The organism is Acinetobacter sp. DL27, from assembly GCF_055810995.1.
Window position 1 is genome coordinate 1,153,430 of sequence record NZ_CM147947.1, and the last position, 57,671, is coordinate 1,211,100.

Here is a 57,671-nt window from a genome sequence, read left to right on the forward strand (position 1 = left end):
GGTACGTGCCGCTTTTAATGTTTCGGTAATGTTTGGATATAGCGTTTTTTCATCGCCCAATACTTCAAGCTTGACCAAGTTATGACCGTCTAATAATTCACGCGCCAACATACAGGTACGCACGGCACTATTGGCATCAAAGCAGCCTGCTGTATTTGGGAGAATGGTATATTTTTCAGGTGGGACCACGGACAATAAGTTTGGTTGGTCGGGGTGTTGACCAATATTGACGCGACGAATCGCAACCGTCACGATTTCTGCGCCACTGGCTTGAATGGCCAAATCGGTTTCTTGCAGGTCCTTATATTTACCTGTGCCCACCAGTAGACGAGATTGAAATGATCTAGAACCAATGATGAGAGGGCTGTCTTGCATGTGAACTCCGTATTAACCGCCACCGACGGCATGAATAATTTCAATTCGATCCATTGCACAAATTGGGGTGTGTTCCAATTTACTTTTACTAATAATGTTTTCATTTTGCTCAACAGCAAAACGTTTGCCTTCAAGTGCAAAGGTTTGCACTAGCTCAAGCAGAGTTTTACATTCGGTATGCTGTAGTTCGCCGTTTAAATAAATCTGCATCGTGCTCATCTCTAGTTGTTTACTTGGCATATTTCATGGCATTCCATGCCAGAACCAACCAACCTGCAATCATCAATGCCCCACCAATCGGGGTAATCGCACCTAGGCCACGCGGTAAGCCCAATGCCATGACATAGAGGGAACCACAGAAAAAGAAGATGCCGACTTGAATCAGTAAAAAGCTGGTTTTAATGGGAAGTTGGGGAATAACTTTGGCCAAAATGCCGAGCGCCAGTAAACCCAGCGCATGGTAAAAAAAGTAATCAGTTGCAGTTTGCCACCAAGCCAATTGGGCTTCAGTAGCACGTGCTTTGAGACCATGTGCGCCAAAGGCACCTAATATAACGGCAAACGCTAAATTCAGCGCTGAAATCGCAATCCACATATGCAATGCTTTACTTATATCACTGTGCGCAACAAAGTAGCATATTTTGAAGAAAGGTTAAAAGACAAAAAGCCTCATTTATTAGTAAAAAGAAAAGGGCATTTCGCCCTTTTCTGTATTGGTATCATCTTAGTTCGATGACATCGCCACTTTAATTTTTTCCATGGCATTTTTTTCAAGCTGACGAATACGTTCTGCCGAAACATTATATTCAGCAGCCAGTTCGTGCAGCGTCGATTTTTCATCATCTAACCAACGGCGCTGTAAAATATTACGTGAACGATCATCAAGTTGTTCCATCGCATCATGCAGAGCATTGGTACTTTGTTCTTCGTAATCTTCTTCTTCAGCCAAACGCGCTGGGTCGTAGCGGTTATCTTCAAGATAGAGCGCAGGTGCAACATGGGTTGAACCTTCATCGTCATCATCGCCCTGAGCTTCAAATGCTGCATCATAAGCAGTTAAACGACCTTCCATTTCTAACACCTGTTCAGGTGTCACATTGAGGTCATTTGCAATCGATTGAGCTTCTTTTAGAGTGAGCTTTTTAGACGATTTTTTTAGACTACGTAAATTAAAGAACAGTTTACGCTGTGCTTTAGTGGTCGCAATTTTGACAATACGCCAGTTACGAATCACATATTCGTGAATTTCTGCTTTAATCCAGTGCACCGCAAAAGAGACCAAGCGTACGCCCATGTTTGGGTCGAAGCGTTTAACGGCTTTCATTAAGCCCAAGTTACCTTCTTGAATGAGGTCACCTTGAGGTAAGCCGTAGCCTGCATAACTGCGGGCAATATGAACCACAAAACGCAGATGCGACATGACTAAAAGTTTAGCGGCATCTAGGTCTTGGTCATAATAGTAGCGTTCAGCTAACTCTTTTTCTTGTTCCGCTGTCAAAATCGGGATTTGGTTGACAGTACTAATATAAGCGCCCAAGTTTACACCTGGTGCCGATAATGACAGGGGCATCAATTGATTGCTGCTGTCACTCATGTGTTCTCCTTAGGGATTTCATTTTTACCCAACAATTGAATTTATCTTAATCCAATCTTCCACTGAATAATGGAAAATTGGGTATAGAAATGTAAACTTTTATGCAAATGTGAATAGACTTAGTGTAATTGAAAAGAATTAAGATTCAATGAAGTAGTGAAATTCATGTTCATTAATTTGTTTCAAAACGCAAGTTAAATGATGGATTTCGCAATAACGCGTGATATCGATCTGACTGTGCGGATCAGACGATTTTAATAGAAAATGCTGCGCCGGACTCTTCTTAAGTGCGCGTTTAAGCAACAACAGAGGCATAGGACATGGTTGCCCCATTGCATCAATAATGTTGGTATTTTGTTCGATATCACTCATATAGCTAAGTAAGGCTTCACAACATTTAGGTGGGTAGAAATATTAGCAAATTCAGTGCCAAAACCCAAATATTTCATGTGTTATAGGCCTATAGTCGCTATATCTAAAATTACAAATAACTAGTTAAAAAATATGCTGAATTAAAAAGACGATTAATCAAAAAAAAGGGTATGAATTGTTTTTAACCCATGTTAAGCTCGTCGCGTACTGGGATTTAACACAACCATAAATTGTTTTAAATCCTATTTTACAAATGGATGTAACCGGGATTTTGTTAATAGTTATACAGAATGATTACAAGCTTAGAAATAATAAATATTTTTAAACCTTGTTTGGTCTGCTGTTTGCAACACCGGGTGGTCCTTCTTTTAGATACAATGAGGATTAACTTATGACAGCTCGTGAACAAGGCGTAGTTAAATGGTTCAACGACACTAAAGGCTTCGGCTTTATCCAACGCAATGGCGGCGACGATGTATTCGTTCACTTCCGTGCAATCCAAGGCGACGGCCACCGTTCACTACGTGACGGCCAACGCGTTGAATTCAGCGTTGTAAAAGGTCAAAAAGGCTTCCAAGCTGAAGAAGTACAACCTTTAGACTAATTGTCTGAACGTACTTTAAAACGCCCCAATGTAAATTGGGGCGTTTTTGTTTATACTACAGATCAATTTTCGTGATTTTTCGTCAGAGCGCACTTATATGTCATCAGGTTTTGAAACCTTAAATTTACATCCTCAACTTAAACAAGCTATTGATGCTTTAGGTTTTAAGGATATGACGCCTATTCAGCAAAAGGTTTTAAAATTCACTTTGGCGGGACACGATGCAATTGGTCGTGCGCAAACAGGTACAGGTAAAACAGCGGCATTTTTGGTGAGCGTGATTAACGACTTGCTGAATAATCCAATTCAAGAGCAGCGCTACCGCGGTGAACCTCGTGCCTTGATTTTAGCACCGACTCGAGAGCTTGCACTGCAAATCGAAAGCGATGCGAAAGAACTCACAAAATTCTCAGATTTACATGTCGTGACGCTTTTAGGCGGCGTTGACTTTGATAAACAAAAAGCACAACTCGATAAAAAACCTGTCGATATTATGGTGGCGACGCCAGGTCGTCTGATTGACTTTGTTGAGCAAAAAGAAGTTTGGCTCGACCAGATTGAGTTTTTGGTGATTGATGAAGCTGATCGCTTATTAGATATGGGCTTTATTCCTTCAGTCAAACGTATTGTTCGTTTCTCACCGCGTAAGGAACAACGTCAGACTCTGATGTTCTCTGCAACGTTTAGTTACGATGTTTTAAACCTTGCGCAGCAGTGGTTGTTTGAACCTGTAACTGTTGAAATTGAGCCAGAGAAAAAGACCAATGCAGACGTTGAACAACGTGTCTACATGGTCGCAAAGTCTGATAAATATAAATTGCTACAAGACATTCTGCGTGATGAGCCCATTGAAAAAGTGATGATTTTCGCAAATCGTCGCGATCAAGTGCGTAAGCTCTATGACAACTTAAAGCGTGATGGCTATAAAGTGGTGATGTTATCAGGTGAAATTGCACAAGACAAACGTTTGAAAATGTTAGATCAATTTAAAAATGGTCAACATAACATCATGATTGCAACCGATGTTGCGGGACGTGGTATCCATGTGGATGGTGTGTCGCATGTGGTCAATTTCACTTTACCTGAACAGTCGGATGACTATGTGCACCGTATTGGTCGTACAGGTCGTGCTGGTACGCGTGGTGTGAGTATCAGTTTCTTATCTGAAGATGATGCATTCTATCTACCAGAAATTGAAAAAGCCATCGGGCAAAAACTGCCACTGACACGTTTAGAAGGTTATTGCTAATCGTTTGACGTGATTGGTGTAAAAAAACCGCTCAGATGAGCGGTTTTTTTATGGCATTTTTATTTTGCTTTACACGAAAAAGTCAGGACTGTTTGATAGTCACTGTCTTGGTTAATGCCTGAGTTTGTACCCGAAATAGAACCTAGTACAGATGCGGCTGCTTGGATCATTTTTCCAGTTTCGTCACTCACTACGCCTTTCAAAGCACCTTGATATTCAGTTTTTTCATCACTCACAATCGCTGTTGCTTTAGAGCCACACGTTTTAGCTGCTGCTTCAATGGCGTTGTTTTTTGCAATCAATGCAGTTTTACCAATACCCGTAACTTCGTATTGATTGTCAGCTTTTTGGATCGCTAAAGAGTTGCTTGGTGTCGATGCGCAAGCGCTTAGAAGTAGTGTTAGTGCTGCTGCTCCAGCAATAGCGATATTCTTTTTCATTTCATACCCCAGTCATGTTTTATTAAATCATTGTTTATTGGAACATAGCTTGTAGGATGAATCATGTAAGAAATGTATGAAAAATGCAGTCTTATCGAACAGTTTGAAAAATGCTCAAAATTTTAAAATTAGTTTTGCCGAAACTGGGTATTTCATACTGAAGCCCTAGAGCAAACTTTTCAGAGTGTGCTACTCTAAAACGTATTGTTTAATTTGAAAGATTAAGAGCCTAATGACGGAACTCGCGGTAGATATCGTTCACCAGAATATGCATCAACGTCAATCGATTGGCCATTTGGTCGAGCCTGCTCCCAATGCAGAACAATTAGAGCGGGCATTTCAAGCCGCATTGACTGCACCAGATCATCATCGTTTAAAGCCGACACGTTTTATCGTGATTGCTGAAGATCAACGTGAGGCATTTGGTGAGTTATTATCACAAGCCTTGGCAGATTTGGGTGAGACTGAGGTAGCACAATTAGAGCGTGTTAAAAATCATCCTTTTCGGGCCCCATTACTGGTTTTGGCACTGACCAAATTTCATTCGCATCCGAAAGTTCCTTATTTTGAGCAGACTTTAAGTAGTGGGGCTGCTATTCAGAATTTTATTTTGTCCTTACAAGCTCAAGGTTTTTCGAGCATGTGGCGTAGTGGGGCAGTGGTGGAATCGGTGCATTTCAAACAGGCTTTAGGCCTCAGCGCAGATGATTTGATCTCAGGTATTTTATATATTGGTACGGCAGTTAAAGCGATTCCGCCACGTGCCGAAATTCAAACCCAAGATTATGTAAGTTATTGGAATCAATAGTGCCATTTTAGGATATAAAAATAATGTCAGAGTTAAAGTTTTCAGATTTGGTTGAACCTGTAGCAGTAGATCAAAAAACGGCACTACGTATTACCGTTTTGGGTGGTGGTAGTTTTGGGACGGCGATGGCGAATACCGCGGTTCGGAATGGCTGCGATACCATGATTTGGATTCGTGATGAAGCGGTTGCGGCTGATATTAATGCGACGCACGTAAATAAACGCTATTTGCCCGATTTTAAACTTGAAGATGGTTTACGTGCAGTTTCAAATATAGAAGAGGCTGTTCGTGATCGCGACATTATTTTGGTGGCGATTCCGAGTCATTCTTTCCGTGATGTACTCAAACAAATTAAACCGTTTATTACTTCGCAAGCAGTGGTGTCTTTGACCAAGGGTATTGAAGCGAATACGTTTAGTTTTATGAGTGATATTATTCGCTCAGAGCTACCAGAAGTGCCTTATGGCGTGTTATCTGGGCCAAACTTAGCCAAGGAAATTGTGGCAGGACAACCAGCGGGAACAGTGATTGCAAGCCAGTCTGACTTGGTGCGTTATGCGGTACAGCAAGCTTTACATAGTGCCTTGTTCCGTGTTTTCGCCAGTGATGACGTGCATGGTGTAGAACTCGGCGGTGCACTTAAAAACATTTATGCGGTTGCGATGGGAATGGCTGCTGCATACAAAGTCGGTGAAAATACCAAGAGTATGATTTTGACTCGTGCTTTGGCGGAAATGAGTCGTTTTGCTGTGAAATTGGGAGCAAATCCATTGACCTTCTTAGGGCTGTCTGGTGTCGGTGATTTATTTGCAACGTGTAGCAGCCCACTCAGTCGCAACTATCAAGTCGGTTTTGCACTGGGGCAAGGCAAGAGCTTGGAGCAGGCAACCACTGAATTGGGACAAACAGCAGAAGGGATTAACACCATTGTACAAGTCAAAGCACGTTCTGAAGAGTTGGATGTGTATATGCCGATTACCAGTGCGTTATACAGTGTTATTTTTGAAAATGCACCACCAATGACAATTGCATTATCCTTAATGAAAAATGGACACCGCAGTGATGTGGAGTTTGTCTTGCCGCATCATGAGGTTTAAAGTCACTTAAAAGCCGAAATAAGATGAGCGTTTAAGTGGATAGAGTGACTGAATTGTCATAAAAATTAATTAAAATAATCAGGATTTGAATAAGGATTTTTTATGCAACTGACTTTGGTACGTCATGGCGAAGCTGCGCCACCGATCATGGGGAATGACACTAAACGCCCACTCACCGAACGTGGGCATGCACAGGCAGAGCAAACTGCTGACTTTTTAAAGTCACGGATCCAACCTGATGTCTTTGTGGTTAGCCCATTGCTGCGTGCGCAGGAAACATTGGCACACATCAAACAGCACTTTGCGGATGTACCTGTTGTAATCTGTAATACCATTAAGCCAGATGATGATGCAAAAGCAGCTGTGGAATGGTTATCACATTTGCCGTATGAGTCTATTGTGGTGGTGTGCCATATGAATGTAGTTGCACATATGGCCTCGATTTTGGTGACAGAATCTTTCAATCCTTATGCTTTGGCTGAAGCACGGATTTATGAGCAAGCGGTTATCGCGGAAGGCTTGTCGACACAGACAAAAGCATTTATACCTAGCATATAAAAACCAATTAAAACGGCAGAATATAATACATGTTGCAAATTTGGATGCCCGAAGCCGATGGAACATGGCACTGGTCTATAGGGGAAAGATGGCAATCTGCTCATACACTTGAGCAATTGATCCAAGATATACAAGCGCATCATGGTGAGGAAGCAACAGTTTTCTTTCCAAGCCGTGATGTGCAAATTATTCAGCAAAATATGCCTAAGGCTCAATACAAGCAGTTGGGGGCTGAAGGTGTGAAGTATTTGCTGGAAGAATATGTATTGAGCTCAATCGATCAGATGAAAGTATTACATCACTTTCAAGCGCCTGAGCAACTCACTGTTTTGGGTATTTCAAAGCATCGTTTAGAGACTTTGCAGCATGCCTTGAGTTTGATTCCTGTGAAGCTGGTCAGTCTATTGCCTGATTTTCTGATTTTGCCTGTACCTGACGCAGAACAGGTAATCTTGGGTTGTATTGAAGAACGACTCCTGTTTCGCTCTAATGCTTGGTTGGGCGGATCAATTGATGATCTTGCTGTATTTTTAGATTATCAAGTAGCCAATCAAAAATATAAGATTTGTAATTTTAGTGCTTCATACATGCATAGCTTAAACGCTAGTGTGACGCAGGAGCAGCTTGAATATTTCCATTATGAATGGACGGCATTGCCCAGAGCAAAACAACATCCATGGAATCTTTTGCCGAAGGTGAAAGAGCAACATGTTTCAACGGGCTATTGGAAAGCCTGTGCGGCGGTATTGGCTGCATTGATTGTGACGCAATTGACCTATGATGCGACCCGTTGGTATCAAAATAAAAAGCTTGCAGAGCAAGTGGCTGCTCAGGCGGTCGACCAATTTAAATATTGGTTTGGTGCGAATTATCCTGTGAGCGAGCAAACCCTGCGCAGCCAGTTTGAATATCAACTAAATATGAATAAACAAGCGGATGCTCAAGCTTTGTCTTTATTGAGTCGCGTTGGGCTTGTGCTCATGCAACAGCAAATTGTGGCTAATCAGGTGGTGTATGAAGCGAATAGCCTAAATATGCAACTTAAAGCCAACTCGGCAGAGGCTTTACAAATACTCACTCAGCAGCTTAATCAACAAGGTTTTCAGGTTGAATTAGGCAATATTCAGCCGACCACGGGTGGGGCAATTGGAATGGTGAAAATACAATAATGAAAGCCATGCAAAATTTACAAACTGTTTTGGATCAGCGTTTAGAGCTGATCAGTGCTTATTTTGATCGTCTTACACCACGCGACCGTATATTGGCTATTTTCTTGGTTGTTTTTGTATTGGTGAGCTCGATAGGGGCTGTACTTTGGTATACCCATGCAGCGGCAGAGAAACAGCAAAAACGCGTGAACCAGCTCAAAGAAACCATGACATGGATGCAGAGCAATGCAGTCACCATGAAATCGAGCTCAGATGGTCAACTAACCCCGGTGGAGCAGATCCAACGTATTGCACAGCAGCAAGGCTTATCGGTTGCTTCGCAGCAGAATGCTGAACAAATTCAGTTGGTGGTAAGCCACGCAAACTATGTGGTGTTGGCCAACTTTTTGACCCAACTAACGCAAAATGGTTTGAGTATTGAAAAAATGGAGTTGGTCTCAGACGCAGGGCAGATTAAATTATCAGCTAGCGTGAAATAATCGCTAAAAATAAAGCCAGACGAAGCATGGTGTTTTAGCGAGGCTATGCCTATAATATGGCGACTTAAAAAGCAGTAGACTTTTACAGATATGTTGTATTCTCTTGCCCGCCCTTTGTTGTTTACTTTAGCACCAGAGCGTGCACATGAGCTAACACTATCGCTATTGAAATCAACGCATAAGTTAGGCTTAATGCGTCAAAATATAGCGGCTAAACCGGTGACATGTATGGGCATCGAGTTCCCCAATCCTGTAGGTTTGGCTGCTGGTCTAGATAAAAATGGTGCTTATATTGACGCACTGGCAGGTCTAGGGTTTGGTTTTATTGAAATTGGAACCATTACTCCGCGTCCACAGCAGGGCAATCCTCTACCGCGTTTATTCCGTATCCCACAAGCTAAAGCCATTATTAACCGTATGGGTTTTAACAACGATGGCGTGGATCAACTGATTGAAAACGTCAAAGCGGCAAAATTTAAAGGTGTTTTAGGGATTAATATCGGTAAAAATGCGGATACCCCAGTCGAAAAAGCGGTAGATGACTATCTCATTTGTTTAGAAAAAGTCTATAACTATGCGTCTTATATTACTGTCAACATTTCTTCTCCAAATACTAAAAACCTGCGTAGTTTGCAAAGTGGTGACGCTTTAACCGAGCTACTAGAGACGCTGAAAAAACGTCAGTTAGAGTTGGCTGAAGAGCAGCAGCACTATGTACCCTTGGTGCTGAAAGTTGCGCCGGATTTGGAAGCGGAAGATATTCAATTTATTGCGAAACAACTGCTTCAGTTTAAAATTGATGGTCTGATTGTGACTAATACGACTTTGTCTCGTGAAGGGGTGGAAAACTTACCTTTTGGTGATGAAGCGGGTGGTTTATCTGGTGCGCCTGTGTTTGAGAAAAGTACAGCGTGTTTAAAAGCCTTTGCTGAGGTTTTAAACGGTCAGATTCCTTTGATTGGTGTGGGTGGGATTTTGTCGGGTGAGCAGGCGCTTGCAAAACAAAATGCAGGGGCAAACCTTGTACAAGTTTATAGTGGCCTCATCTATACAGGACCAAGCTTAATTCAAGACTGCGTCTCTGCAATGAAAACAACATGAATGCCATTGATATCTTCATATTGATTGTATTGCTCATTGGAGGGCTCAACGGTTTGCGTCAAGGATTTGTTAAAGCCTTTGCGAACTTGATAGGATGGATTTTAGCGCTGATTGTTGGTGCTAAATTTGCAAGCGTCCTAGCACCTTCGATGGTCTCGCTCAGTGAGGATCCAGTGGTTCAAAAAATTGCAGCTTTTGCATTTATTGTATTGGTTATTGTAGTTTTGACGTGGATTGTCACGGCATTACTGAATAACATATTGAAGAGTTTAAAACTCGGGCCTTTGAATCGATTAGCCGGCGGTGCTTTTGGTTCATTAAAAGGGTTGTTAATTGTTCTGATTACGATGCAAGGTGTGGGTTCTTGGGTTGAAAGCTCTCCATATTGGAGACAATCCAAGTTTGTCCAAACACTTTTGCCTTACGCGCCTTGGGCGATGGAGCTTTCTAAAGAGGCTGCAAGCGAGGCGATGTCACATATCAAGTCTAAAGATACACATGTATCTTCAGATTCTTCACCGAAAATTTCCTCGAAAAATGCTGAGGGACAGGGTGAGTCAACAAATAATCCTTTTTATTAATCCTAGCTTGTCTGCGAGGTTGCTATGTGTGGAGTAGTTGGTATAGCTGGTAAATCAGCTGTTAACCAAATGTTGTTTGATGCATTAACGATGTTACAACATCGTGGGCAAGATGCAGCTGGGATAGTAACCTGCCACGAAGGTCGTTTATTTTTACGTAAAGACAATGGCATGGTTCGTGATGTGTTCCACACTCGCCATATGCGTGCATTACAAGGTAATTACGGTATTGGTCATGTGCGTTATCCTACAGCGGGTTCGTCGAGCAGCGCTGAAGCGCAGCCCTTCTATGTGAACTCACCTTACGGGATCACGTTGGCGCATAATGGTAACTTAACCAATGCTGAAGAAATTCATGACGACCTGTTTAAAACAGACTTACGTCATATGAATACGGATTCAGACTCAGAAGTATTGTTAAACGTATTTGCGCATGAGTTGCAAAAACGCGGCAAATTGATGCCTACAGCAGACGACATTTTTCATGTAGTTAGTAAAGTACATGAACGCTGTAAAGGTGGTTATGCCGTGGTTGCAATGCTTACTGGGCATGGCTTAGTGGGTTTCCGTGATCCAAATGGTATTCGTCCACTGATTTACGGTTCGCGTGAAACTGATGCTGGTATGGAATATATCATTGCATCTGAGTCTGTCGCTATTACGGCACTTGGCTTTAAAGTTGAGCGTGATATTGCGCCGGGTGAAGCGATCTTTATCGACTCACAAGGGCAGATGTTTACCAAGCAGTGTGCTGAAGCGCCTGAATACCGCCCATGTATTTTTGAATATGTTTACTTTGCGCGTCCAGATGCGATTATTGATGGCATTTCAGTCTACAAAGCACGTTTAAAAATGGGCGAAAAGCTTGCTCAAAAAATTCTGACGGAGTGGAGTGAAGAGCATGATATCGATGTCGTGATCCCAATTCCAGATACCTCGCGTACTTCTGCTCTTGAACTTGCAAATATGCTGGGCGTGAAGTTTCGTGAAGGCTTTATGAAGAACCGCTACATTGGCCGTACCTTCATTATGCCGGGTCAGCAATTGCGTAAAAAATCAGTACGTCAAAAGTTGAACCCTGTCGAACTTGAGTTCCAAGGTAAAAATGTACTTTTGGTGGATGACTCAATTGTACGTGGTACTACGTGTAATGAAATTATCCAAATGGCACGTGATGCGGGTGCGAAAAAAGTATTCTTTGCTTCTGCTGCACCGATGGTGAAATATCCAAACGTGTATGGAATTGATATGCCAGCAAAAGAAGAGTTGATTGCATCTGAGCGTACAGTTGAAGAAATTCGTGAAATTATTGGTGCAGATCGTCTAATTTTCCAAGATTTGGAAGACTTAAAAGCAGCTGTGCGTACCAGTAAAGTGCCAGATTTACAAGAGTTTGATTGCTCGGTATTTGATGGTAAATATGTTGCTGGTGGTATCGATGAAGCTTATTTAGATGAATTACAGGCGAAACGCCGTGAAACATCGAAAAAGAAAGACAGCTATATTGATGTCAACATTGATGCTGCTTCCGTTGATTTGACGGGTGTGAAAGAAGTCTAATTGATTTAGATTTGAGAAAAGCGGGAGTTTCCCGCTTTTTTCATTTATGATGGATTGATTCAAACAATGTAAGAAAAGGGATTTACATTGAAGGGTGTAAGTTATTCAATCATAAAGAATAAAAACATGTTGTGGTCTGCCAGTATCTGCTTGCTGGCGGTGCTTTTGTCGCTATTTATTTTAAATACTGTGGCTGGACTGCTGGTTTTTTATTTTGATTCGAGTCAAAGCATTTTTTGGCATAGCTTGAGTATTTATATCATTGGTTTATTGCTCTTGGTGATGAGTTATTCCGTAGTATATGAGCTGTATGTGTTCCGTTCAGGCGGACACAGTCTGGCCAAGCAACTGCGTGCACGACGTTTAAGTTTGATTGAAAGTACACCAGAAGAAAGTATTGCGCTGAAAATTACAGAAAAACTAGCTGATACTTTTTTAATTGAAACACCTGCTGTCTATGTTTTGCCCGATGAAGTGGGGGTAAATGCCTTAACCGCTGGTTTTTATCCCAAAGATATTGCGATTATTTTAACGTGGGGCGCACTGCAAAACCTTGATGAACTTGAGCTGACAGGTTTGTTGAACCATGAGTTTAATCAAATTTTATCAGGTGAGACCGCTGAAAATACACGGTTAAAAATTTTATATAGTGCTCTCACCACCTTTAGTCAGTGGGGCAGTAAAATTGCTAAATTGGGATTTTCAACTCATCATAAAAAGTCGCAAAGTTTTGAAACCACTTTTGTTGCAACAGGTGGTTTGATTTGGTTGGTCGGAAGTTTGGGGGTGCTGGTTACACGCTGTATTAAATTTCTGACGTTGGGAGGGCGTACTTTAAAAAATGATATGAAAACACGCCGCCTGATGCAAAATGATGCCAATATTCAAACCCTGATGCGTATCTATGTGCATCACGCAGGTTCACAAATTCACAGCGAATATTCTGAGTCGATTGCACACATGTGTTTTGCCAACTCATTAAGTGCGCAAAGTTGGATGAATATTCATCCAAGCATTGAAGAGCGTATTTATGAAATGAATCCGAATTTGGTTCAAGACATACAGTTGGAAAACCTAGAAAAACTGCGCAACCGTCCGCTATTTGGCTTGTTCCGTTCCTTAGAAGAGCAGTACGCAGATTTCCAAGCCCCTTGGACTTCACCGCAACCTTTGCCTTTATTACGACTGTCTCCGATTAGTTTTGCCATTAAAGATGCGATTAAACCGCTCAACCCTGAAGTACGTGCGCATATTGAACGTCCAGAGCTCATTCAGCGTGCTTTACAAACCGCAACAGGTTCACGCGAGCTGATGGTCGCGATTTTAATGATTCGCCAATTCCGTGAGTTTATTCCTGCTGAGGCTGAAGTTAGTCGTGCCATTGTTGATTCATTGTTAAACCTAGATGGTCGTGTTCATATTTCAATTTTCCATGAGGCATGCCGAAATATTGGTGGTATGCCAGCAACAATTGCACGTCAGTTTTTATTAAAGTTGGCGAGAATTATTCAGGAAGATGGTGAAATTGGACTGTTGGATGCGCTGTTGCTCGAACGGGTTAAGTTTGAGCTGAATCTGTTGCCTGTACATACACCTGCGGCCCTAGATGAAGTTAAACCGCAGATTGTGCGTTTAATTGATGCTTTGTTGCATGTGCAACAAATCAATAGTGAAACACAGCTGGAAGTACGAGAGAAAATCTTGCGTCGAGTTTTAACTGTGCAAGAGTTGGAGCAGTATGCGGAAATTTCAGATGAGCCGATTGATTTGGCTGAAATTTTAAATGATATGGCAGGGTTGCTGCTGCGAGATCGTTTGAGTATTTTGGGAGTGGCTGAAATTTGTTTATGGAATGACCGCATTATTACTCAAGATGAGCAGGATGTTCTGGAGTTGCTCTATTGGCGTCTCGGTTTTGACAGTGAAGAGATTGTTGAACAAATGCAAAAGAAGAATCGCTTGATGATTGTTTAATTGAGGGTTTAATGCGTTCTTAGTATTTGCATACTGTCTATGCGAATATAATGTGAAAAGAACAGCATCTCTAGGCATTTCTCGATAGAATATGCACTGAATAAAGTGTGAAGGTAAAAGATGATCGGGCATCAGCGTGAGGTTTTGGCGAGTTTAGGAATTGATTTGTGGGTTCCTGATTTTTTGCCGTCTCAACAAAATGTAGCCACATCGATCTGGCGAGATCAAAGTACGACTGAGATCATTTCTGAAATTGTGCGACCTCAGTCTCAGCCCGAATCCAAAAGCATTCCTGAACATCCACCTGCACAGCATAAGCTTCCACATCCAGCGCCTCCTGCTGAAATTGCAACGCAGCCGATTGAGCAAGAAGTTGTTACAGCATTAAAAGAAGATATTGTCCGAGAGGCAATCCATGTTGAGGCTTTTCAGTTGCAAGCTGTTGCCTTGGAGCACTGTGCCTTGGTTATTGAAGCGACACAATTGAGCCTGGAGCAGCAACAGCTGTGGCAAAATATTGTGCAAGCCTTACCTGCGCAAAAGTATGCGCTGAATTGGCCTTTTCCTTTGTTGAATTTCCAAGATGGGCGCGGTGTTCAGAGTTATATTCAAGGTTTCTTTGATGGTTTAAGTCAGGGTAAAACTGTTATTGCATTGGGCTCTATACCAAATGCTAATGGTATAAAAGTCACACAAGCAGCAAGCTTACAAGAAATGCTTGATCAGCCATTACTTAAAAAAGCCCTGTGGCACATGATGCGAGCAAAACAACAAAATATGGAATAGGTATGAAGCAGAAAGTCGTTGTTTTTAGTCAAATAGATGCAGAAGTATTACAGCGCCTAGAGCAGCGTTATCACGTGGTGGTCATAAACCCGAAAGCAGGTGATGTAAATACGCAAATCCGTGAGCAAGTTGCGGATGCGGATGCCATGATTGGTGCAGGGCGTTTACTTAATCAAAATAACCTAGAAACGGCGAAACAGCTCAAAATTATATCTAGTGTCAGTGTTGGCTATGACAACTATGATCTGAACTACTTAAACCAAGCAAAAATTTGGCTCAGTCACACCCCTCATGTGCTAACTGAAACGACTGCAGATTTGGCCTTTACTTTGTTGATGAGTGCGGCACGTCAAGTGCCTTATTTGGATCAATGGACCAAAACTGGTCAGTGGTCGCGTACTGTCGGGCAGGCACAATTTGGTCAGGAAATTTTTGGTCAAACATTGGGTATTATTGGTTTAGGGAATATTGGTGCGGCAATTGCGCGACGTGGTTTTCATGGTTTCAATATGAATATTTTGTATCACGGACGCCGAGAAAAATTAGAATTGGCACAACCCCTAAATGCACGTTTTTGCGAATTAGATGAGCTGCTGGAGCAATCGGACTTCATTGTCGTGGCGGTTGATCTAAACGCGTACACGCAGCATTTGATTGATGCGGAAGCTTTTAAGAAAATGCAATCGCATGCTGTTTTTGTAAATATTTCGCGTGGTGCCGTGGTGGATGAGCAGGCACTTATTCAGGCCTTGGAGCAAAAGCAAATTTTTGCAGCTGGGCTGGATGTTTATGAAAAAGAACCCTTGCAAGATTCAGCACTGTTTCAGCTTCACAATGTAGTGACGTTACCACATGTCGGTTCTGCAACCTCTGTAACACGGAAAAAAATGTCAGAGTTGGCTTACCAAAACTTGGTGAAAGCATTGGACGGTGGTCAACCTCAATATGTGGTGAATCCTGAATTTAGATAAAAATTTGATAACACTTCATTGCATTTTCATTCAATTATCAATGTTATATTCATTCGATTCCTTTAAATAAAGTCGGGGTGAGGGTTGAAGCGTTTTCTGTGTGCGTGCAGTTTAAGTCTTATTTCGACTGTTGGTTTTGCAGAAGATCAATTTCTTACAAATGCCCCACAGTTCAATGTGCCCGAAATTGGTTCAGGTATAGGTTTTATTGATCAATATAATGAGCGCTATATTGGTGAAAAAGTTTATCGTGAAGTACAGCGTCAGCTACCTGTTACGCAAAATCCGTGGCTAGAAGATCAACTGATGAATGCTTTTTCAAGCATTTTGAGTCAAACTCAGCTTGGTCAACCGATTGGTCTGGTGGTTATTAATGACCCGCAAATTAATGCCTTTGCAGTCCCGGGTGGTTTGTTTGCATTAAATGCTGGTTTGATTACCAATGCCAATAATATGGATGAAGTTGCTGGCGTAATGGCGCACGAAATTGCCCACGTCACACAGCGCCACTATAGTCGTTCACAAGAGGCGTTTAAGGGGCAGGGGTTACTCGCGCTGGCAGGGATTTTGGTTGGTGCTTTGGTTGCGTCTCAAGCCGATGGTGATGTCGGTTCTGCAGTCATGGTCGGTACGCAAGCCGCACTCATGGACAAGCAGCTGTCTTATAGTCGTAACCAAGAGCGTGAAGCTGATCGTATAGGGATGCAGTACATGTATAGCGCTGGTTATAACCCGCAAAGTATGGCTGATTTTTTTGAAGTGATGCACCGTGCAACCAGTCGAGTGAGTTTTTTACCCGACTTTTGGTTCACACACCCACTCACGACTGAGCGAATGAGTGAGGCGAGACTTAGAGCGAATCAGTTGCCTAAAGTGAAATCTACTTGGCGTGATGAAGACTTTGAGATCTTGAAGCTGTATACCATGGTGATCTCGAATCAGGCGACAGAACAACAACTACAGATGCTGGTGAGTCGTAACAGCTATGCAGCACAACTGGCTTTAGCCAGTTTTTACCTTAAACAAGGTGACTATAAACTTGCTCAACAAGTGTTAGATCAGGCCAAGTCACATCAGAAATTACATAACCTACAAACCTTAATTCAAACTGATATTTTGCTAGGACAAAATCGGGTGAATGAGGCTCTTGCTGTGATCCAATCACCTGCGAGCATCATGCCTGAAAATCGGGCTTTAAATTATAAATTGGCTGAAGTTTATATTCGTCAAAATCGACCTGAGCTTGCGCAGCTTGTACTCAATCGGTTTTTGAAAAATAATCCGCGTGATGTGAATGCGTGGAGACTGATGCAGCAAGCCGCGAGTTTAGATAAAAAGTCGCCAATGCATACCATTAATGTTTTGCGCTATCGAGCTGAAGTGCAGTTTTGGTCGGGCTTTGAAGAAGAGGCGATTAAATCTTTATTGCATGCTCAACGTTTAGCGAAAGATAATGAATCAATGTCAGCGACCATTAAAACGCGTTTAACCCAAATGCAAAAGGATCGACAATTTAGAGCTTAGAAAAGTGGTATTGCAAATAGAGGGATAAAACAGAGATGAGTCAGGATCTATGTTAAAGCTGAGAATGAATAGATAAAATAAAAAGAAAAATAATAATTTTTATATAAAGTAGAACTTTGAACTGCCTTTTTAAGGTCAGTTCAACGCAATCGATTTAAAGATTTTTAAATTAAGCCAGTTTTGCTTTAATTTTTGCTGAAACTTGAGAAGGATCGGCGCGCCCGGCTATGAGCGGACGCAGAGAATTCATCACCTTACCCATATCTTTCATGCTAGTAGCTTCTTGCGCTGCAATCGTTTGCGCAATCATAGAATCAAGTTCTTCCTCAGTCATAGCTTCTGGTAGAAATTGAGATAAAACCTCAAGTTCGGCTTGTTCCTTACTAGCTAAATCTTCTCGACCAGCGCCTTCAAAGGCTTTGATCGATTCTTTACGTTGTTTAATTTGTTTTTCAATGACCGCAAGAACTTGAGCGTCGTCAAGTTCTTTGCGCTCATCGACTTCGATTTGCTTAATTGCCGCCTGTAGACCACGAATTACCGTTAACTTATCCATTTCTTTAGCACGCATAGTGGCTTTCAAAACTTCAGTTATTTGGCTTTTTAAAGTAGTCATTATTTAGTCCAGGCAGTCAATCACAAATTAATCTTAGTAAAGGCGAGTAGTACGTACTGATTCACGCGCCAATTTCTTTTGGTAGCGTTTAACAGCAGCAGCTTTTTTGCGCTTACGTTCTTGAGTTGGTTTCTCGTAGAATTCGCGCTTACGAACGTCAGCTAAAACGCCCGCTTTTTCGCATGAACGTTTGAAACGACGGATAGCTACGTCTACTGGTTCGCCTTCTTTCAATTTAACTTGTGGCATGAAGAATCCTCATTAAGTTATGGATAAGATCTGGGCGACATTGCCCTGATCACAAGTGAAGGTCAGTATTTTACTCATTTACATCTCATACCACAAGTCTATAATGGTTCACGCAATAGATTTGATACAGGTTATAGGCAGTTTAATGATCGTTTTAGGCTTAGAAACATCTTGTGATGAAACAGGACTTGCCCTTTATGACAGCGAGTCGGGTTTACGTGGGCAAGTGCTGTACAGCCAAATTAAACTGCATGCAGAGTATGGTGGTGTGGTACCAGAGTTGGCATCGCGTGACCATGTGCGTAAGCTGATTCCATTGATGAATCAACTGCTTGAAGAAAGTGGTGTAAAAAAATCTGAAATTGATGCCGTGGCATATACGCGTGGCCCAGGTTTGATGGGCGCGCTGATGACAGGTGCGCTGTTTGGTCGAACTTTGGCCTTTGCTTTAAATAAACCTGCAATTGGTGTGCATCATATGGAAGGGCATATGTTGGCACCACTTTTATCGGAAACGCCGCCAGAATTTCCTTTTGTAGCACTTTTGGTCTCAGGTGGACATTCTCAACTGATGGCTGCCTATGGTATTGGGCAGTATGAATTGTTGGGTGAATCAATTGATGATGCTGCAGGTGAGGCCTTTGATAAGGTTGCGAAAATGATGGGGTTGCCATATCCAGGTGGCCCAAATATTTCAAAACTGGCTGAGCAAGGTGATCCGAATGCCTTTGCTTTCCCACGTCCAATGCTGCATCAAGGTTTGGAGTTTTCATTTAGTGGTTTAAAAACAGCCGTATCTGTGCAAATGAAAAAACTCGATGACGAAAACCGTGATGCGGATATTGCAGCGAGTTTTCAAGAAGCCATCGTGGATACCTTAGTTAAAAAATCCGTGAAAGCGTTGAAGCAAACAGGTTTGAAACGTTTAGTGATTGCAGGTGGTGTCAGTGCCAATAAACGTTTACGTGAGCGTTTGGAAGCAGATTTAACCAAGATTCGTGCTCAGGTTTACTATGCCGAACCTGCACTTTGTACGGACAATGGCGCTATGATTGCTTTTGCGGGTTATCAGCGCTTAAAAGTAGGGCAGCATGACGGTTTGGCTGTAACTACAACACCACGCTGGCCAATGACTGAGTTGACCAATCCCAGTGAAGTCTAAGACTTTCATTTGATGAGCTTAAAGCCCGACGAAATGTTGGGCTTTTTACATTTAGGTCTTACCAAAGGGCTGTTAAAAATGCTCTGCTTAGACTTTAAAAATATTTTTGACTTGCCTAAACCTAGCTTAGCACCAAGCTAAAAGTATTTACCCATAGGTTTATCCATAGAAAATGTGGATAAGTATGGAATGTGTAATCTTAGATGACTCATGAAATGTTGAAACTATAAAAACCTATAAATTAAATTGGAAGTCTATTTTTTATTTGGTTTTAAGTATTTGATTAATATGTTTTATTTAATAATTTTTGTAAGATTTTATGAGTGTTCATCAATAAGTGTAAAGCCATGAATTGCAATTACAAGTCGTAACATGATTTAGCTTTCTGAGCGCAAAATTATTCATTAGTTTATATGAAAGGCAGATATAGGTTTTCTTTAAAGTATCTTGGTCGTATAAATCACAAAGCTATGACGGTCTGTCTTAGGAACTTTCATTACAACAATGGAAGTACATAATTAGAAGAATATTTAGAGGTGTTACCCATGGCGGCTACTAATGGAATGCTAGACCCTGATGATTCGATAATTCTACTGATTGATCATCAAAGTGGACTTTTTAATACCGTACGCGATGTACCTGTACCCGACTTACGCAATTATGTGATTGCAATTGCAAAAGCGGCAACTTTATTAAATATACCTGTAATTACTACTGCTTCTGTACCTGATGGCCCCAATGGCCCTTTAATTCCTGAAATTCACCACTTTGCTCCGCATGCAGTTTATGTACCACGGACTGGACAAATTAATACGTGGGACAATCCCTTATTTGTAGATGAGGTCGGCTTTGTTGCACAAAGATTTAAAAATTAAGATTTCCCATATCTACTCAAATTTAAGTGGCAACTTGGGTGTGAGGTCGGCCTAACTCTGTGAATTTATTTAATACTGCTACACGTGCATGCATCTCATTGACTTGGCTTTGAAAGTTTCTCGAACTGAGTTTATCCCCCAATAATTTGATGCAATGCATCTTAGTTTCGACCAAACTTCGCCGATGATAGCCTGACCATTTTTTCCATAGTGTCCTGCCTAAACGTTTAACTGTTCGAAGTAATTCATTTCGCTCTAGCGAGCTGATCTTTGTATCTTTCCAAGGTTTCGCATTTTTTCTTGGCGGAATCACCGCATGCGCTTGCCGATCTGCAATGACCTGACGGCATTGCTTGGTGTCATAAGCTCCATCGGTATAAACAGAGTCAATCTGATCATCTTGTGGAATCTGATCGAGTAAATCACCAAGCACTTGTGAATCACTCACATTATTTGTAGTGAGTTGAATAGCGCGTATTTGAAGGGTTTCAGCATCTATACCAATATGAAGTTTACGCCATTGGCGACGATATTCAGGTTGGTGTTTCTTACGCTTCCATTCACCTTCGCCTAGAAACTTTAAGCCAGTAGAATCGACGAGTAGCTGGAGACCATTACTGCTTTTTTGATAGTTAATTGCAATATCAATATGCTTTTGTCTTCTGCAGATGGTGGAATAGTCTGGTGCTGTCCAATCTAATCTACAAAGATGAATGAGACTTTGCACAAAGCCAGTGACCATGCGTAAAGACAATCGAAATAGGGATTTGATCATCAGACAGCATTGGATGGCTGTATCTGAATAAGTTTGATTTCGACCATGTTTACCTTTGGGTTGAGCGTACCATTGAGTCTTGGGATCGAACCAAATTGAGAGATTTCCTCGATTTATTAATGCACTGTTATAAGAAGACCAATTGGTTGTACGATAGATTTTAGGTGTGGGCTTATTCATTTGCGAATTATATTGCCGAATAAGACTTTATCGGTAGGTTTGTGCAACAAAGCCGATGAGGTCAAAAAAACGGGCAGAAAGACATTGATTATTGCTGGAACGTTGACCAGTGTGTGTCTTGCATTTCCAGCGGTGAGTGCAAGAAAGGAAGGATATAATGTGTATTGTGTTGTGGATGCATCAGGTAACTGGAGCAAGTTAGCCACAGATACAACGATTGCTCGCATCACCCAAGCAGGTGCAATTCCAACAGATACCTTTGCGATCGTGGCCGAGTTAATGCGTACTTGGAACCGTCCTGAAGGCTCGCGTTTTGCTGAAATTCTTTCAGATCATGTCTGCCCAGAATATAAATGCTTAATGGAGAGTTACGCAAAAGCGCAAGCTGTGGTCAGAGATGGGCCAGAAACTCACTTAGAGAAATATCAATAACCAGATCAAATCTACTTGAACTGATATTCATCCCTCATTTTTTCAAAGAAATAACCCAAATTCTAATGCGGAATTTGGGTTGTTCTTTGATCAGGGTGGGCTTTTCTTATGAAAAAATTAAATAAAATAGAGACTTAAGTGCAGATCAGTATTTTTATCCTAAAGCTGCTTTAATTGTTGTGAACCGACCCAGTGTTTAGAAAATTGATACGCTGCACGACCAGAGCGTTGTCCACGCGCCTGACACCAGCGAAGCGCTTCGGCTCGTACCATATCGTCCATGGCGATTTGAGCTTTTGCTAAGTAGTGCTGCACAATGTCCAAATATAAGTTTTGATCCATTGGATAAAAAGACAGCCATAATCCAAAACGATCTGAGAGTGATATTTTTTCTTCAATCGCTTCTTGTGGATGCAGTTCAGTGTACTGCGGTACATCGACCCGAGTCACAGGTGTGTTTTCATGCATAAACTCAGGCAGTAAATGACGACGATTACTGGTGGCATAGATAATAAAATTACTTGAACCTGACTGCAAAGACCCATCCAGCACACTTTTTAAACTGCGATAGTTTTCATCTTCGGCGTTAAAAGCCAAGTCATCACAATACACAATAAACTTTTCAGGGCGCTCTGCAATTAGCTTTTGAATTTCAGGCAGTTCGGATAAATCATCACGTTCAATTTCAATCAGCCTTAAGCCTTGCTCTGCATATTCCGTTAATAAAGCACGTACAATAGAGGATTTACCTGTACCGCGTGAGCCCGTAAGCAGGACGTCATTGGCAGGTAAACCATTGAGAAACTGTTCTGTATTTTGCAGTACTTTTTCTTTTTGACGCTCAATGCCTTTTAAATCATTTAATTCGATTCGTTTGAGCTGATGAATCGCTTTTAATTCGCCATTTTCCCATTTAAAGGCAATCGCTGAAAAATCAGGTGCTTGTTTAACTTCTGGTAGGCTTTGCTGTAGTTGTTGGAGTACAGTCGATAGTGCTTCTAAGATATTGTTCGGTAGGTCAATGGTCGCCATGATTAATCAGCTTATAATTACACTTGTCGTCGATCTTAACATCCGATTTAGTCGCATCAAACCCTTAACGTGGTGTAGATTTGCCAATTTTAGGGTTGAAATGGCAATTTTAATGCTCACATAATTTGCACATAGTCAGTTAGACTGACGGTTGAACGTGTCAGTGAAATTTTAGGAAAACAAAAAAAGTGGGTGAGGATGAATATGTTGTTTAAAGATTTCACACGGGAAATTAACCCGCACCAAGCCTATCGAATCAAAAAACTGAAAAACCAATTGGCTCAGGCAGACAACTATACTGAGTGGAAAAGCATTGCGCTTAGAATTGATGAAGAGTCAGGGGCGCAAGAGTGGAAATATGACAACTGTTCACCTTATTTCGATGCAGAAGTGATTACCCATCGTTTGGGGTTGTTGAAACGTTATCGCCAACAAAAGCGTACGACCGATTTAATGTACCTGCTACGTGAAGGTCTGAGTTATGACATTGCCAATATTGCTCACCCCATGCTGTTTACCGCAACCTATGTCGGCACCAAGAAAATTATTGAAGACTATATTGAAGAAGTTAGTCGAGGTTTAGCATTTGTAGCATCTACGGATTGCCAGTGTTTAGATAAACAGCAAAAAATTGAATTTTTTCAGCACTGTCAAAAAGCCTTTGGGCAACCAGCTATGATGTTTTCAGGCGGTGCAACATTAGGGTTGTTTCATACAGGTGTGTGCAAGGCTTTGCTTGAGCAAGACCTGATGCCGAAAGTGCTGTCTGGTTCAAGTGCTGGTGCCATTATGACAGCGATGCTGGGGCGAGCAACGCCTGCAGAAATGCTAAGCATCTTAAATGGTGAAAACTTTTTCACCGATGCTTTTCAATTTCGAGGCTTTCGTGAGATCTTAAAGGGCAATGGCGGCTTAGCGGATGTAAAGCATTTAAAAAACTTTTTAATTGCAAATTTGGGTGATGTCACCTTTGAAGAGGCCTTTAAGCAGTCAGGCTTGTATAACAATGTCGCGGTTGCGCCTTATGACGCCTCACAAAATCCGCGCATTATGAATACCTTTACTTCACCTGACTTATTGGTATGGAGTGCGGTACTCGCGTCTTGTGCAGTGCCGATTCTATTTCCGCCAGTCAAGCTCACCAGTAAACGACATGATGGCTTATATACCCCCTATATGTCTTCTACTCGCTGGGTTGATGGCAGCGTGCGTAGCGATTTTCCGCAGGAAAAAATGGCGCGTTTATACAACTTAAACTACACGATTGCCAGTCAAGTGAACCCGCATGTGGTGCCGTTTATGCAGTCAGATGAAGCGCGGTTTCGGAAAGACATGTTGAGCTGGCCTGAACGGATTGTACGCAGACAGGGTAAAGTGATTAGTAAAGGGGTGATGGACTTTGCCCGTGAGCGTGTGGGTATGATTCCACCGATCCGCCGCTTACTGGATCATGGCTATGGCGTGGTCGATCAGCGTTATTATGGCGATGTAAACATTGTAGGGAAATATGGCCTGCGCCATTATAGTTATATGCTGCAAAATCCAAGACCACATTTATTTAAACTCTTACAACGTGAAGGCGAACGTGCAACTTGGCCAAAAATCTCAATGATTGAAACACATGCTCGTGTCGGGAAAACTATACAACATTGTTTAGAGGTCTTAACTGCATTGGATACGGCAGAGATGAATGAATCCGAATTCTTGGCAGTTTAATCGCCAAGAATTGAATACTCTCGCGATGTCGCTTCATACTCCGACTCAGCGTTTGGGTTGGGGGCGAAGGCTTTATCGCTTTGAAGTTGCAGGGCAGGGGTATTGGTTAAAGTATCAGTCGCTATCAGAGCATGTGGCGCTAATTAACGGCTTTGACACTGAACTTAGTTTTTATCAACATGCACTTGCGATGCTGCAACTGCCAAAGTTCTTGCCTGAAGTGCAAATCCTTGAAAATTTTGAGCTTCACTCAGAGCTGGTGAAAGCCGCACTCATCTTAAAAGATGTTCCATCATTACTTATGGCGAATCCCCATCAGTTAAGTCGTGATCATGTCATTCATATCATTTTTAAAATGCTGAATGCAGTTGAAGAATTACATCAGATGGGGTGGATTCATGCTGACTTAAAACCTTCGCATTTTTTGTTAGATGGTTCTACATGTAAGTTAATTGATTTTGAGCAGAGCCAAAGAATTGGTGAAATAAGCTGTCAAAAGGTTCTAACGGCGACACCGCGCTATATGGCACCCGAATTATTTCATGGTGAAGCAAATACCGTACAAACAGACCTGTATGCACTCGGGATCATTCTACTTGAGTGGTTGACTGATCAACGTTTGCAGGCATCAAGCTACCAAGATTGGGCGTATTTACACTGTCAGTTTTTGAAGATAGCGCTTCCAGAACCTTTTCAGGGTTTTAGTCCACTATTACATGGACTTTTAGCTAAGCAAAAAAGCCAAAGATGGCAAAATACCATGGCTGCAAAACGATGCTTAATGACTGAAATTGAATGAGAAAAAGCCAAGTATATGATTTTTGTTTCTTATTTAATCAAATGAGTGTGTTTTTCTTAAAAATTGCTTGTCATGCGAAAATGATCCCTATAGTATACACAGCCATTGGGGACGTGGCGAAATTGGTAGACGCACTGGATTTAGGTTCCAGCGCCGCAAGGTGTGAGAGTTCGAGTCTCTCCGTCCCCACCATAAATCATTTGAATTAAGATGGTTTATAAGGCAATAGAGGATTGGTGTAATGGTAGCATGACGGTCTCCAAAACCGTTCGTCAAGGTTCGAATCCTTGATCCTCTGCCAACTTAAAGTCTAACGCAAAGTTAGCACCCTGATGGGGACGTGGCGAAATTGGTAGACGCACTGGATTTAGGTTCCAGCGCCGCAAGGTGTGAGAGTTCGAGTCTCTCCGTCCCCACCATCAGTAATGAAGCAAGGTATTAAGCCTTGCTTTTTTATTGCCTAAAATTTAGTGAAGAACTGAATAGCCTTTTTATATAGATAGAGCATAAAAATAGATTCAACTGCCGATTTTATGACAGAAAAGCGGGTGATTGCTTATAAAAGCGCTTGTCATATAGTGTCTATCGCTATAATATACACAGCCATTGGGGACGTGGCGAAATTGGTAGACGCACTGGATTTAGGTTCCAGCGCCGCAAGGTGTGAGAGTTCGAGTCTCTCCGTCCCCACCATAAATCATTTGAATTAAGATGGTTTATAAGGCAATAGAGGATTGGTGTAATGGTAGCATGACGGTCTCCAAAACCGTTCGTCAAGGTTCGAATCCTTGATCCTCTGCCAACTTAAAGTCTAACGCAAAGTTAGCACCCTGATGGGGACGTGGCGAAATTGGTAGACGCACTGGATTTAGGTTCCAGCGCCGCAAGGTGTGAGAGTTCGAGTCTCTCCGTCCCCACCATCAGTAATGAAGCAAGGTATTAAGCCTTGCTTTTTTATTGCCTAAAATTTAATAGATGATTCATATATAAAAAAAGCCCCTTTAAGGGGCTAAATTTTGATTCATCACGCGAAGTAAGTATGGAGCAATTTTAGGCTTTCAAATGGTCTTCGAATTCTTCACCGAGCTGCATGGCCAAGTTATTGCCCGCTAGGTCGCAAGTCACCAGTCCATATTCTTTTTTAAAGCTAAAAGTAAAGCCACGGTTGTCTGCTAAGGTTTTAACTGAATAACCTAATTTCTCTAGCCAAATACGGAAGGCGATGAGGTTTTTTGCTTTCACTACTTTTTTCACGAGGATATTCCTTTTTCACTGATAAATTATTAATAGGGATATTTCACGCTTTTTTAAAGGGGATTTTTTTATATATTTTTGTTTTTGTCTCTTTTTAAAGCAATCTAAACTAAGGCGAAAACGTATAGAAAGCATAAACGAGAGTCTTTCATTGTTTAAAATAATTTTATCATGATGAAAAATAATAATATTTTGAGATGAGTCTCAATACTTTAGGATGATGTGCATTCGTTGTAGAGAAATATTTTGTCGTAAGTAGAAATGTAATGATTTTTTTCAAAGGCTGGGTCTTTTGAGACAGTATTTTCAAACAGCCTTGCTCGTGATCATTCGATTCTGGCATCGTGTGGCTTGAAACTGCATTGGTTGAAATTTTGAGAGCTCAAAGGTTAAGGGTAGAAGCCCCAACTGATCATTTTAACTCAATAGAAGCATACATAATAGGAGACTGCGTTAGTCAGCAGTCTCTGTAAAGGGGAGGAGAACAATTAAAATTGATCCTTCAGATCACGCAGTCGTTTAAACTCTTCAACATTTTCTGTGCGTAAAAAAGGATTGGTTTCGAGTTCGATCTCAATACTGCTAGGAAGGGTGCATTGGCCCAAATAACGCATGGTTTCGACACGGTCTAAACGCTCTTGAATAGCGATATTGTCTGGTTCGACATGGTTGGCAAACTTCGCATTAGAGAGCGTGTATTCGTGCGTACAATAGACTTTGGTTTCGGCAGGCAAAGCTGCTAAACGATTGAGCGAATGATACATCTGCTCATGTGTACCCTCAAACACTCGCCCACAGCCCATAGCAAACAGGGTGTCACCGCAAAATAAAGTCTGGATGGATTCAATAAAGTACACAATATGGCCCAGTGTATGGCCAGGAACTGCTAAAACGTCGACATGTAAATCATGAAATGAAAAATAGTCATCATCCATCAATGCATGGGTGATGAATGGAATTTTAGATAATTCCTCACGTGGCCCATACACAGGAATATTCCGACTCGCAATCAGGTCAGAGACACCGCCAATATGGTCTTTATGCCAATGAGTCAGCCAAATTTGAGCAATGCTTAAGCCATGTTCAGTGCAATAATCTTCAACTAATCCAGCCTCAGTTGGATCAACCACCACGACTTGATTTGATGAGCTATGTTTCAGCAGCCAAATATAGTTTTGGAGTTGGTTTTTCACATCAATCATATGAACTTGATAAGTCATTTTTCTTCTTCAAAGAGCTGCATATATTCACTCTACTGTAGCGGGTACAAGCACTGAATTCCAGTCATGAATCATTTACAGCGCATAGAGGACAGGTGTTTATTGTTCTGTATTTTTCTCGTTCTTGTCATATTGTACTGTTATCTTGGACATAAAAAACCACGCTAAAAAGCGTGGTTTTTTATGTGTTCAATCTAATCTAAATTAGATTTTACCTACTAGATCGATTGAAGGAGCAAGAGTTGCTTCGCCTTCTTTCCATTTAGCTGGGCAAACTTCACCTGGGTGAGCGTGAACGTATTGAGCTGCTTTAACTTTACGAAGTAATTCTTGAGCATCACGACCAATACCACCAGCGTTGATTTCAACGATCTGGATTTTACCTTCTGGATCGATTACGAAAGTACCACGGTCAGCAAGACCAGCAGCTTCGATTAGAACGTCGAAGTTTTTAGAAAGAGTCCAAGTTGGGTCGCCGATTAATGGGTATTGGATTTTACCAATAACTTCAGAAGTGTCGTGCCAAGCTTTGTGAGTGAAGTGAGTGTCAGTAGAAACACCGTAGATTTCCACGCCTAATTTTTGGAATTCAGCGTAGTTGTCAGCAAGGTCACCAAGTTCAGTTGGGCAAACGAAAGTGAAGTCAGCTGGGTAGAAGAATACTACAGACCATTTGCCTTTAAGATCTGCTTCAGTTACGTCAACAAATTGACCGTTGTGATATGCAGTAGCTGCGAATGGTTTTACTTCAGTATTAATCAAGCTCATCATTGTCTCCATGATTGGGGTTTGTATTTAATGTTGAATAGGGTATCGAAATTTTTGTTATTGCTGAAACAGTATTTTTACATTACAAGAATCGGAAAAACCGAATCTTACTCCAGACTATTTCAGCGAATGTGATCATTCTGTTCATTTAGCATGATAAATATGATGACCAAATGACAAAATCATCTATTCCGCAACTCGTCTACAGACATGATGTCCCTAGGCTTAAAATTCAAGGGGATATTTGAAAAAAAGTTAAAATTAAAAAATTATGCTGTACTTTCGCTTCGCCGTATTACCACGTAAACTAAGCGATTGATGTTTTTGATGTAGGTATTTTTTCTGTGCAGCGTCCTTTAAATATAGAGCAATTGGTGATGGTCAAAGACCGTCATCGTTTAAACCGACTCAAAAAAGGAAAAGATGCCAACGAAAAGCAATATCAAGCATTATTTGAACAGTCGCATTTAAAAGTTCTAGAGCGTATTGAACGCATTCCGAATATTAAACTGAATCAAGACCTGCCTGTTACGCAGTATGCAGATAAGTTAATTGATGCCATTCAAGAGCATCAAGTGATTATCGTTGCAGGGGAGACGGGTTCGGGTAAAACCACGCAGCTACCGCAAATTGCGATGTTGGCGGGTCGTGGTTTAACCGGTCTGATTGGTCACACACAGCCACGTCGTTTGGCTGCGCGTAGCGTGTCCCAGCGTATTGCAGAAGAAGTTGGTGAGAAACTTGGCGAGTCCATTTCTTTTAAAGTTCGTTTTAATGAACAAGGCTCGCAGGATTCGATCGTCCGTTTAATGACCGATGGTATTTTGCTGGCAGAGCTGGCCAATGACCGTTATCTTAATAAATACGACACCATTATTATCGATGAAGCGCATGAGCGTTCGCTCAATATTGACTTTATCATGGGGTATCTCAAACAGCTTTTGCCCCGCCGTAAAGATTTAAAAGTCATCATCACTTCGGCAACTTTAGATGTAAACCGTTTTAGTCAGTACTTTAACAATGCGCCTATTTTTGAAGTAGAAGGTCGTAGTTTTCCAGTCGAGCTGCGTTACCGTCCTGTGTCTGAAATGAGTATTGTCGGTAGTGATGATGATGAGTTTGATGACTTTGAAGAAAATCTACCTCGTGCTGTTGTGCAAGCTGTGGAGGAATGTTTTCGGGATGCACAAGAAAAAGGTCACCCTGAATATGCTGATACTTTAATTTTTGCCAGCACTGAACAAGAGATTCGTGAATTACAAGAAACTTTGCAAAAGCATGGGCCGCGACATACAGAAATTTTACCTTTATATGCGCGCTTGGCCTTAGCTGAACAACAAAAAATATTTAATCCATCGGGTGGTGGGCGACGCATTATTATCGCCACTAACGTTGCAGAAACAGCGTTGACTGTACCCAATATTCGTTATGTGATTGACAGTGGTTTTGCGCGTATTTCTCGCTATAACTATCGTTCACGTGTACAGCGTTTACCGATTGAAGCGGTTTCACAAGCAGCGGCAAACCAGCGTAAAGGCCGTTGTGGTCGTATTGCCCCAGGTGTATGTATTCGTTTGTATTCTGAGGAAGACTTTCAAAGTCGCCCTGAGTTTACTGAACCCGAAATTAAGCGAACGAACTTGGCATCAGTGATTTTACAGATGCAAAGTTTAGGGCTGGGTGCTTTAGAAGATTTTGATTTTATTGAGCCGCCAGATCATCGTTTAGTCAACGATGGTCGTAAGTTGTTGGTTGAACTTGGGGCAATGTCTGATAAAGGTAAAGCCCCTCTTTTGCAAAGAGGGGTTGGGGGAGATTCATCTGAAGTCAATCCCCCTCAATCCCCCTTTTCCAAAGGGGGAGGTAAAGGAGATTTAACCAAAATTGGTCAACAAATGGCCAAAATGCCAATTGATCCACGTTTGGCCCGCATGATTTTGGGTGGGGCACATTTTGGTGTGTTGAATGAAGTCTTGGTGATCGTTGCTGCCTTGGCCGTACAAGACCCACGAGAACGCCCTGCGGATAAACAAATGCAGGCGGATCAGAAACATGCGTTGTTCCGTGAAGCCGATTCTGACTTTTTATTTTATATCAAACTTTGGGAAGCACTGGTTGCCAACCGTGACATGAGTGAAAACAAACGTCGTACTTTTGCGCGTAATCACTTTTTAAGTTGGTTGCGTCTACGTGAGTGGAAGAAAACTCATGAGCAATTGGTTGATTTGGCAAAAGGCTTAAAGTTGTCTTTTAATGAGAAAAAAGCCAGTTATGAAAATTTACACCGTGCACTTTTAACAGGTCTATTGTCTTTTATTGCCAATAAAACCGATGAACGCAATGTGTTTATGGCTGTGCGTCAGCAAAAGGCCCGCATTTTTCCAGCATCTACTTTACATAAGACCAATACGCCTTGGGTCATGGCTTTTGAGATGGTAGAGACCTCACAGGTCTACATTCGTACACTAGCAAAAATTGAACCTGAGTGGATTTTGCTTGCAGCAGGTGATTTGCTGAAGCACCACTATTTTGAGCCGCACTGGTCGAAAAAAGCAGGTGTGGTCAATGCCTATGACCAAATTTCATTATTTGGCTTAATTATTGAGCCGAAACGTCAGATCAATTATGAAAAAGTCGATCATGTTGTGGCACATGAAATTTTCCTTCGAGATGCACTGACGACAGGACATTTGGGTATTACGCCACCATTTTTAAAACACAACCTGCTTAAACTTGAAGAAGTAGAGCGGGTCGAAGATAAGCTACGCCGTCGTGATTTGGTGGTGGATGAAGAAACCATTTACCAGTTTTATGCGGCTAAAGTTCCTGAAGAGGTGGCAAGCCGTCGTAGTTTTGAAGACTGGCGCGCAACGGTTGAACCGCAAAACCCACGTTATTTATTTATCGATGATGATGCGCTGTGGATGAATGACCGTCCAACCACGCAGCAGTTTCCCGATTTTTTACGTAATGGTGAACTGCGCCTTGCGGCCAGTTACCGTTTTGATCCAAGCCATGACGAAGATGGAGCAACAGTGAAAATTCCGTTGCAAGCCTTGCCTCAGGTGGATGAAAACGTGTGGTCGTGGGGCATTCCCGGCTGGCGTCAGGATTTAATGGAAGCCTTACTCAAAACACTGCCTAAAGATAAACGTCGTCATTTGGTGCCTATCCCTGATACGGCTGCAAAGCTAATGGCGAAAGTAGATGCGATGCATCTGCAACAGCATATTTTTAGCTTTTTAGCCTTCCAGCTACGTGGCGAACAAATCACTGAAAAAGACTTTAGCTTTGAGCGGGTTGAACAATATTTATTGCCGTTGATTAAAGTCATTGACGACAAAGGCCGTGTGATTGAACAAGGTCGTGACTTGTCTGAGTTAAAAGCGCGCTGCCGAACGGAAACTCATAGTCCAGTCAAACAGCTCAAAGGTGAGTTCCAAGCTTTTCCTGAAAATTTTGTGTTTGAAGCGTCACAAAAAGTCACAGGTGTGGTGGTGAAGCAGTATCAAGCTTTGGTCCCAACCAAGGCATTTGCAGCACTGGAACAAAAGGATGAGTCTGGTGTCGTGATTCAGACTTTTAATGATCAAGCTGAGGCGATTAAACAGCACCGCGAGGGTGTACTTCGTTTGGTGCATATACAACTGGGGGATTTGGTCCGTCAGTTGAAAAAGCAAATTTCCAAACCGTTGGCATTGGCGTATTCACCTTTGGGCGATAAGGCGCAGCTGGAGCAAATGTTAGTTTATGCCACACTGCAAATGTCGATTCATGAACTGCCTGTTAATGCACAAGAATTTGAAAACTTAGTTGCAAATGTCAAAAAAACTTTTCTGACCCATGGGCAAAAAGCACTGGTAGATGTGACAGAGATCTATATCCAATGGCAGGATATACGTCGAAAGTTGTTGGTCTTAGATGATGCTGTGTTTGGGAAAAATATTGATGATGTTGAAGATCAGCTAGATTTGATGTGCTTATCAAACTTTGTCTATGTAAAATCTTCCGACATCTGGCTTGAATTTCCTCGATATTTGAAAGCATTGGTCTTGCGTTTGGAGCGCCTGCCCAATAACCTACAGAGGGATAATTCTGCCATTGATCAAGTTGACCCGTGGATGGAAAAATTATTTAAGTTTAAAAATGACACTCGCCTTAAAGAATTGTATTTCATGGTTGAGGAGTTTCGGATTTCTTTATTCTCTCAACCGATGAAAACAAAGATGCCCATTTCTCCGACTCGCTTGCAAAAAGTATGGGAAAAGCTTGGAATCAGTTAAGATATAGTTAATTTAAAGAAGGAGTTTTACATGGGCATCCGCATTACAGGTACGGGTCTTTATCATCCTGAAGACATCATTACCAATGAAGAGTTAGTTGAAAGTTTAAATGCTTATGTGGAACAGTATAACCTAGACAATGCTGACAAAATTGCTTCGGGCGAGTTGGAAGCCCGTCGTGGGTCAAGCGCAGAGTTTATTGAAAAAGCATCTGGTGTAAAACGTCGTTATGTGGTTGAGAAAACAGGGATCTTAGATCCGAAGCGTTTACGTCCATTGTTACATGAGCGTTCAAATGATGAACTCTCGATTCAAGCCGAATGGGGCGTGATCGCTGCAAAACAAGCGATGGAAAATGCAGGCGTAACTGCAGAAGATATCGATGTCGTAATTTTATCGTGCTCAAACTTACAACGTGCTTATCCAGCAGTTGCAATTGAAATCCAAACAGCATTGGGTATTCAAGGTTATGCCTATGACATGAATGTAGCATGTTCGGCAGCAACCTTTGGCATTAAACAAGCGTATGATGCGATTAAAGCGGGCGGACGCCGTGTATTATTGGTGAATGTAGAAATCACCTCTGGTCATACGGACTACCGTTCACGTGATTGCCACTTTATCTTTGGTGATGTTGCAACGGCTTCAATCATTGAAGAAACCGACAGCAAAACTGGTTTTGAAATTGAAGATATTAACTTATTCACACAGTTTTCAAACAACATCCGCAATAACTTTGGTTTCCTAAACTTAAGTGAAGTCGATGCAGAGATTGAAAACAATCGTTTCGCTCAAGACGGTCGTAAAGTGTTCAAAGAAGTTTGTCCACTGGTTGCCAAAATGATTACAGCGCAACTTGAGAAAAACAACATTGCACCGACTGATGTGAAGCGTTTCTGGTTACATCAAGCCAATGCCAGCATGAATGAGCTGATTTTGAAATTGGTCGTAGGCAAAGAAAATGCTCAGCCTGATTTAGTGCCGATCATTTTAGATGAATTTGCAAATACCTCTTCAGCAGGTGTCATTATAGCGTTGCATCGCACAGCAGACCAAGTCAATGACGGTGAATACGGTGTTTTGTGTTCATTTGGCGCAGGTTACTCTGTTGGAGCTGTGCTTGTGAAAAAACACGTCGCATAAGCCCATATGTTGCAGGTTGAACATGATGCAAAATGGATTAAACGCCTGAGTGCTTTATCCAAACTCTATTTCACACCGACATTTATCGGTGCTGAACAGTTAGATGCATCACAACCTGCAATGTATGTAGGAAATCATTCTATGTATGGTGTGCTTGATTCACCTATGTTGATTGATTATCTCTACAATGAGCATCAAGTGGCTGTGGTCAGTATTGCTGATCATAGCCATTTTTATTTGCCACTGTGGCGCAGTGTGGTGAAAAAATTTGGTGCAGTCGATGGTGTCCCGGCCTATGTACGTGAAGCCATGCAACAAGGCTATTCCATTTTGGTTTTTCCTGGTGGCGGACGCGAAGTTCTAAAACGTGAGGGCGAACAGTACCACCTGATTTGGAAACAGCGCTACGGCTTTTTAAAACTTGCTCAAGAATTTGGCTATGACATTGTGCCGTTTGCCGCGTTAGGCGGAGATGAAGTCTTTGATATTGGTTTTGATGCTAATAAAGTGATTCAGCACCAATATTTTCAAAAGTTGCTACAAGTGCCGCAGTTAAGTCGCTTGCTACGTAAAGGGGAGGTGATTCCATCTTTACCAAAACATTTGATTCCGAAACGCTTGCCTTTTTATTTTAAGTTTATGCCTAGACAAAGTTTGATGCATATTGAAAACCTAGAACAGTTACAGCAGTTCCGAGACCTGATTGCAGCAGAAATTTATACTGGGCTTGCAGACTTAAGAGTATTGCGTCAACAGCAACATGGTGACCGATTTGATTGAGCATTTGCAGGCGTAAAATCGGCTTAGTCTTCCTGTAAATCTTTCAACAAATGTGCAATTTTTAAAGTATGGGTCTTATTCCCTTTGACTTCCATAACCTTATTTTCCACCCACCATAAATATTCAAAAATTTCAGTTTCACTGGCTTGTTCACAAATGAATCGGAATAAACTGGGTAAGTATTCCTCATACTCATCTTGTAGTGCAGGATTGCGATAGATACACAGGGGATCCCAGTCTTTAATCAGTATTTTGTTAATCGCATGTAATAAAGAAACATGTCGATTTTCCTCGGTAAACATAATACACCCCGCTGTCCTTGGGTTAGTTTGACGTTTAAAAAAGAAGTTGTGATGAAGATTATTTATCTATTGTTTTCATGTTTTAAAAGATATTAGCGTGCTTTTCGCATGAGTAAATAGTACGCTCAGATAAATGGAAGCTAAAGAAAAATGTCTAATAAAGTGGCAGTAAAGTTAGATCGCAGATTTACTTAAAAATATTATTCAGAATAAATGTTTCAAAATAGTGCGTAATTACGGATTAAGTAACATATAGTAATAATTTAAAAATCAAGCCTTTGTTTGAATGACGCAATTTTCACTAATACCGCGAATTTCATCACTATCTAAATTTATATCATCCCATTTTTGCATTTGCTGTGTGAGCCAAACAAAATCCGAAACTTGAGGCAGAGCTTGTTCGGGAATAAAACCACGAATGATGTTCTGAATCAGGTGATATTTTTCGACGTGAACACTTGCTGAACACGCAAAGCGAATGATGTTGTAATCGACCAAGACTTGCCAAACCGGTTCAAGATCCTGCATCTGTTTAAGTTCAACTTGTGCTTTTTGGATGGCTTGGACGAGGGCTGCAAGTGTATTGGGATTGGAGATAGCCCATTCTTGAGTCACAGCCAGTACTTTGTCTGCGACGCGAGGAATAATTTCTGAGCCAGTCGCAACGATTTGGCTATAGCCTTGAATTTCCGCTTGTGTGTTCCAAGGTTCCCCAACACAAAAACCATCGATCAATTGATTTGAAATGGCTTCCACCATATAGGGTGGCGGTAAAGTGCGTAAATGTACGCGTTTGGAAAATTCAGGATTCGCCAATGCCAACCACTCACGTAAACAATAATGATGAATAGACTGCTTAAACACATGGGCAATCGGAAGATACTGTTCATGCTGCATGGCACTAAAGAATTTCTGTGCAGTGGTGGCTGCATCGTCAGTTTTTTTGATATCAAGCGCGTAGCATAGTTTTTGGCTTAAGCTGATAAAAGCACTGTTGTAGCTTAAGACGAGAGGGGTTTGTAGCGGAATACCGAGTTGATCTTGAGCGAGTGCAGCAGCAGGCAACATGGCAGATAAACAATGCGCGGCATCTAGAAAACCAAAAGCCAAACGATCTCTTAAGCTTGCCCAAGACGCTTCTTTGACTAAGCTTACGTCTAAGCCTACTTCCTCAAAAAAACCGCGTTGTTTAGCCCACAGTAAAGGAACACAGTCTAAAAGTGGAATATAGCCCAGATGAAGTTGTGACTTTTCGAGTTGAGCCATGACTTAGTCCTTGAGTTGAGATTGTAAAAGCTGTTGAGCATCCAACAGACGTCTTGCCATTTCACCGATGGTCATACGGTGGCTCATGGCATTTTTACGCAGTAATTGAAAGGCATCGTCTTCAGATAGTCCATGTAATTGCATCAGCAAGACTTTCGCACGCTCCACATCTTTACGATCGGCGAGTTTATTTTTGGTATCTTGTAAGTCTGTGAGCAACTTTTTGTGTTTACGAAACTGTTCGATCGAGATCTCTAAAATATTTTCTAACTTTGAAGGATCGATCCCATCCACTATATATGCCGTCACCCCAGCATCTATGGCACTTTTAATGGTGTCTTTATGGCTATTTTTAGTAAATAAAACAGTGGGCAGATTAAATTGGCTTACACAGCTTTCAATGATGTCACGTTGCGGGTGGTCCATATCTAACAAAATGACGTCAGCACTTAATTGTTCAAGACGGCTAATATTGATGTGATCGATAATCAGGCAGGCAACTACATCGAAATCATGTTCGATGAGGGAATTTCGAATATATTGTGCACGTTCTTGATTGTCATCAATCAATGCAATTTTCAGTTTAGGCATACTGTACAGTGCTCAGGAAAACCTGAAAATGAGATCTAAAAGTGTACAAGCAATTTAAATGCCAAACTTAACAAATGCCAGCTTTATCTCGAATCAGGCAGTCAATCTTTATGGTCGCGATTACAGGCAAAGTATGCATGTTAGCATGAAGACGATTGCGGATATGGGTTCAGTAAATCGAAGTGTTGATGTTCTCAATCGATTTGTGCATCTAAGGGCGAATTTCTAGATGTCGTGCTTAGAACAAAGCAATGTCGTTTATTTGAGAAAGCAGATGCTCATCGATAATGCAAAATGCACCAAGAGGTAGCAGTGTTTCAAAAAGTCGGAAAAATTAGCTGTTGTGCTTTAAAAATAAAAAGAGCTGACTATATCGAATTATAAGATTATTTTTTAAATAAATTTTTAAAAAACAATATGTTGTTATTTAATTATAAATATTGGCACACTCATTGCTTTATCTCTAATGAGTCAAAGACGACTCTAAATCAAATTTGTAAGACGGCCAACGACGTCCGTTCTGATCGCTTCTACATCCCAAGAGTTTGTGCTGTAGAAAAACTATACGCTCAGTTCAGTCTGGAGAAGGTTATGTCTTCAAATTTACATGCTAAAAAAGCAACAAAAATAAGTCTTTTCAGTTTTAACGGCGCAGCAATGAGAGCCTTCCACATGAGTTGGCTCGCCTTTTTTGTCTGCTTCTTTGCTTGGTTCGCTTGTGCTCCGCTGATGCCAGTGATCGCGGGTGAATTTCATTTAACCAAAGATCAAATTGCCAATATTAATATTGCGGCCGTAGCCATCACCATTTTAGTTCGTCTTATTGTGGGGCCGCTGTGTGATAAATACGGCCCGCGTAAAACCTATACTGCACTTCTAGTACTCGGCAGCATTCCAGTCTTTGGAGTCGCGTCTGCAAATAGCTATGAATCCTTCTTGTTCTTCCGTCTATTGATTGGTGCGATTGGGGCAAGCTTTGTCATCACTCAGTATCACACCAGCATTATGTTTGCGCCAAACGTAGTCGGGACTGCAAACGCAGCGACAGCAGGCTGGGGTAATGCAGGCGGTGGTGCAACACAAGTACTCATGCCATTGATGCTTGGTGCCTTAGTGATGTTTGGTGTAGAGCAAGCGATGGGCTGGAGAATTGCACTGATTGTTCCGGGTATCTTGATGTTGATCGTGGGTTTGATGTATTGGAAATTTACTCAAGATTGTCCACAAGGCAACTTCAAAGAACTTCGTGCAGAGGGTGTCAGTGTTGGTTCAGATAAAAAAGGTGGTGTAGCGATTCTGATGCATGCTGCGAAAAACTACCGTGTTTGGATTTTATTTGGTGCCTATGCCGCGTGTTTCGGGATTGAAATTTTTATTCATAACATTGTCGCGATGTACTACGTTGACCACTTTAGCTTTGGTTTAAAAGAAGCCGGGATGGCGGCTGGTATTTTCGGTTTACTGGCACTGTTTGCTCGTGCTCTGGGCGGCATTGTGTCAGACAAAGTCGCAACCAAAAAAGGGCTTGATGGTCGTACTAAAGTGTTGTTTGGCATGATTCTGCTGGAAGGTATCTTCCTCGTCCTATTCTCTCAAATGAATACCCCTATCTTTGCGATACTCGCAATGACAGTCTTTGCATTGTTCACGCACATGGCATGTGGTGCAACTTATGCTTTGGTACCTTTTATTGATCGTGATGCTTTGGGCGGTGTGGCAGGCATTATTGGCGCAGGGGGTAACGTGGGTGCAGTGGCAGCAGGTTTCCTACTCAAAGGTATGTTGGATATTCAAACCACACTGATGATTTTAGGTGGCTTGGTGGTCATCGCTGCAAGTTTTGTTCTCATGATTCGCTTCTCTGTTGAGCATAAAGAAAAGGAACAGCGCTTATTCGAACAAGCAGTACATGATCGTAGCATTGCTGAAGCGCAAAACTAAATAAAGAGATTAAACCCAAGCCTCAAGGCTCAGGCAGAACAAATGAAATATTGCGGAGAAAGAATATGAAAATCATCATGATTGGTCATGGCATGGTTGGCCACAAATTTATCGAATCAGTACTCGAATATGTGGGTGATGATGTTGAAATTACCATCTTGGCCGAAGAACCGCGCTTGGCTTATGACCGCGTACATTTGACTGAATATTTCAGTGGTAAATCTGCAAAGGATTTAACCCTTTGTCGTGCAGATTTTGCTGATGCTTATGGCATAGATTTACGTTTGAATACCAAAGCAGTTGCAATTGATCAAGCCCATAAAACGGTGACGACGAATCATGGTGATGTTCTTCGTTTTGACAAACTAATCTTGGCAACAGGTTCATATGCTTTTGTTCCGCCTATTTCGGGTAATGACCGTGAAAACTGCTTTGTCTACCGAACCATTGAAGACTTAGATGCGATTCGTGCTGCAAGTCTTAATGCGAAATCAGGTGTGGTAATTGGTGGCGGTTTACTGGGCCTAGAAGCTGCTAAGGCGCTACGTGATTTGAACTTGGAAACACATGTGGTTGAGTTTGCACCGCGTCTCATGGCGGTTCAAATTGATGACTTGGGCGGAAAGGTTCTACGTGCAAAAATTGAAAACTTAGGCGTAAAAGTTCATACCCAAAAAGCAACTTCATCGATTGAGGAAGGTGCTACGACGAAGCATGTGATGAAATTTGGTGATGGTTCTGAGCTTGAAACAGACATCATTTTGTTCTCAGCGGGTATTCGCCCACGTGATGAGTTGGCGCGTCAAAGTGGTTTAGCGCTTGGGGAGCGCGGCGGGATCATGATTAATGATTATTGCCAAACGTCAAATCCAGATATTTACGCCATTGGTGAATGTGCACTGTGGCAAAACAAAATTTATGGTCTGGTGGCCCCGGGCTATGACATGGCACGTATTGCAGCAAAACATGTCACTGAACAAGCTTGTACTGAATTTGCGGGTGCAGACATGAGCACCAAGTTGAAACTGATGGGCGTTGATGTTGCTTCCGTCGGTGATGCACATGCGATGACACCGAATGCACTCAGTTATTTCTATGCCGACGAAGATACACAAGTTTATAAAAAAATCGTGGTGAACGGCGAAAAAACCAAGTTACTTGGCGCGGTTTTAGTGGGCTGTGCAAAAGAGTACAACGACTTACTACAAATGATGCTGAATGGATTAGTGCTTCCAGAAAATCCTGAAAGTTTAATCATGCCGGGTTATGCACAATCCTCAAGTAAATCTGGCGGCAGTGGAGTTGATTTATTGCCAGACAGTGCAACCATTTGCTCATGTAATAACGTTTCTAAAGCCGATATTTGCAGTGCAATTGCCGAGGGCTCAACGTCTCTAGGGGCCCTAAAAAAATGTACCAAAGCAGCTACAGCCTGTGGGGGGTGTGCGCCACTGGTCACTCAAGTGCTGAAGTCTGAATTACAACGCCAAGGCGTGACAGTGAATAACCATATTTGTGAGCACTTTGCTTACTCACGTCAAGAGCTGTATCACTTGGTGCGGGTCAATGAAATCAAAACTTTTGATGATCTGATTCAACAACATGGTCATGGTTTGGGCTGCGATATTTGTAAGCCAACAGTAGCCAATATTTTAGCGTCGTGTTGGAATGACTTTGTTCTAAAACCAAGCCATGCAGGTCTACAAGACAGTAACGACTACTACCTAGGAAATATTCAAAAAGATGGTTCTTATTCTGTAGTTCCACGGATGGCAGGCGGTGAAGTTACGCCTGATGGCTTAATTGCTGTGGGGCAAATTGCTAAAGAATATGGCTTATATACCAAACTCACTGGTGGGCAACGTGTCGATATGTTTGGCGCGCAAATTCACCAACTTCCTGAAATTTGGGAAAAGCTCATCGCGGCGGGCTTTGAGTCAGGTCATGCGTATGGGAAATCGCTGCGTACAGTGAAGTCTTGCGTCGGCAGTACGTGGTGTCGTTACGGTGTGGATGACTCGGTTGGTTTAGCCATTTTCCTAGAGAACCGCTACAAAGGACTACGCTCACCGCACAAATTAAAAATGGCTGTTTCAGGCTGTACTCGTGAATGTGCCGAAGCGCAAAGTAAAGATGTCGGGGTAATTGCCACTGAAAAAGGCTGGAACCTGTATGTCTGCGGTAATGGAGGAATGAAGCCTCGCCATGCCGAGTTATTGGCTTCAGATCTCGATACCCAAACTTTAATTAAATACATCGACCGATTCTTTATGTTCTATGTGCAAACCGCAGACCGTTTACAACGAACTTCGGTATGGCGCGACAACATGGAAGGTGGTTTAGATTATCTCAAAGATGTGGTTGTACATGATTCTTTAGGCATAGCTGCTGAACTCGAACGTCGTATGAACCATGTGGTAGGGACTTATCAAGATGAATGGCGTACGGCTGTTGAAGACCCAGAAGTACGTAAACGCTTCGTGACTTTCATCAATGCCAAAACTGAACAACAACAAGATCCGCATATTCAGTTTGCAGAAGTTCGTGGCCAGATTCGTCCTAAAACTGAGGCTGAACGAGATCGTAGCCGTATTCCAGTGGTTGAAGCTTAACAAATTAGGGTATTCAAACTTCTTTCTTCAGCACTCTCTCAAAAGCAAAAATTAGAGGGAATAAATGAATGAAAAAGTTTAAAAAGGATCAAGATGATGACAATTTTAAAAGAAATGACTGAGCTAGATTGGGTTGATGTCTGTGCGCTAGATGATGTAACGCCAAACACTGGCGTAGGTGCACTTATTGAACATCAGCAAATTGCTATTTTTCGTGTCGGTGCTGAAAAGCGGGTATATGCCTTGAGCAATCAAGATCCATTTAGCCAAGCTTTTGTAATGTCGCGCGGCATTATTGGGGACTTGCAAGGTGAACGTGTGGTGGCGTCCCCGATTTATAAACAGCATTTTAGTTTGGCGACGGGACGTTGCTTGGAAGATAAAGATCAAAAACTATTGGTTTTTCCAAGCAAAATTGAAAATGGCCGAGTGTGGATTAGTCCGACACCACAAAAAACCTATATCACCAACACAGGTGCATCTCAGGAAAAAATGAAGTTGGTGCTGGTTGGCAATGGCCTAGCGGGGATGCGTTGTTTGGAAGATTTACTCGACATGGCACCAGACCGTTATGAAGTGACGGTGATTGGTGAAGAGCCTTGGGGGAACTACAACCGTATTATGTTATCGCCAGTGTTGTCAGGGGATAAAACCATTGACGACATCATGTTACATCCACATGCATGGTATAGCGACAAAGGGATTCGTTTCATTGCGGGGGATCCTGCGGTACGTATAGACCGTCCTCGTAAGCAGGTCTATACCGAAAAAGGAGAAGTGGTTGATTATGATCGTTTAATTTTAGCGACAGGTTCGAAACCGTTCATTCCTCCAATTGCTGGAGCAGATTTGAAAGGTGTCATTAGTTTCCGAGATATCTATGATATCAACACCATGCTGGATTACTGCAAGACCAAGAAAAATGCCGTGGTAATCGGTGGTGGGCTGTTGGGACTTGAAGCTGCATATGGTCTCAAACAACGCGGGATGAATGTCACGGTTTTACATCTGATGGATCGCATTATGGAGCGCCAATTAGACAGTAAAGCCAGCCAAATGCTACGCCATAGTATTGAACAAAAGGGTATCTCCATTATAACTGAGGCCAATACTGAAGCATTGGTGGGTGTGGATGGTCATGTCACTCAAATTCGCTTGAAAGACGGTACAGTCTTAGAGGCGGATCTTGTGGTATTTGCAGTTGGTATTCGTCCGAACATGGCACTTGCACAAAGTGCAGGACTACGCTGTAACCGTGGTGTGTTGGTGAATGACACCATGCAGACTTTTGACCCAAGTATTTACGCCGTAGGCGAGTGTATTGAACATCGTAGCCAGACTTTTGGCTTGGTTGAGCCACTTTGGGGGCAGGCGTTCATTTGTGCCTCACATTTGGCGGAGCATGGCAGCTTAACGTTCAAAGCACCAACTGTTCCAACACAGTTAAAGGTAAGTGGCTGTGATGTGTTCTCAGCGGGTAATTTTGAACCGAAGGATGACTTTGAAGACATCATTTTAAATGATGAAAAACGTCAGATTTATAAACGCATTATTATTCAAAAGGATAAGGTCGTTGGTGCGGTGTTGTTTGGGGATACCGAAGATGGTGTTTGGTATGCAGAACTTATTTCGGATCAAACCCCAATTTCTTCAATTCGAAATAAATTGTTATTTGGTAAAGATTTTGCATTAAAAAAAGCAGGGTAAAACCTCCTCTTGAAAGGAGGGGGATAGATTTTCTAATAGTTAATTTGATACGTGGAAACGTCATTCACAACTTGTTTGAGGTAGGGCTACTTATGAAAATCAATGTTTCTGCGAATAAGTTGGGATGAAAGTGGTATGGAACGAGTTTTGTGAATGACAATGGTTTGCCTACTTTTCCCAAAAGAAAAGTAGGTCGAACCGAAGGTTAATCCTAAATCTAAACACAAAAGAAAAGACGCCGTTGTGAGTGATTCAAAATAAATGAAAGGCAAATAGGAGCGAAGCAGAAATGAATAGTATCCCTGTAATGGAACTGCATAGCTCCACAGAAAAAATGATAACAACCACACAAACCACTTGCCCATATTGTGGGGTGGGATGTGGGGTAACAGCAACTGTTGAAGAAACGGCTTTAGGGCAAAAAGTCTCTGTGGTGGGTGATGCTCAACATCCATCTAATTATGGAAAGTTGTGCATTAAAGGCAGTAATTTAGCCGATACGGTAGGTTTAGAAACGCGCGTCTTACATCCCATGTTAGGGCGTAAACCGCAACGTGAGGTAAGTTCATGGGATGCCGCAACAGATTTAATCGCCAACAAATTTCAACATTATATCGATCAATATGGGCCTGAAAGTATTGCTTTTTATGTTTCAGGTCAACTGCTGACCGAAGACTATTATGTGGTCAATAAATTTGTTAAAGGCTACTTAGGTACGGCCAATATCGACACCAATTCACGGTTGTGTATGTCTTCAGCCGTTGCTGCGCATAAACGCGCTTTTGGGGAAGATTTAGTCCCAGCCAGTTATAGTGATTTTGAACATACCGATATGGTGGTTTTGGTGGGTTCAAATACCGCATGGTGTCATCCAGTATTGTACCAACGCATCATGAAAGCCAAAGAGGAGCGAGATCTTTTTGTCGTCGTGATTGACCCGCGTTTTACTGCCACTTGTGAGGCGGCTGATTTACACTTACCGATTTTACCGGGTCAAGATGTCGCACTGTTCAATGGTCTATTACAGTATTTAGCAACCAATCATTATACCGATACCGATTTTATTGCAAAGCATACTCAAGGGCTAGAGCAAGCGCTGGCAAGCAGCGCATCTGAAGCATCAATAGCGAGTGTGAGCGAACGGACGGGGATTTCTGTTGAAAAATTAGCACTCTTTTTTGAAAAATTTGCTCAAACAGAAAAAGTGATGAGCTTATTTTCAATGGGTGTGAATCAGTCTTCACGTGGGGTAGACAAAGCCAATAGCATTACCAACTGTCATTTGTTAACTGGCAAAATTGGGAAATTGGGCGCAGCGCCTTTTTCCATGACGGGCCAACCGAATGCAATGGGCGGGCGTGAAGTGGGTGGCCTTGCCAATATGTTGGCTGCCCATATGGATTTGGATAATCCCAAGCATCAGCAACTCGTACAGCAGTTTTGGCACAGTCCAACCATTGCAAAGCAAGTGGGTTTAAAGGCTGTCGACCTTTTTGAAGCTGTCGAAGCTAGAAAAATTAAAGCCATTTGGATTATGGCGACCAATCCTGTGGTGAGTTTGCCCAATGCCGATCAGGTGAAACGTGCACTAGATAAATGTGAGTTTGTGGTGGTGTCAGACATTTGTCTAGATACAGATACCACTCAATATGCCGATGTGTTACTGCCTGCATTGGGTTGGGGTGAAAAAGATGGCACAGTCACCAATTCAGAACGCCGTATTTCCAGACAGCGTGCCTTTTTAGACATTCCAGAACAAGCACAAGCGGATTGGTGGTCAGTTTCACAAGTTGCGAAAAAATTAGGATTTCAGGGTTTTGACTTTGAAAGTAGTCATGACATTTTCAAAGAACATGCCCAGCTTTCAGCTTATCAAAATGCAGAAATCGATTTACGTTCATCGACTGAAACATTCCGCTATTTCAATTTGGCAGGTCTAACGGATCTTTCACTTGACGACTACCAAGAACTTGAACCGACGCAATGGCCTGTGCTCGCACCTTTGAAAAATGGCCAAACCACACCAAACATTTTTGCCCAATTATTTAAAGATGGTCAGTTTAGTCACGCAGATGGTAAAGCTAAGTTTATTGCAACAATGGCGGTTGGCGCAGTGAATCCAACCAGCAGTGATTATCCATTGGTACTGAATACGGGACGCATCCGAGATCAATGGCATACCATGACGCGTACAGGTTTATCAGCCAATTTAAGTACACATAAAGCAGAACCTTATTGTGAAATTCACCCAAATGATGCACTGAAATATGGTTTGAAAGATGGGGAACTGGTAGAGATCAAATCGGCTTGGGGAAATTGCGTACTGCGTGCCACGGTCAGTGACAATATCCGCCGTGGACAGATTTTTGCACCGATTCACTGGAGTGATCAATTCGCATCTGATGCACGGATTGGCAAAGTGGTGAATCCTGTGGTGGATGCGATTTCAGGAGAACCTGAGTTCAAACATACCCCTGTGATGATTCATCCGTTTTATACGCAATGGCAGGGCGTATTTTATGTCAGAACGGGCTTTGAACATTTGGTACAACAAAGTATTGAACAAAGCATTTGGTGGACCAAAATCAAAACGTCCAAAGCTATTCGTTATGAGCTGGCAGATCGCCGACGTTTTACGGAAACCACGGAACAACTCAAAGCTTTATTGCCTTTTGATGATGAAAGTTTTGAATGGCTCAATGTAGAAGATCAAACGGCCCATATCAGTCATAGTGTGGTGTTACAAGATGGACACCTTATTGCAAGTCTGTATATTGCGCCTAAAGCCTTATTGCCAGATCGAGACTGGGTGGCAAGTCTGTTTAAGCGCGAACGCTTAAGCGCGATGCATCGGAAAGCTTTATTGGCAGGGCAAGCCATGTCAATGACTAATAGCGATGGCCCACTGGTCTGTAGCTGTTTTAAAGTTGGGAAAAATCGTATTATCGATGTCATTAAAGAAAAAAATATCACCCATGAAAAACAAGTCACTGCATGCTTAAAGGCAGGAGGCAATTGCGGTTCCTGCTTACCTGAAATTCGAGGTCTGATCAAAGCTTGTCAAACGGAGGATGTAGAATGAAAAGAAAAATATTCAAACCCGTGAGCTACCCAGAAACTGAAGTTGTCATTTTGGCGGGCGGTCAGGCGCGTCGTATGAATGGCATTAATAAGCTCTTGCAAAAATTTGATGATGAAATTCAACTCATCAAAATTCATCAGCAGCTAAAATCACGAGCAACCAAGGTATGGGTCAACAGCCATCGGGATCATTCCATTTATGAGCGGTTGATTCCGTCGATTGGTTTTTTTGAAGATGAGGCAACAGGCTTTCAAGGGCCCTTGATGGGGATGAAAAGTGCATGGACACATGTGCAATCAGACTATGTGCTGTTCGTACCCTGTGATGTGACTTTTATTCCGAAAAAAGTGTTTTCACGGCTACATCAGGCGATGCAACAAGATCCGAACTGTGGTGTCGTTATTGTAGAAATCAATGACCGTGCACTGTATCCATTTTGTTTGTTGAAACGGAGCAGTCTACCGACATTGATTCAGCACCTTGAACAAAATCAGCGCAGCTTAAGGCAGTGTTTTGCAGATTTGCACCCACAAGTGGCACGATTTAAAAATCATGCACTGTTTTTTCACAGTATTAACTCTTTGGATGAGTTACAACAGCATCGGCAACTCAATTTTTTATAAATATCTCAGATACGGAGAATGGGAGTGTGTGTTGAGAGCAAAAGATGTTGCCATAAACCGATTTGACTGTTTAAATAAAAATCTATAAAAGAACCAAATAAGTATTCATGTTGATATTAAATTTATTATAAAACAAAAATTTAGAATATATTTATGGGAGTCGTTATTTTATTTGGATTATAAACGTATGTAGCAGTGATCACTCATTACGGCGGTGAACTGAAAATACTCAAAATTTAGAAAGTGCACAAAGTTGGAACAGTTATTGCAATTTATACTTTAGAAAATAGGGCGTGAAATATGAACTGCACCGACACCGCTCAAAGGACGCATAGGCAAGACAGATGAACAGCATGACCCATGTATCCGCAGTTAGAGTATTCCAAGATCAGTTTGGACGTGAAAAGCGCAAATTACGAATCTCTGTGACGGATCGTTGTAATTTTAAATGCGTCTATTGCATGCCCGAACATCCCGAATGGATGAAAAAGCACGACTTGCTCAGCTTTGAAGAACTCTACCATTTTTGCAAATTTATGGTGCAGCATGGCATTGAGCAAATTCGTATCACGGGGGGTGAACCGTTGATGCGCCAAGGTGTGGTACATTTTATCGAACAGTTACAAAGCCTAAAAAAACAGGGGCTGAAGCGTATTTCCATTACCACCAATGGTCATTATTTAAAACAATATGCCGCCGCTTTAAAGCAAGCAGGGCTGGATGATTTAAATATTAGTCTAGACAGTCTAGATGCCGAGCAATTTCAACACCTCACCAAAAAACAACTACATACAGTGCTGGAAGGTATTCAGGCCGCACAACAGGTTGGTTTTAACATCAAAATCAATACCGTGCTGATGAAAGGCATCAATGATGATCAAATTGTCCCTTTGGTGCAGTGGGCAAAGCAGCAAAAGGTAGAACTGCGTTTTATTGAGTTTATGCCTTTGGATGGCGATCAAAATTGGTCGCAAGCCGATGTCGTCACTGAACAAGAGATTTTGTCCCAACTCAGCTCGCAATTTACGGTGCAAGTGCTTGAAGGACAAGGTGCCAATCCTGCACGTAGTTATCGGGTAGATGGTGAGAAGGTTGGGATTATTTCTACCATTAGCAACTCATTTTGTGGGGAGTGTGATCGACTACGGTTGAATGCGCAAGGTGAGTTTTATAATTGTCTTTTTGCCAAGCAAGGCTTAAATTTAAAGTTAGACATTCAACAACTTACCCAACTTAATCAGCACGAAGCCTTTGTTTTAGAAAGTAAACTTTCAACTTATGTTTGGCATAAAGAGCAAGGTTTTCATGCCATTCAAAAACAGCAGTTGCATCAGCCAGTGCGAAAAATCAGTATGCATATGATTGGAGGTTAGGATGACTCAGGAGTTAAATAACTTGATTAGAGTAAAGATTGAAGCTTTTGGTGCGATTGAACGCCAGTTACCCCCCAATTTAATGCTGCAATGTGAGCCTGATTCATCGGTTGCAGCGGTATTAAAGGATATCGTTGCTCAGTACCCAGATGTCCACACATTATTGGAGCGCTGTGCCTGTGCAATCGGTGAAGACATTATTGCAAGGCAGACCATTTTAAGTCGAGATTGTACTTTGGTGTTGTTGTCCCCTGTGGCAGGAGGTTGATATGGAATTAAAACAATTTCCGCGGATTCAAACAGTGGTTTTTAGTCAAAATGACTTTGATGGCATCCAACATTTTCCTGAGTGTGGTGGCATTGGCATATTCATTGGTACGGTGCGGAATCACCATCAAGGTAAAGCTGTAAAAGCGTTAAAATATACCGCTTATGCACCTGTCGCTGAAAAAATGATTCGTCAAATTGAACAAGAGATCCAATTAAAATATGGCGTGTCTTATGTTCGGGTGGTGCATCGCATTGGCGCTTTAGATATTGGTGATACTGCAATTATTGCGATGGCTTATGCCGCGCACCGCCGTGAAGCCTTCCAAGCCTGCGAGGAAGCGGTAGAACGGGTGAAACATGAAGTTCCTGTGTGGAAAGAGGAGTTTTATGTGGATGGTACCAGTCAGTATGTCGAGGGCTGTTGTATTCGAACAGATCATGAAGCGCCAAAACCTCATAGCCATGAGCATTGCGAGCATGTACATGTTCATCCCTAGTAAATGCATCATGCAATGCCAATATTTACCGGTAACCCGTTTAAGATTTGGATAATGGAAATTTGGAAATAGTTGCGTATAAATGAAAAGCGGCGAGATAATTGAAAGAAAAATCTTCTGAAAACTTTATGAAAAATAATGCTTAGGTTAAGATGATCCATTCTTATATTTGAAGTCTTTTGAATCGCTATGCAACCATTTGTTCTATATAACTCAGAGCAACGCAAAAAAGTAGAATTCGTACCTCGTGTTGAGGGGCATATTGATATGTATGTTTGCGGTATGACGGTGTATGACTACTGTCATATTGGACATGCGCGCGTGATGGTTGCATTTGACTATATTATTCGCTTCCTGCGTAGCCAAGGTTGGAGCGTTAAATATGTACGTAACATTACCGACATTGACGACAAAATCATTAAACGTGCCAATGAAAATGGCGAGTCGATTACGCAGCTGACAGACCGCTTTATTCAAGCGATGAATGAAGATGCTGAAAATCTAGGTTGTTTACATCCAGATGAAGCACCGCGTGCGACGGATTATATTGATCAAATGCAAAGCATGATTGGCAATTTGGTTGAAAAGGGTACAGCTTATCCATCTGCCAATGGTGATGTGTATTTCCAAGTGGAAAAATTCGCTAAATATGGTCGTCTTTCAGGGCGTAAATTGGAAGATATGCAAGCGGGTGCATCTGAACGTGTCGATGTTGAAGTTGAGAAAAAACATCCCTTTGACTTTGTACTTTGGAAACATGCCAAAGAAAATGAACCTGCATGGGCTTCGCCGTGGGGCAAAGGTCGTCCGGGCTGGCATATTGAATGTTCTGCGATGTCGACTTGCTGCCTAGGGAACCATTTTGACATTCATGGTGGTGGTTCAGACTTGATGTTCCCGCACCATGAAAATGAAATTGCACAGTCTGAGGCTTCAACTGGCGAGCAGTATGTCAACTATTGGATGCATGTTGGTTTCATCAACGTTGATGGCGAGAAAATGTCGAAGTCATTGGGCAATTTCTTTACCATTCGTGATGTGATGGATAAGTTCCATCCTGAAGTGATTCGCTATTTCATTGTGTCATCACACTATCGTAGCCCTGTGAACTTCTCTGATGTTGCTTTAAAAGAAGCAAAAACAGCGCTGTCACGTTTCTATCATTCATTCAAAGCTTATCAACAAGCCTATGGTGATACACAAGTCGATACCTTAGATGAAACATTGCTTGAGCGTTTCAATAGTGCCATGCGTGATGACTTCAATACCGCTGAGGCCATTGCGGTATTGTTTGAAGTAAACAAAGAATTGAACCGTGCCGTAAAAGAGCAACAAACTGAGCAAGCTGCGATTTACTACGCAACTTTACGCCACTTAACCAATATTCTAGGTTTGGTTCAGCACAATGTTGAAGAGTTCCTGAAGTCTGATATTGGGCAAGAGGCTTTGGCTTTGTCTGAAGAGCAAATTGAAGATTTGATTCAACAACGTCAAGATGCGAAAAAAGCCAAAGAATTTGCCAAAGCGGATGAAATTCGTCAGTCCTTGTTGGATCAAGGTGTGGTTTTGGAAGACACTCGTCAAGGGACAATCTGGCGCCGCGCTGATTAATTCAGCAATTGCATTATAGAGTGTTGACAGTTTGATGAAACTCTCTATAATGCACATCCATATTGCGGGAATAGCTCAGTTGGTAGAGCACAACCTTGCCAAGGTTGGGGTCGCGAGTTCGAGTCTCGTTTCCCGCTCCAAAATTTAAAAAGCCTCAAGTTCAACTTGGGGTTTTTTTATGTCTGTAATTTGAGTGTATTGAAAATAATTCATTTAAATGTGAAATTATCTCGGCGTTTCAGCCCATAATTTTGACAAAAATATGCTTAAATCATTCATCTTCATTTGTGAATAAAATTGTGTTTCTTCAACCCAATAGTACTGTAGTACCGACCGAAGCTCGAGACTATCCTGAATGGCATTTGGGACGAGAACGCTATGCACTTTGGTATATTGAAGTGGATGATCCCGTTTTGATCAGCTATTTAACAAAGCTTCGTGAGCAGTTCTCAGATTTGCTTTATCAATCAAATCAACGGCAGTTTCATATCACTTTATTTGTTGCAGGTTTTTGGGTAGAACAGGCAACACAGTCGGATGACTTTAGTCGAGTGCAACTGAATCAGCAGCTTGAACGCCTTAAAAAATTAAAGCTAGAATCTTTTCAGTTACAGATAGGTGGATTAAATAGTTTTGAAAGTGCCTTATTTTTAAAAGTGGATGATAGCGCAGGCGTATTGGATAAAATTAGAAAAACATTGCTGCAAACCTCGCAGGAAGTCGCAGCATTAAGTTATTGTCCACATATTACATTAGGTCTATACCGTGAAGCAGTGGGTAGTGATCATGTATTGGAACGTATGGCTGAAATTGAAGATATTAGGTATAGCTTAAATGTCTCAAAGCTCACGTTTGGTTTTTATCAGTCCCATGTCCTACAAGGGGCATTGTTTTCACAGACACAAATTGAGTTGGGGAATGCGCAATGCAACTGATTTTAGGTGGTGCACGTTCGGGGAAAAGTCGCTTGGCGGAGCAGATTGCCCAACAGCTGGCGCAGCCTGTGATCTATGTCGCCACAGCACAAGCCTTGGATGGGGAGATGCAAGCGCGTATTCAACACCATCAGCAACAACGACCCGAAGATTGGGGGCTGTGTGAAGAACCCATTTATCTTGCAGAGCAGTTGCTCAAATTAGATCGCCCAAACCAAACCATTTTGGTTGATTGCCTGACCTTATGGATGAGTAATTTACTGATGCATGCTGACCCAGATTTGCAAGTTCAAGAATGCCAGAAGTTGTTAGATGTTGTCGGAAATTTACAGTCCGAGCTGATTTTAGTGAGCAATGAAACAGGCTTAGGTGTGGTTCCAATGGGACAAATCAGCCGACGTTTTGTTGATGAAACAGGGCGATTGCATCAGCAGTTAGGTCAAATTGCAACAAAAGTGGTGTTCTGCGTAGCAGGATTTCCAATGATTTTAAAAGGAGAGCAAGTGTGAGTTGGTGGTTAGAAGCATGTCAAAGTCCGAGTGAGTCTGTATTGGCTCAAGCCCTAGCACGCCAGTCACAGTTGACCAAACCGACAGGCTCGTTGTCGGAGCTTGAATCGGTTGCAGTGACTTTAGCCAGTTTGCAAAACACTGTAAAACCTAAGATAGACCGCCCATGGATTACAATTTTTGCAGGTGATCATGGGGTGATGGAAGAAAATATTTCTGCCTATCCACAAGCGGTGACGCGTCAAATGTTGCAGAACTTCGCAACTGGCGGGGCGTGTATTAGTGTGATTGCCAAAGAGTATCAAGCCAAGTTACAAGTCATCGACTGTGGTTCAGTCGGTGAAGCGTATGAGTATGTCGGGGTTGAACGCCATTGTATCCGCGCGGGAACGGCTAACTTTGCTCAAACTCAAGCCATGACTGAAGCTGAATGTGAAGCAGCTTTTGCTTTGGGGCAAAAAAGTGTGGAAGATGCCATCGCTTATGGGGCAGATATCTATGTCGCGGGTGAGATGGGCATTGGAAATACCTGTTCAGCCTCAGCTGTGGCTTGTTTTTTATTGGCAGAACCCGCTGAAAAGCTCACAGGTGTTGGAACAGGTATCTGTGCAGAACAATTGATACATAAAAAACAGGTGATTGACCAAGCACTTTCACTGCATACCCAATATGTCGGGAACGATCCGTTTAAAGCCTTATGTGCAGTCGGTGGACTTGAAATTGCAGCCATGACAGCTGCGTATATTCACTGTGCGCAATTAGGTCTACCGATGGTGGTGGATGGGTTTATCAGTACTGTTTCTGCATTGCTCGCAGTACGTTTAAATCCAGACGTTCGTGCTTGGATGCTCTTTGGGCATCAGTCGGCTGAATATGGTCATGTCCGTTTGTTAGAAGAACTTAAAGCGATGCCTTTATTGAAGCTGAATCTGCGTTTAGGTGAAGGCAGTGGAGCAGGAGCTGCACTGGGGTTGATCAAGCTAGCGTGTCGCTTACACAATGAGATGGCAACATTTGCTGAAGCGGCCGTGATTGGTGAGAAAGTTTAAGGATGTTGTATTTAGATTTCCTACGCCACGGCGAAACCAGCTTAAGCCATACTCTACGGGGTAGAACGGATGATGCTTTGACTGCGAAGGGGTGGGCGCAAATGCGATCTACCATCACACAGGCTGAGCAGATTAGGCCAGCGTGGGATGTCATTTATAGCTCACCATTACAGCGCTGCCGTCTGTTTGCAGAGCAGTGGGCGGAGCAAAAACAGCTCCCTTTGTATATAGAACCGAATTTGCAAGAAATGGATTTTGGAGAATGGGAGGCTCAGCCGACCGAACGACTCTACCAACAATTTCCTAATGAATTGGCTCAATTTTGGCAAAAACCGTTAAGCTTTACACCACCTCAGGCAGAAAGCTTACTGGCATTTAAAAGTCGTGTTCTAGAGTCTGTAGAGACCTTGACCCAGCAAATGCATGTGCAAGGCTGGCAACGGGCGTTGATTATTTCCCATGGTGGCGTAATCAAATTATTAAAATGCCAAGCGCTGAAGCAAAATGCTAATGACCTTTTAAAAATGTCTGCGGAGTTGGGGCAGTTGAACCGCTTTGTATTCGATCAAGGGCAACTTCAGGTTATTCAAAGTGAGGGCGCGTAATGACACCTTTTTGGATTGCATTACAGTTTTTAACGACGTTCCCAGTTCGTTTAAGCACAACGCCAACGCCTCAGCAAAATGCGCAAGCACTGTTATTTTATCCTGTGGTGGGCTTGCTCATAGGCGGCATTCTGTATGGGATTGTCCTGTTATTGCATGCTTTGCCACTTGTGCTATTAAGCAGTGTGGTTCTGGTGCTATGGATTTGGCTGACGGGTGGTTTACATCTGGATGGTTTAGCCGACACTGCAGATGCTTGGGTCGGTGGTTTTGGCGATAAAGCGCGTACACTTGAGATCATGAAAGATCCAAGTTGTGGGCCGATAGGTGTACTCAGTCTTATCATGGTATGCATATTAAAGTGGTCTGCACTGTATGTGTTATTGCAGCAGCAGTGTTATAGCGCACTCATTTTATTTCCTGTCTTAGGACGTCTCGTACCGCTATTCTTCTTTTTAAGTACAGACTATGTGCGCGATAAAGGACTCGGCAGTCAGTTGAGCCAACATTTAGCACGACCAATTGCAATGGCACTTTTACTGCTGATGCCTTTGGTGGCTTTGTATTGGGCATGGGTTGGTGCTGTGGTGATTGCCACTTTTTATCTGGTACTGTGGTATTTGCGGTATAAATTTATACAGCGTATTGGCGGTGTGACTGGAGATACCATTGGTGCAAGTATTGAAATGATTGAATTAGCGACATTGTTTAGTTTTGTGATGGCTACTTTTTATTTCACTTAAGTTAGGGAATAAATAAGAGCCTCTCAGTGTGAAAGGTGTGCAGGTTATACGTGGTCGAAAGAAAAAATAATAAAAAGGAAACGAGCTATATGTACTTGAAACAAAGGTCTTCCAGCATAGGCAAAACACATTTGTAGATATGTTGTGAAAATCCAAAGATTTCCGCGCTAGTTGTCTACAGAGATATGATAAAATTGCGAAAATTATTTTTTATGTGCTGACGTTTCATTTCGTCACACGGTTCAGGTAAAACAACGTTGAATTCTGAAAATATGTCAAATCCCATTGATTTCCAAAAAGTTGCTTTAGAAACACTAGAGATAGAGCGTCAGGCACTCTCTGTACTTGCTCAGCAAATCGATGATCGTTTTAGCCGTGCTTGTGAAATTATCTTAAAGTGTAAAGGTCGCTTAGTCATTACTGGCATGGGTAAATCAGGGCATATTGGCCGAAAAATGGCAGCTACATTTGCCTCTACAGGTACGCCATCATTCTTTATGCACCCAGGTGAAGCGGGGCATGGTGATTTGGGGATGTTGGTTGCAGGTGATGTGCTGATTGCGATTTCAAACTCAGGCAAGAGTGATGAAATCATGATGTTGATGCCTTTGATCAAATATTTGGGCGTGCCTTTAATTACCATCAGTGGGGATGAGCGTGGGCCGATGCCACAAAATGCTGATGTGGCACTGACATTGGGTAATATCCAAGAAGCTTGTCCATTAGGTCTAGCACCAACATCGAGTACAACGGCGACTTTAGCCTTGGGTGATGCATTGGCTGTTGCACTGTTAGATGCACGTGGGTTTACTTCAGATGACTTTGCACGCTCGCATCCTGCGGGTGCTTTGGGTAAACGCTTGTTATTACATGTGAAGCATTTAATGCACACTGGAGACGAACTACCGAAAGTGTCTCCAGATACAGCAATGAACAAAGTTCTGTACGAAATCTCTAACAAACGCCTAGGTTTAACCACAATTGTGGATGACAATGATCATCTATTGGGGATTTTTACTGATGGTGACTTACGCCGTTTGATTGATAAACAGCAAGGTTTTGATGTGAACTTGGCAGTGTCTGATGTAATGATTAAGAGCCCGCTCACTATTTCACCTGAAGCGCGTGCTGTTGAAGCATTAGAGCGAATGAATGAAAAGAAAATTAACCAATTTGTCGTTGTTGATGAGAGCAATAAAGTCATTGGTGTTTTGAGTATGCATGACCTGATTCAAGCTGGGGTAAATTAAAAAATGGCTTCTTATATTTTGTTAGAACAAGCGCGTTATGTAGAAGCTCTAGTTTTGGATGTTGATGGTATTTTAAGTGATGGTTTTGTGACTTTGACCAATTCAGGAGACGAAATCAAATCTTTCGATATCCGTGATGGTTTAGGCATGAAACTGGTTCAGCAAGCTGGTGTGAAAGTGATTATTATCACGGGGCGTAAAAGTCAGATCGTAGAAAAACGTATGTCTGATTTGGGCGTGGACCTTGTTTATCAGGGCCGTGAAGACAAAGGTGTTGCACTGCGCGAGGCTTGTGCAAAATTTGGTATTTCACCCGAAGATTGTTTATACATGGGCGATGACTGGCCTGACCTATCTGCATTTGCCATTGCAGGCATGAAAGTGACCGTGCCAAATGGTCATTTAGAAGTGCGTCGCCGTGCCGATTTGGTAACTCAAGCGATGGGTGGACGTGGCGCGGTACGCGAAATCTGCGATATGATTTTACAAGCCAAAGGTGTATACGAAACTTTACTTGAAAAGTACACCGCAGTCCCGCATTAATCTGTATGCATGCATGAGAGTTTAGTTAACATTTATGGATACTAAAGTTTTATATATCACCGCTGTAGCTATTGCGGCTATCAGTAGTGGTTATTACTATTACAGCGGAAAAGGGCAAAAGCTCGAGGTCGATGGTGCTCAAAGCATGACCTACTCTGCTGAACAGATCCAACTGACTCAAACAGATGAGCAGGGTAATTTATACGTCCGCGCAAAAGTAGATCGTCTTGAGCAGGACATGCAAAAGAAAACCTCTAAGTTAGAGAACTTAAATGCTGAGATGTATAAAGATGGAAAAGTGGATGCGACTTTCTATGCCAAGCAAGCCAATGGCATCAACGACAACGAAAAAGTCGTTCTGACAAACCAAGTGGTTGCAAAGAAAATGTTGGATCAAGGTCAGATGCAGTTTGAGACTGCAGAACTGACCGCGTTTCCACAGACGCGTGAATTGGAATCTCAGCATCAAGTGGTTGTCACGACACCACAAGCAGAATTTGTCAGTCAGGGCTTAAAAGCGAATTTAAATACGGGTCAATATGACTTTTTCCATATTCGAGGGAAGTATGAACCATAATCCAAAATTTTCTATTTCGAAAACTTTCCTCAAGCAAACACTTGCACTGAGTTTAGGTGTGGCTGTTTCAACTTATGCCTTGGCACTGCCAAGTGACCGTAGTAAAGCGATTTCGTTGGTGGCAGATCGTGCGACTTTTAATGAAAAAACGGGTGTAACGACGTATACAGGCAATGTCATCATCGAACAGGGCACGATGAAACTACAAGCGGATTCGATTGTTGCCAACTTAAATCAAACCCGTCAAATTAGTACCATTACGGCCAATGGTAAGCCTGCGCGTTTCCAGCAGCAAGTCAGTACCAATAAAGGTATTGCTAAAGGTCAGGCGCAAAAAATTATTTATAATGCAGAAACAGGCATTATTACTTTATCGGGCAGCGCACTTCTAGAACAAGATGGTGCCAGTATTCGCGGTAATACATTACGTTATAGTATGAATAAAGGTGACATTGAAGCGATTGGCACACCAAACAGTAGTGGTTCGTCGAGTGGTCGTGTTCAAATTGTGATTCCACCTTCAGGTTCTCAATCCTTCCCGGGAGCGCGTGACTAATGGAGCAAACTCTCAATCAGCCACAAACCCTATGTATTAAGCATCTTGCGAAAAACTACAGTAAGCGTTGGGTAGTGAAAGATGTATCTTTCAGCATGCAAAGTGGACAAATCGTAGGTTTGCTCGGTCCTAATGGTGCAGGGAAAACTACCAGCTTCTATATGGTGGTTGGACTGGTGCGTATGGACAAAGGTGAAATTCATCTTGATGACCTAGATATGTCTGATTTGGCCATGCATGAACGTGCGCGTAAAGGCATTGGTTACTTACCTCAAGAAGCCTCAATTTTTAGAAAACTCACTATTTCTGAAAATATTATGTCGATTTTGGAAACGCGTAAAGACCTGAACAAGGAACAACGTAAACAGCGTTTGCATGAATTGCTGGCCGATTTCAAAATTAGCCATATTAAAGATTCATTGGGTATGAGTGTGTCTGGTGGTGAACGTCGTCGTGCTGAAATTGCACGTGCACTGGCAGCCGATCCAAAATTTATGTTGCTC

55 protein-coding genes, 7 tRNA genes and 2 pseudogenes (2 of these 64 running past the window's edge) are annotated in these 57,671 nt (G+C 42.1%); 48 read left to right on the top strand and 16 right to left on the bottom strand.

Going from position 1 to position 57,671, the window contains the following annotated elements; genetic code table 11:
* The 5 genes from AC0KVP_RS05545 to AC0KVP_RS05565 all read right to left on the bottom strand — a co-directional run.
* Nucleotides 1–375, bottom strand: the start of a protein-coding gene (locus tag AC0KVP_RS05545; protein WP_005400610.1) for a thiazole synthase. Its footprint begins 411 nt before the window's first position; 375 of the gene's 786 nt are visible here — the first part of the coding sequence; it begins with the start codon at nt 373–375; the stop codon falls past the left edge of the window.
* Nucleotides 376–387: 12 nt separating this feature from the next.
* The gene (gene thiS / locus AC0KVP_RS05550; protein WP_078388931.1) at nt 388–585 is read right to left on the bottom strand and encodes a sulfur carrier protein ThiS; all 198 of its coding nucleotides are present in this window, start codon (nt 583–585) and stop codon (nt 388–390) included.
* Between the two features lie 19 nt (nt 586–604).
* Nucleotides 605–970 carry a DUF423 domain-containing protein gene (locus AC0KVP_RS05555; protein ID WP_004982244.1) on the bottom strand — a complete coding sequence of 122 codons (366 nt, stop codon included), beginning with the start codon at nt 968–970 and terminating at the stop codon, nt 605–607.
* A gap of 129 nt (nt 971–1,099) precedes the next feature.
* The gene (gene rpoH / locus AC0KVP_RS05560) at nt 1,100–1,969 is read right to left on the bottom strand and encodes an RNA polymerase sigma factor RpoH (RefSeq protein WP_004982243.1); all 870 of its coding nucleotides are present in this window, start codon (nt 1,967–1,969) and stop codon (nt 1,100–1,102) included.
* A gap of 138 nt (nt 1,970–2,107) precedes the next feature.
* Nucleotides 2,108–2,341 carry a sulfurtransferase TusA family protein gene (locus AC0KVP_RS05565; RefSeq protein ID WP_004696251.1) on the bottom strand — a complete coding sequence of 78 codons (234 nt, stop codon included), beginning with the start codon at nt 2,339–2,341 and terminating at the stop codon, nt 2,108–2,110.
* A 391-nt stretch (nt 2,342–2,732) separates the two neighbouring features.
* Here AC0KVP_RS05565 and AC0KVP_RS05570 point away from each other — a divergent pair, with 391 nt between their 5' ends.
* Nucleotides 2,733–2,945, top strand: coding sequence for a cold-shock protein (locus AC0KVP_RS05570; protein WP_004648643.1), 213 nt, complete (start codon nt 2,733–2,735; stop codon nt 2,943–2,945).
* A gap of 97 nt (nt 2,946–3,042) precedes the next feature.
* On the top strand, nt 3,043–4,194 hold the full coding sequence (rhlB, locus tag AC0KVP_RS05575) for an ATP-dependent RNA helicase RhlB (protein WP_473339539.1): 1,152 nt from the start codon (nt 3,043–3,045) through the stop codon (nt 4,192–4,194).
* A 59-nt stretch (nt 4,195–4,253) separates the two neighbouring features.
* Here rhlB and AC0KVP_RS05580 read toward each other — a convergent pair whose 3' ends face one another.
* A complete protein-coding gene (locus AC0KVP_RS05580) occupies nt 4,254–4,634 on the bottom strand; it encodes a hypothetical protein (RefSeq protein WP_078388929.1) in 381 nt (126 codons plus the stop codon).
* A 232-nt stretch (nt 4,635–4,866) separates the two neighbouring features.
* On the opposite strand from AC0KVP_RS05580, the gene AC0KVP_RS05585 reads away from it, so the two are divergent.
* The 12 genes from AC0KVP_RS05585 to AC0KVP_RS05640 all read left to right on the top strand — a co-directional run bounded on the left by AC0KVP_RS05585 (nt 4,867) and on the right by AC0KVP_RS05640 (nt 17,242).
* On the top strand, nt 4,867–5,442 hold the full coding sequence (locus AC0KVP_RS05585; RefSeq protein ID WP_473339540.1) for a nitroreductase family protein: 576 nt from the start codon (nt 4,867–4,869) through the stop codon (nt 5,440–5,442).
* A 23-nt stretch (nt 5,443–5,465) separates the two neighbouring features.
* Nucleotides 5,466–6,539, top strand: a complete 1,074-nt coding sequence (locus AC0KVP_RS05590) for an NAD(P)H-dependent glycerol-3-phosphate dehydrogenase (protein WP_004982230.1) — start codon at nt 5,466–5,468, stop codon at nt 6,537–6,539.
* 102 nt (nt 6,540–6,641) lie between these two features.
* The gene (locus AC0KVP_RS05595) at nt 6,642–7,097 is read left to right on the top strand and encodes a phosphoglycerate mutase family protein (protein WP_005400615.1); all 456 of its coding nucleotides are present in this window, start codon (nt 6,642–6,644) and stop codon (nt 7,095–7,097) included.
* A gap of 29 nt (nt 7,098–7,126) precedes the next feature.
* The gene (gene gspL, locus AC0KVP_RS05600; protein WP_473339544.1) at nt 7,127–8,266 is read left to right on the top strand and encodes a type II secretion system protein GspL; all 1,140 of its coding nucleotides are present in this window, start codon (nt 7,127–7,129) and stop codon (nt 8,264–8,266) included.
* Nucleotides 8,266–8,745 carry a type II secretion system protein GspM gene (gene gspM, locus AC0KVP_RS05605; protein WP_473339547.1) on the top strand — a complete coding sequence of 160 codons (480 nt, stop codon included), beginning with the start codon at nt 8,266–8,268 and terminating at the stop codon, nt 8,743–8,745. The genes gspL and gspM overlap by 1 nt, the downstream gene beginning before the upstream one ends.
* 90 nt (nt 8,746–8,835) lie before the next feature.
* Nucleotides 8,836–9,846, top strand: a complete 1,011-nt coding sequence (locus tag AC0KVP_RS05610) for a quinone-dependent dihydroorotate dehydrogenase (protein WP_473339548.1) — start codon at nt 8,836–8,838, stop codon at nt 9,844–9,846.
* Nucleotides 9,843–10,427, top strand: coding sequence for a CvpA family protein (locus AC0KVP_RS05615; protein ID WP_004696270.1), 585 nt, complete (start codon nt 9,843–9,845; stop codon nt 10,425–10,427). The genes AC0KVP_RS05610 and AC0KVP_RS05615 overlap by 4 nt, the downstream gene beginning before the upstream one ends.
* Nucleotides 10,428–10,451: 24 nt before the next feature.
* Nucleotides 10,452–11,987: an amidophosphoribosyltransferase gene (gene purF, locus AC0KVP_RS05620; RefSeq protein ID WP_004696272.1), complete on the top strand. Its 1,536-nt coding sequence runs from the start codon at nt 10,452–10,454 to the stop codon at nt 11,985–11,987.
* An 87-nt stretch (nt 11,988–12,074) separates the two neighbouring features.
* Complete coding sequence (locus AC0KVP_RS05625) at nt 12,075–13,961, top strand: M48 family metalloprotease (protein ID WP_164836585.1); 1,887 nt, start codon at nt 12,075–12,077, stop codon at nt 13,959–13,961.
* Between the two features lie 120 nt (nt 13,962–14,081).
* Nucleotides 14,082–14,747: a hypothetical protein gene (locus tag AC0KVP_RS05630; protein WP_473339551.1), complete on the top strand. Its 666-nt coding sequence runs from the start codon at nt 14,082–14,084 to the stop codon at nt 14,745–14,747.
* Nucleotides 14,748–14,749: 2 nt separating this feature from the next.
* Nucleotides 14,750–15,718 carry a 2-hydroxyacid dehydrogenase gene (locus AC0KVP_RS05635; protein ID WP_473339552.1) on the top strand — a complete coding sequence of 323 codons (969 nt, stop codon included), beginning with the start codon at nt 14,750–14,752 and terminating at the stop codon, nt 15,716–15,718.
* A gap of 84 nt (nt 15,719–15,802) precedes the next feature.
* Entirely contained in the window at nt 15,803–17,242 is a 1,440-nt protein-coding gene (locus AC0KVP_RS05640) for a M48 family metalloprotease (protein WP_473339554.1), read from the top strand.
* A 169-nt stretch (nt 17,243–17,411) separates the two neighbouring features.
* Here AC0KVP_RS05640 and AC0KVP_RS05645 read toward each other — a convergent pair whose 3' ends face one another.
* Nucleotides 17,412–17,858, bottom strand: a complete 447-nt coding sequence (locus AC0KVP_RS05645; protein WP_004982206.1) for a GatB/YqeY domain-containing protein — start codon at nt 17,856–17,858, stop codon at nt 17,412–17,414.
* Between the two features lie 33 nt (nt 17,859–17,891).
* On the bottom strand, nt 17,892–18,107 hold the full coding sequence (rpsU, locus tag AC0KVP_RS05650; protein WP_001136722.1) for a 30S ribosomal protein S21: 216 nt from the start codon (nt 18,105–18,107) through the stop codon (nt 17,892–17,894).
* Between the two features lie 145 nt (nt 18,108–18,252).
* Here rpsU and tsaD point away from each other — a divergent pair, with 145 nt between their 5' ends.
* Together tsaD and AC0KVP_RS05660 are read left to right on the top strand one after the other, a co-directional pair.
* A complete protein-coding gene (tsaD, locus tag AC0KVP_RS05655; RefSeq protein WP_473339555.1) occupies nt 18,253–19,269 on the top strand; it encodes a tRNA (adenosine(37)-N6)-threonylcarbamoyltransferase complex transferase subunit TsaD in 1,017 nt (338 codons plus the stop codon).
* 545 nt (nt 19,270–19,814) lie between these two features.
* A pseudogene (locus AC0KVP_RS05660) lies at nt 19,815–20,114 on the top strand (cysteine hydrolase family protein); the annotation flags it as partial.
* A 52-nt stretch (nt 20,115–20,166) separates the two neighbouring features.
* Here the strand turns inward: AC0KVP_RS05660 and AC0KVP_RS05665 are convergent.
* On the bottom strand, nt 20,167–21,099 hold the full coding sequence (locus tag AC0KVP_RS05665) for an IS5 family transposase (protein ID WP_473336427.1): 933 nt from the start codon (nt 21,097–21,099) through the stop codon (nt 20,167–20,169).
* Nucleotides 21,100–21,153: 54 nt separating this feature from the next.
* Between AC0KVP_RS05665 and AC0KVP_RS05670 the strand changes: the two are divergent.
* Nucleotides 21,154–21,531 (top strand): annotated as a pseudogene (locus AC0KVP_RS05670) (isochorismatase family protein); the annotation flags it as partial.
* 159 nt (nt 21,532–21,690) lie between these two features.
* On the opposite strand, the gene AC0KVP_RS05675 reads toward AC0KVP_RS05670, so the two are convergent.
* Nucleotides 21,691–22,563: an ATP-binding protein gene (locus AC0KVP_RS05675; RefSeq protein WP_010327089.1), complete on the bottom strand. Its 873-nt coding sequence runs from the start codon at nt 22,561–22,563 to the stop codon at nt 21,691–21,693.
* Nucleotides 22,564–22,767: 204 nt separating this feature from the next.
* Between AC0KVP_RS05675 and AC0KVP_RS05680 the strand changes: the two genes are divergently transcribed.
* The 8 genes from AC0KVP_RS05680 (at nt 22,768) to AC0KVP_RS05715 (ending at nt 25,998) form a co-directional block, all read left to right on the top strand.
* The gene (locus AC0KVP_RS05680) at nt 22,768–24,279 is read left to right on the top strand and encodes a DUF3336 domain-containing protein (RefSeq protein ID WP_473340431.1); all 1,512 of its coding nucleotides are present in this window, start codon (nt 22,768–22,770) and stop codon (nt 24,277–24,279) included.
* Nucleotides 24,254–25,078 (top strand): serine/threonine protein kinase, encoded by an 825-nt coding sequence (locus AC0KVP_RS05685; RefSeq protein WP_473339556.1) that lies wholly within the window; start codon nt 24,254–24,256, stop codon nt 25,076–25,078. Before AC0KVP_RS05680 ends, AC0KVP_RS05685 begins: the two co-directional genes overlap by 26 nt.
* A gap of 107 nt (nt 25,079–25,185) precedes the next feature.
* A tRNA-Leu gene (locus AC0KVP_RS05690) sits at nt 25,186–25,270 on the top strand.
* Nucleotides 25,271–25,305: 35 nt separating this feature from the next.
* Nucleotides 25,306–25,379 (top strand) — tRNA-Trp (locus AC0KVP_RS05695).
* A 33-nt stretch (nt 25,380–25,412) separates the two neighbouring features.
* A tRNA-Leu gene (locus tag AC0KVP_RS05700) sits at nt 25,413–25,497 on the top strand.
* Between the two features lie 189 nt (nt 25,498–25,686).
* A tRNA-Leu gene (locus AC0KVP_RS05705) sits at nt 25,687–25,771 on the top strand.
* Between the two features lie 35 nt (nt 25,772–25,806).
* Nucleotides 25,807–25,880, top strand: a tRNA-Trp gene (locus AC0KVP_RS05710).
* Between the two features lie 33 nt (nt 25,881–25,913).
* Nucleotides 25,914–25,998, top strand: a tRNA-Leu gene (locus AC0KVP_RS05715).
* A 130-nt stretch (nt 25,999–26,128) separates the two neighbouring features.
* Here AC0KVP_RS05715 and AC0KVP_RS05720 read toward each other — a convergent pair.
* The 3 genes from AC0KVP_RS05720 to ahpC all read right to left on the bottom strand — a co-directional run bounded on the left by AC0KVP_RS05720 (nt 26,129) and on the right by ahpC (nt 28,320).
* Nucleotides 26,129–26,332 (bottom strand): hypothetical protein, encoded by a 204-nt coding sequence (locus AC0KVP_RS05720; protein ID WP_004696295.1) that lies wholly within the window; start codon nt 26,330–26,332, stop codon nt 26,129–26,131.
* Nucleotides 26,333–26,820: 488 nt separating this feature from the next.
* Nucleotides 26,821–27,552, bottom strand: a complete 732-nt coding sequence (gene gloB, locus AC0KVP_RS05725; RefSeq protein WP_473339560.1) for a hydroxyacylglutathione hydrolase — start codon at nt 27,550–27,552, stop codon at nt 26,821–26,823.
* Nucleotides 27,553–27,756: 204 nt separating this feature from the next.
* The gene (ahpC, locus tag AC0KVP_RS05730; protein ID WP_004982189.1) at nt 27,757–28,320 is read right to left on the bottom strand and encodes an alkyl hydroperoxide reductase subunit C; all 564 of its coding nucleotides are present in this window, start codon (nt 28,318–28,320) and stop codon (nt 27,757–27,759) included.
* 344 nt (nt 28,321–28,664) lie between these two features.
* Here ahpC and hrpA point away from each other — a divergent pair, with 344 nt between their 5' ends.
* Genes hrpA through AC0KVP_RS05745 form a run of 3 tightly spaced genes read left to right on the top strand, consistent with a single transcriptional unit; the run spans nt 28,665 to nt 34,526 of the window.
* Nucleotides 28,665–32,603 carry an ATP-dependent RNA helicase HrpA gene (gene hrpA, locus AC0KVP_RS05735; protein ID WP_473339562.1) on the top strand — a complete coding sequence of 1,313 codons (3,939 nt, stop codon included), beginning with the start codon at nt 28,665–28,667 and terminating at the stop codon, nt 32,601–32,603.
* Nucleotides 32,604–32,633: 30 nt separating this feature from the next.
* Nucleotides 32,634–33,746: a beta-ketoacyl-ACP synthase III gene (locus AC0KVP_RS05740; RefSeq protein ID WP_473339564.1), complete on the top strand. Its 1,113-nt coding sequence runs from the start codon at nt 32,634–32,636 to the stop codon at nt 33,744–33,746.
* Between the two features lie 6 nt (nt 33,747–33,752).
* On the top strand, nt 33,753–34,526 hold the full coding sequence (locus tag AC0KVP_RS05745) for a 1-acyl-sn-glycerol-3-phosphate acyltransferase (RefSeq protein ID WP_473339567.1): 774 nt from the start codon (nt 33,753–33,755) through the stop codon (nt 34,524–34,526).
* 23 nt (nt 34,527–34,549) lie between these two features.
* On the opposite strand, the gene AC0KVP_RS05750 is transcribed toward AC0KVP_RS05745, so the two are convergent.
* The 3 genes from AC0KVP_RS05750 to AC0KVP_RS05760 all read right to left on the bottom strand — a co-directional run bounded on the left by AC0KVP_RS05750 (nt 34,550) and on the right by AC0KVP_RS05760 (nt 36,685).
* Nucleotides 34,550–34,828 (bottom strand): hypothetical protein, encoded by a 279-nt coding sequence (locus AC0KVP_RS05750; protein ID WP_114836560.1) that lies wholly within the window; start codon nt 34,826–34,828, stop codon nt 34,550–34,552.
* Between the two features lie 270 nt (nt 34,829–35,098).
* Nucleotides 35,099–36,094 carry an ABC transporter substrate-binding protein gene (locus AC0KVP_RS05755; protein WP_473339573.1) on the bottom strand — a complete coding sequence of 332 codons (996 nt, stop codon included), beginning with the start codon at nt 36,092–36,094 and terminating at the stop codon, nt 35,099–35,101.
* A 3-nt stretch (nt 36,095–36,097) separates the two neighbouring features.
* Complete coding sequence (locus AC0KVP_RS05760; protein WP_004982170.1) at nt 36,098–36,685, bottom strand: ANTAR domain-containing response regulator; 588 nt, start codon at nt 36,683–36,685, stop codon at nt 36,098–36,100.
* 591 nt (nt 36,686–37,276) lie between these two features.
* Here AC0KVP_RS05760 and AC0KVP_RS05765 point away from each other — a divergent pair.
* The 20 genes from AC0KVP_RS05765 to lptB all read left to right on the top strand — a co-directional run.
* A complete protein-coding gene (locus tag AC0KVP_RS05765) occupies nt 37,277–38,626 on the top strand; it encodes an MFS transporter (RefSeq protein WP_473339579.1) in 1,350 nt (449 codons plus the stop codon).
* 65 nt (nt 38,627–38,691) lie between these two features.
* A complete protein-coding gene (nirB, locus tag AC0KVP_RS05770; protein WP_183172849.1) occupies nt 38,692–41,238 on the top strand; it encodes a nitrite reductase large subunit NirB in 2,547 nt (848 codons plus the stop codon).
* Nucleotides 41,239–41,334: 96 nt separating this feature from the next.
* A complete protein-coding gene (gene nirD, locus AC0KVP_RS05775) occupies nt 41,335–42,945 on the top strand; it encodes a nitrite reductase small subunit NirD (RefSeq protein WP_183172928.1) in 1,611 nt (536 codons plus the stop codon).
* 289 nt (nt 42,946–43,234) lie between these two features.
* Nucleotides 43,235–46,027, top strand: a complete 2,793-nt coding sequence (locus AC0KVP_RS05780; RefSeq protein ID WP_473339583.1) for a molybdopterin-dependent oxidoreductase — start codon at nt 43,235–43,237, stop codon at nt 46,025–46,027.
* A complete protein-coding gene (gene mobA, locus AC0KVP_RS05785) occupies nt 46,024–46,650 on the top strand; it encodes a molybdenum cofactor guanylyltransferase (protein ID WP_004982162.1) in 627 nt (208 codons plus the stop codon). Before AC0KVP_RS05780 ends, mobA begins: the two co-directional genes overlap by 4 nt.
* Before the next feature lie 344 nt (nt 46,651–46,994).
* Complete coding sequence (gene moaA / locus AC0KVP_RS05790; protein ID WP_473339585.1) at nt 46,995–48,023, top strand: GTP 3',8-cyclase MoaA; 1,029 nt, start codon at nt 46,995–46,997, stop codon at nt 48,021–48,023.
* Between the two features lies 1 nt (nt 48,024).
* Entirely contained in the window at nt 48,025–48,291 is a 267-nt protein-coding gene (locus AC0KVP_RS05795; RefSeq protein WP_473339586.1) for a MoaD/ThiS family protein, read from the top strand.
* A 1-nt stretch (nt 48,292) separates the two neighbouring features.
* Complete coding sequence (locus AC0KVP_RS05800) at nt 48,293–48,790, top strand: molybdenum cofactor biosynthesis protein MoaE (RefSeq protein ID WP_004982157.1); 498 nt, start codon at nt 48,293–48,295, stop codon at nt 48,788–48,790.
* 189 nt (nt 48,791–48,979) lie between these two features.
* On the top strand, nt 48,980–50,401 hold the full coding sequence (gene cysS, locus AC0KVP_RS05805) for a cysteine--tRNA ligase (RefSeq protein WP_010327074.1): 1,422 nt from the start codon (nt 48,980–48,982) through the stop codon (nt 50,399–50,401).
* A 64-nt stretch (nt 50,402–50,465) separates the two neighbouring features.
* Nucleotides 50,466–50,541: transfer RNA gene (locus AC0KVP_RS05810), tRNA-Gly, on the top strand.
* A 147-nt stretch (nt 50,542–50,688) separates the two neighbouring features.
* Complete coding sequence (locus AC0KVP_RS05815; protein ID WP_029575060.1) at nt 50,689–51,336, top strand: 2'-5' RNA ligase family protein; 648 nt, start codon at nt 50,689–50,691, stop codon at nt 51,334–51,336.
* Nucleotides 51,327–51,845 (top strand): bifunctional adenosylcobinamide kinase/adenosylcobinamide-phosphate guanylyltransferase, encoded by a 519-nt coding sequence (gene cobU / locus AC0KVP_RS05820; protein WP_010327072.1) that lies wholly within the window; start codon nt 51,327–51,329, stop codon nt 51,843–51,845. The genes AC0KVP_RS05815 and cobU overlap by 10 nt, the downstream gene beginning before the upstream one ends.
* Nucleotides 51,842–52,894 carry a nicotinate-nucleotide--dimethylbenzimidazole phosphoribosyltransferase gene (gene cobT, locus AC0KVP_RS05825; protein ID WP_473339589.1) on the top strand — a complete coding sequence of 351 codons (1,053 nt, stop codon included), beginning with the start codon at nt 51,842–51,844 and terminating at the stop codon, nt 52,892–52,894. Before cobU ends, cobT begins: the two co-directional genes overlap by 4 nt.
* 2 nt (nt 52,895–52,896) lie before the next feature.
* Nucleotides 52,897–53,499, top strand: a complete 603-nt coding sequence (locus AC0KVP_RS05830; protein ID WP_473339591.1) for a histidine phosphatase family protein — start codon at nt 52,897–52,899, stop codon at nt 53,497–53,499.
* Complete coding sequence (locus tag AC0KVP_RS05835) at nt 53,499–54,242, top strand: adenosylcobinamide-GDP ribazoletransferase (RefSeq protein ID WP_058869902.1); 744 nt, start codon at nt 53,499–53,501, stop codon at nt 54,240–54,242. Before AC0KVP_RS05830 ends, AC0KVP_RS05835 begins: the two co-directional genes overlap by 1 nt.
* A 272-nt stretch (nt 54,243–54,514) precedes the next feature.
* Complete coding sequence (locus AC0KVP_RS05840; protein WP_058869901.1) at nt 54,515–55,492, top strand: KpsF/GutQ family sugar-phosphate isomerase; 978 nt, start codon at nt 54,515–54,517, stop codon at nt 55,490–55,492.
* Nucleotides 55,493–55,495: 3 nt separating this feature from the next.
* Nucleotides 55,496–56,035 carry a KdsC family phosphatase gene (locus AC0KVP_RS05845; protein WP_004982122.1) on the top strand — a complete coding sequence of 180 codons (540 nt, stop codon included), beginning with the start codon at nt 55,496–55,498 and terminating at the stop codon, nt 56,033–56,035.
* A 34-nt stretch (nt 56,036–56,069) separates the two neighbouring features.
* Nucleotides 56,070–56,612: an LPS export ABC transporter periplasmic protein LptC gene (gene lptC, locus AC0KVP_RS05850; protein ID WP_004696345.1), complete on the top strand. Its 543-nt coding sequence runs from the start codon at nt 56,070–56,072 to the stop codon at nt 56,610–56,612.
* Nucleotides 56,602–57,168, top strand: a complete 567-nt coding sequence (lptA, locus tag AC0KVP_RS05855; RefSeq protein WP_473339596.1) for a lipopolysaccharide transport periplasmic protein LptA — start codon at nt 56,602–56,604, stop codon at nt 57,166–57,168. The genes lptC and lptA overlap by 11 nt, the downstream gene beginning before the upstream one ends.
* Nucleotides 57,168–57,671: the 5' portion of an LPS export ABC transporter ATP-binding protein gene (gene lptB, locus AC0KVP_RS05860; RefSeq protein ID WP_004696348.1), read on the top strand. Its footprint extends 243 nt past the window's final position; 504 of the gene's 747 nt are visible here — the first part of the coding sequence; the start codon lies at nt 57,168–57,170; its stop codon lies off the right edge, out of view. The genes lptA and lptB overlap by 1 nt, the downstream gene beginning before the upstream one ends.

Coding starts and splice junctions, on each gene's coding strand:
- thiS (WP_078388931.1), bottom strand. CDS start 585: ATGCAGATTTATTTAAACGGCGAACTACAGCATACCGAATGTAAAACT.
- AC0KVP_RS05555 (WP_004982244.1), bottom strand. CDS start 970: ATGTGGATTGCGATTTCAGCGCTGAATTTAGCGTTTGCCGTTATATTA.
- rpoH (WP_004982243.1), bottom strand. CDS start 1,969: ATGAGTGACAGCAGCAATCAATTGATGCCCCTGTCATTATCGGCACCA.
- AC0KVP_RS05565 (WP_004696251.1), bottom strand. CDS start 2,341: ATGAGTGATATCGAACAAAATACCAACATTATTGATGCAATGGGGCAA.
- AC0KVP_RS05570 (WP_004648643.1), top strand. CDS start 2,733: ATGACAGCTCGTGAACAAGGCGTAGTTAAATGGTTCAACGACACTAAA.
- rhlB (WP_473339539.1), top strand. CDS start 3,043: ATGTCATCAGGTTTTGAAACCTTAAATTTACATCCTCAACTTAAACAA.
- AC0KVP_RS05580 (WP_078388929.1), bottom strand. CDS start 4,634: ATGAAAAAGAATATCGCTATTGCTGGAGCAGCAGCACTAACACTACTT.
- AC0KVP_RS05585 (WP_473339540.1), top strand. CDS start 4,867: ATGACGGAACTCGCGGTAGATATCGTTCACCAGAATATGCATCAACGT.
- AC0KVP_RS05590 (WP_004982230.1), top strand. CDS start 5,466: ATGTCAGAGTTAAAGTTTTCAGATTTGGTTGAACCTGTAGCAGTAGAT.
- AC0KVP_RS05595 (WP_005400615.1), top strand. CDS start 6,642: ATGCAACTGACTTTGGTACGTCATGGCGAAGCTGCGCCACCGATCATG.
- gspL (WP_473339544.1), top strand. CDS start 7,127: ATGTTGCAAATTTGGATGCCCGAAGCCGATGGAACATGGCACTGGTCT.
- gspM (WP_473339547.1), top strand. CDS start 8,266: ATGAAAGCCATGCAAAATTTACAAACTGTTTTGGATCAGCGTTTAGAG.
- AC0KVP_RS05610 (WP_473339548.1), top strand. CDS start 8,836: ATGTTGTATTCTCTTGCCCGCCCTTTGTTGTTTACTTTAGCACCAGAG.
- AC0KVP_RS05615 (WP_004696270.1), top strand. CDS start 9,843: ATGAATGCCATTGATATCTTCATATTGATTGTATTGCTCATTGGAGGG.
- purF (WP_004696272.1), top strand. CDS start 10,452: ATGTGTGGAGTAGTTGGTATAGCTGGTAAATCAGCTGTTAACCAAATG.
- AC0KVP_RS05630 (WP_473339551.1), top strand. CDS start 14,082: ATGATCGGGCATCAGCGTGAGGTTTTGGCGAGTTTAGGAATTGATTTG.
- AC0KVP_RS05635 (WP_473339552.1), top strand. CDS start 14,750: ATGAAGCAGAAAGTCGTTGTTTTTAGTCAAATAGATGCAGAAGTATTA.
- AC0KVP_RS05645 (WP_004982206.1), bottom strand. CDS start 17,858: ATGACTACTTTAAAAAGCCAAATAACTGAAGTTTTGAAAGCCACTATG.
- rpsU (WP_001136722.1), bottom strand. CDS start 18,107: ATGCCACAAGTTAAATTGAAAGAAGGCGAACCAGTAGACGTAGCTATC.
- tsaD (WP_473339555.1), top strand. CDS start 18,253: ATGATCGTTTTAGGCTTAGAAACATCTTGTGATGAAACAGGACTTGCC.
- AC0KVP_RS05665 (WP_473336427.1), bottom strand. CDS start 21,099: ATGAATAAGCCCACACCTAAAATCTATCGTACAACCAATTGGTCTTCT.
- AC0KVP_RS05675 (WP_010327089.1), bottom strand. CDS start 22,563: ATGGCGACCATTGACCTACCGAACAATATCTTAGAAGCACTATCGACT.
- AC0KVP_RS05680 (WP_473340431.1), top strand. CDS start 22,768: ATGTTGTTTAAAGATTTCACACGGGAAATTAACCCGCACCAAGCCTAT.
- AC0KVP_RS05685 (WP_473339556.1), top strand. CDS start 24,254: ATGAATCCGAATTCTTGGCAGTTTAATCGCCAAGAATTGAATACTCTC.
- gloB (WP_473339560.1), bottom strand. CDS start 27,552: ATGACTTATCAAGTTCATATGATTGATGTGAAAAACCAACTCCAAAAC.
- ahpC (WP_004982189.1), bottom strand. CDS start 28,320: ATGAGCTTGATTAATACTGAAGTAAAACCATTCGCAGCTACTGCATAT.
- AC0KVP_RS05740 (WP_473339564.1), top strand. CDS start 32,634: ATGGGCATCCGCATTACAGGTACGGGTCTTTATCATCCTGAAGACATC.
- AC0KVP_RS05745 (WP_473339567.1), top strand. CDS start 33,753: ATGTTGCAGGTTGAACATGATGCAAAATGGATTAAACGCCTGAGTGCT.
- AC0KVP_RS05750 (WP_114836560.1), bottom strand. CDS start 34,828: ATGTTTACCGAGGAAAATCGACATGTTTCTTTATTACATGCGATTAAC.
- AC0KVP_RS05755 (WP_473339573.1), bottom strand. CDS start 36,094: ATGGCTCAACTCGAAAAGTCACAACTTCATCTGGGCTATATTCCACTT.
- AC0KVP_RS05760 (WP_004982170.1), bottom strand. CDS start 36,685: ATGCCTAAACTGAAAATTGCATTGATTGATGACAATCAAGAACGTGCA.
- AC0KVP_RS05765 (WP_473339579.1), top strand. CDS start 37,277: ATGTCTTCAAATTTACATGCTAAAAAAGCAACAAAAATAAGTCTTTTC.
- nirB (WP_183172849.1), top strand. CDS start 38,692: ATGAAAATCATCATGATTGGTCATGGCATGGTTGGCCACAAATTTATC.
- nirD (WP_183172928.1), top strand. CDS start 41,335: ATGACAATTTTAAAAGAAATGACTGAGCTAGATTGGGTTGATGTCTGT.
- AC0KVP_RS05780 (WP_473339583.1), top strand. CDS start 43,235: ATGAATAGTATCCCTGTAATGGAACTGCATAGCTCCACAGAAAAAATG.
- mobA (WP_004982162.1), top strand. CDS start 46,024: ATGAAAAGAAAAATATTCAAACCCGTGAGCTACCCAGAAACTGAAGTT.
- moaA (WP_473339585.1), top strand. CDS start 46,995: ATGAACAGCATGACCCATGTATCCGCAGTTAGAGTATTCCAAGATCAG.
- AC0KVP_RS05795 (WP_473339586.1), top strand. CDS start 48,025: ATGACTCAGGAGTTAAATAACTTGATTAGAGTAAAGATTGAAGCTTTT.
- AC0KVP_RS05800 (WP_004982157.1), top strand. CDS start 48,293: ATGGAATTAAAACAATTTCCGCGGATTCAAACAGTGGTTTTTAGTCAA.
- cysS (WP_010327074.1), top strand. CDS start 48,980: ATGCAACCATTTGTTCTATATAACTCAGAGCAACGCAAAAAAGTAGAA.
- cobU (WP_010327072.1), top strand. CDS start 51,327: ATGCAACTGATTTTAGGTGGTGCACGTTCGGGGAAAAGTCGCTTGGCG.
- AC0KVP_RS05830 (WP_473339591.1), top strand. CDS start 52,897: ATGTTGTATTTAGATTTCCTACGCCACGGCGAAACCAGCTTAAGCCAT.
- AC0KVP_RS05835 (WP_058869902.1), top strand. CDS start 53,499: ATGACACCTTTTTGGATTGCATTACAGTTTTTAACGACGTTCCCAGTT.
- AC0KVP_RS05840 (WP_058869901.1), top strand. CDS start 54,515: ATGTCAAATCCCATTGATTTCCAAAAAGTTGCTTTAGAAACACTAGAG.
- AC0KVP_RS05845 (WP_004982122.1), top strand. CDS start 55,496: ATGGCTTCTTATATTTTGTTAGAACAAGCGCGTTATGTAGAAGCTCTA.
- lptC (WP_004696345.1), top strand. CDS start 56,070: ATGGATACTAAAGTTTTATATATCACCGCTGTAGCTATTGCGGCTATC.
- lptA (WP_473339596.1), top strand. CDS start 56,602: ATGAACCATAATCCAAAATTTTCTATTTCGAAAACTTTCCTCAAGCAA.